This window comes from Arthrobacter sp. U41 (genome assembly GCF_007679325.1).
In the GTDB taxonomy this organism is placed as follows: domain Bacteria; phylum Actinomycetota; class Actinomycetes; order Actinomycetales; family Micrococcaceae; genus Arthrobacter.
The window spans coordinates 136242-193912 of sequence record NZ_VEGI01000003.1; the positions used below are offsets into that span (position 1 = coordinate 136242).

Below are 57671 nucleotides of genomic sequence, written 5' to 3' on the forward strand. Positions count from 1 at the left end.
CCGACGCCTTCTGAGCCGGGCACAGCAACGCCGACCCCGACGCCGACTCCCTCAGAGCCCGGCGCAGCAACGCCGACGCCGACATTGACCCCAACACCGACCCCGACGGCGCCGACGGCGCCGTCACTTCCCCCGATCGTGGAACCGGTGCCGACCTCGTTGGAGCCCACAGGGGCTCCGGCGCTGCCAACTTCGGCGCCCGCAACGGCAACGGCGACGGGTGAACCGGCGCCGGCCAGTGACCCAAAGCCGACCAGTGACCCGACGGGGACCGCGACCCCGTCGTCGTCTCCCGGACCGTAGCAGGAACAGAGACCCATACCCGCGCGTTTTGGTATCGAATGACTGTCGTGACCACTTCCGGAACACACGCCGGACACGATTTTCATTGCCGACTTCGCGAGGAACCCGCCCATGACCTCTTTGCACAGCATCCCGCTCACCCTGATCGACGGCACGGACACTGACTTCGGCCGCTTCAAGGGGGAGGTGGTCCTGGTGGTGAACGTGGCGTCGCAGTGCGGGTTCACGCCGCAGTACGCGGGACTCCAGGCGCTGCACGACAAGTTCCGCGATCAGGGCTTCCAGGTCCTCGGCGTCCCCTGCAACCAGTTCGCGGGCCAGGAGCCTGCTGCCGACTCCGAGATTGTGGAATTCTGCGAACGGAACTTCGGCGTGACCTTCCCGCTGACTGCCAAATCCCATGTCCGCGGCAAGAAGCAGCATCCGCTCTATGCCGAGCTCACGAAGTTCAAGAACGGGGTCCTGCCCGGTCTTGTTAAATGGAACTTTGAGAAGTTCCTGGTGAACCGCGACGGCGAGGTAGTGGCCCGGTTCGCACCCACGGTGGAACCGGACTCGCCCGAGGTCATCGAAGCGGTTGAGTCGGCGCTCAGCTGAGAGCCCACTCCCAAGACCACAAGGGGACAACGGCCCCTATCCCTAAGCATACTTACCGCCTAGACTGGCCGGACCGTCCCAAAAAACCGGGTTCTTCCATGGCGCCGACGTGTGTCAAGGCGGCGGCAGATCCGTCGTCGGGTGCCCGGGGGACGGTGCATCAGCACGCTTCGTGAATCACAACTGGACACTCCTATCGGAGGTCCGTGAAACCAGGAGGAAAGTGATGACAGGGAACAAAGCCGTTGCCTACAAGGGGCCAGGCAAGGTCGAACTGATCGACATTGACTACCCCACCTTCGAACTCAAAGACGGTCCGGGGGTCAACCCCGCCAACGTGGGCCGTTCGGTGCGCCATGGCGTAATCCTCAAAACCGTTGCCACGAACATTTGCGGGTCCGACCAGCACATGGTCCGCGGCCGCACAACAGCACCCTCGGACCTGGTGCTGGGCCACGAAATCACCGGCGAAGTGGTGGAAGTGGGGCCCGACGTCGAATTCATCAAGGTGGGGGACATCTGCTCCGTCCCCTTCAACATCGCCTGCGGCCGCTGCCGTAACTGCAAGGAACGCAAGACGGGCATCTGCCTCAACGTCAACCCCGACCGCCCGGGCAGCGCCTACGGCTACGTGGACATGGGCGGCTGGGTGGGCGGCCAGGCGAATTACGTGCTGGTGCCCTACGCGGACTGGAATCTCCTGAAGTTCCCGGACAAGGACCAGGCCCTGGAGAAGATGATGGACCTGACAATGCTGTCGGACATCTTCCCCACGGGCTTCCATGGTGCGGTCTCCGCCGGGGTGGGAGTCGGCTCCACGGTCTACATCGCAGGAGCCGGCCCGGTGGGACTGGCAGCGGCGACCAGTGCGCAGTTGCTGGGGGCCGCCGTCGTGATTGTCGGGGACCTCAACGCGGACCGGCTGGCGCAGGCCCGCAGCTTCGGCTGTGAAACTGTGGACCTGACCCAGGGCGGTCCGGCCGAGCAGATCGAACAGCTCCTGGGTGTTCCCGAAGTCGACTGCGGCGTCGATGCGGTCGGCTTCGAGGCCAGGGGTCACGGCCACGATTCCAAGGAAGCGCCGGCAACAGTGCTCAACTCTCTGATGGATATCACCGCCGCCGGCGGCGCCCTAGGCATCCCGGGACTCTATGTCACGGGGGATCCGGGCGGCGTGGACGAAGCTGCCAAGAAGGGCGCCCTCTCCCTCAGCCTCGGCACCGGCTGGGCCAAGTCGCTGAGCTTCACCACCGGCCAGTGTCCGGTGATGAAGTACAACCGCCAGCTGATGATGGCGATCCTGCATGACAGGGTCCACATCGCCAAGAACGTGAACGCGAAGGCAATCACGCTGGAGGAAGCACCCAAGGGCTACGCGGAGTTCGACGCCGGCGCGGCAACGAAGTACGTGCTGAATCCTAACGGCTACCTGAGCTGACCGCCGGGTACCTGAGTAGGGCTTCCGGCGGACACATACCGAAGCAAGTATGTGTCCGCCGGATTACCCGTTGTTGCCCTATTTTCAAACATGCCTACTGGAGTTTGCACATTGTTGGCCGGATGTCTGGTTGGATAGACATTACTGAGAGGGAAGTCGGGGGCTACCGCCCCCACCCAACCAGGAAGGTTGCAATGGAGCTCATCGAGGCCGAGCACCCCCGGCCACGTCATTTCCTACTCCACCTGAGTGACCCCCACCTGCTGGGAGGTTCCGCACCGCTGCACGGCAAGGTCGACAGCGACGCCCTGCTCCAGCAGCTTTTCGACGAAGTGCGGGCTTCCGGCGCGCGTCCCGAAGCCGTGATTTTCACCGGCGACCTTGCTGACCGGGGCGAACCCGAGGCCTACGCGAAACTTCGGGCCATCGTTGAACCCGCCTGCAAGGCCCTGGGCGCGAAAGTCATCTGGGCGATGGGAAACCACGACAACCGCGCCAACTTCCGCACCGGCCTGCTGGACCTGCCGGCCGACGACGCCCCCGTGGACCATACGTACTTCATCAACGGCCTGCGGATCATCACCCTTGACACCTCGGTCCCGGGCTTCCACCACGGTGAGTTGAGCCCCGACCAGCTGGAGTGGCTCGCGGCCGAACTTGCCACCCCCGCCCCGGACGGAACCATTCTGGCGCTGCATCATCCGCCGGTGCCATCGGTCCTGGACCTCGCCGTCCTGGTGGAGCTGCGGGACCAGGCGGCCTTGGCCGGGGTGCTGCGTAATTCAGACGTCCGGGCCATTCTGGGCGGCCATCTGCATTACTCGACCACCGGGACCTTCGCCGGGATCCCAGTCTCGGTGGCGTCAGCCACGTGCTACACGCAGGACCTCAACGTCCCGGTGGGCGGGACCCGCGGCCGCGACGGTGGCCAGGCGTTCAATCTCGTGCACGTTTACGAGCACACGATCGTGCACTCCGTGGTTCTGCTGGGCGACACCCCGGCAGTCGGCGAGCTGGTCTCGGCCGCGGAAACCCAGCGGCGGATCTCGGCGGCCGGGATCCGTATCCCCAGCAAAGCGAAGCTCGAGGACCCGGCCAGGACACCCGGCCACCGCCGGCTGACCGCCAGCAACTAGCGGCCGGCCGCCCGCAGAACTGCCTACTTCTCCCAGGGCGCCTTGATCGGGTAGTACTTCTCCAGGAAGTCGGTCACCAGCTCGGCCCGTTCCTCGGCCGGGACCTCGGGGAAACTGCCGTCATTGAGGCAGAAGAAGTCCATGTTCCGCTTGGCGAGCAGCTTGGGCAGGTAGTTGAGGCCCGCCCTGGCCGTGGTGTCCACATAACGCACCTTGGCCGCCGTCTGGGTGACGGCCCGGCCGGTCAGCAGCGCGTAGTAGTGGTAGAACGAATTGGTCACCGAGATGTTGTCGGCCGCGCGGAAGGTGCTGGCTGCCGTCTTGGCGAACTCCGCCGGGAACTCCTGCTCCATCGTGGCCACCACGCTGCGGCGCAGCGGCGCGGCCGTGTGTTCCAGGTGCCGGGTGGTGATCCGGCCGAAACGGTCCCACAGCAGTTTCCGGTTCACCCGGGCGGCGTTCTCGAAACCGCTGCGTTCCGCGTCGTTGTCCCCGAGGCCGATGCGGGTTTCCGCCTCGATGAACTTGGTGATGCCGCCCGGCGTGAAGAACATATCCGGTCCGACGGCGCGGCCGAAGAACATGTCGTCGTTCGAGTACAGGAAGTGCTCGGACAAGCCCTCAATGTGGTGGAGCTGGCATTCCACGGCCTGCGAGTTGTGGGTGGGCAGCACGGAGGGGTCGGCGAAGAATTCCTCGCTGCGGACAATCGTCACTGCCGGATGATCAGCCAGCCAGGCGGGCGCGGGGGAGTCCGTGGCGATGAAGATCCGGCGGATCCAGGGCGCGAACATGTACACCGAGCGGAGCGCGTACTTGAGTTCGTCAATCTGGCGGAACCGGGCTTCGTGGTCGTCGCCCTCACCCACCACGACGCCGGCCATCCTCGCGCGCCGGGCGGCGATGTATTCCGGGGAGCTGCCGTCCACCCAGGAGAACACCAGATCCACATCGAAGCTGATGTCGCTGGCGTGGTCGGCGAACATGTTCTCGATGGTGGGCCACGTGTGGCCGTATCGCTCCACCGTGCCGCGGACGGCATCCTGGGCCAGCAGCGTGCGGCGGGTCAGCGAGTTTTCGATCGGGAGGATCAGCTGGTCGCCCTCGAAACTCCACAGTTCCAGCTGCACCCCGGCCGAGGCGCCGAATTCGAAGCCGCCCTCCGGCTCCACCCGGGGACGGTAGAGACGGAAGATCCGCGCCTGCCGGTTGGGCGAGAGCTCCCCGTCGGCCACCAGCACTGCGGACTTCTTCTTGGCGTCGACGCTCATGGAGTAGAACGGCTCGTCGTGGCAGGCCGCTACCAGGGCGGCACGGAGTTCCTTGCGGTCCTTCCAGTCCACGGCAATGACCGGACGGTGGTTGTTGCCACGGACTAGAAGGTAGTCCAGCCCGGCGCCGTCCAGCACCGAGCGGATGAACATCAGGTCTTCGACCATGGCCTGGTATGGCGTCCGGTTCTCGTTGACCAGCCCGTACCGGCCGCGCCGGCGCACAACGTCCTGGCGGGTCCGGAACCTCGCGACGGCTGCCGCTGAGGTGACCTCTTCGTGGGCGTCGACCGATGCCTGGCTGCCGTAATAGATCTCGTCCTGGACCAATGAGTCTGTAATTTCGGTTCTCCGTGAATGTTTGCGTGAATGTGTGCCTACCTGCATAATAACGCCCGCCCTAAAATCGCCCGAAATTCCCGCGGTTTCAACGCCGTTGGTTCAGTCGAGCAGTGCCGTGCGCCAGCTGCGCAGGAAGGCGGCCCCGGCGTCGTCGTGGATGACGTCAGCGCCCAGCCCCAGGTCCGCCGCGGTGAGTACCTCGTACGGCTTGACGGGGACGCCGTCGGCGGGCCGGACGTCAACGTGTTTGACCGGGTGGTCGTTGTGGTGCAGCCAGTCGGCCATGGCGTAATCCGTGCGGGAATCGCCCACCGTCCGCCAGGCCTGAGGGGTAACCCCTTGGGCCGCCAGGAGCTCCACGGCCCGGCTGGCGCCCAGATCCTTGCCGAGCCGGACCGACTCGATGTCCGTCGAGATGATGGTGGGATCAACCCGGTAGTCGATCCGGTCATCGGAATCGGGGGCGTGGTGGTCCAGCCGCACCACCCCGAGGCCGTGCCGGCCCATCAGGTCCATGGCATCGGCGTCGAACAGCTGCTGTTCGGCCCGGTAGTCGGAGTTATCCACCGAGATGTGCTGCTCCACGGAGACCATCGCCATTTTGGTTTCGTCGAAAAACATGTGGCTGGCGTAGTCCTCGGCGACCAGCCGGCGGACGTCGTCGCCGAAAGCGCCGGGGATGGCCAGATCGTGATCGACGTGGACGGCCCCGGGCCCGGTGGAGGTGTAGCTGAACCAGACGGCGCCCTTCTCGCAAATGGCGTGGATGAGGATGCTGGAGGGCATCCCGGCGGCGATCATCGGCTCCATGACCTGCTCGCGTATGAAGGCCGCCGAACGGCCGGTGTTGAAAATGACCGGGATCCCCGCCTCAGCCAGCGCCAGCAGGTCCGCGATGATCTCCGGTTGTACCGCGCGGGTGACGGGACTCGCCACGGGGCCGTCGACGTCGAGCAGCAGCGCCAGCGGGGGAGTCGACGGCGAGTGGGAAGCTGAAGTCTCGGGAGTTGTCATGGTCCCATTCTCCCAGCCGGCGGGCATCTTTGCATGCGTCGTGGACTGTGCCGCAGGCGCGGTGTTGGCCGTGACAGCCCGGGGCGCACCATGTGACAAATGGTTACCGTTTGGCTACAACCTCCCGCCGCCGGGGAGTCTGGATTCCTTTGGCAGTCCAAGTTCCTTAGGCTGGCATGGTGATATTCAAAGCCGTGGGCGAGGGACGCCCGTACCCCGACCATGGTTACAACACGCCCAAGGACTGGGCAGCCCTGCCGCCGCGGCCTGTCCGGCTGGATGAGCTGGTGACCACCAAGCGCACGCTGGACCTCGAGGCCTTGCTGGCAGAGGACTCGACATTCTTCGGCGACCTCTTCCCGCACGTCGTGGAATACCGGGGCGTCCTGTATCTGGAGGACGGCCTGCACCGGGCTGTCCGGACGGCGTTGCACCAGCGCACGGCCATCCACGCGCGTGTTCTGGTGATAAATGGCTAGAAGGCCAAAGGACCTCACCGTCCTGCATGGACACAATGTCATTTCCGGCTCGGATTTGCGCGCCACCTTCGTTGACGATGACGAACTGCAGGCACACCCCGGCAGGATGCGGCGCCGCATCCTGCATGGCGTCGTCCTGGTGCTCCTCGTGGGGCTGGTGGCCGCGGCGATTGTGGTTGCCCTGGCCATCATGAACGGCCAGATCAGGATCCCGACGGCGGAGCGCAGCCAAGCCGCTGCGTCCGTCTGCCCGGAGGCGATCTACGACTATACGCCGCCGGAGAAGATCAATCTGAACGTGTTCAACTCCACGTCCCGGCCGGGGCTCGCCCGGTCCGTGGCCGGCGAGTTCGCCGCCCGCAAGTTCAAGGTCGGGGCCGTGGCCAATACGACGTCAGGCTACCGGGGCGTGGCGCTGATCGTTTCGGGCGCCGCGGGACAGTCGGCCGCGTTCACTGTGCAGCGCAACCTGCCCGGCTCGGACTATTTCCAGGACGGCCGCACGGACCCAAGTGTGGATGTCATCCTCACCGGGGACTTCGAGGGGCTGGCGAAACCCGAGCTGGTTGACCAGACGCCGGGGCAACTCAGCTGCCCGCGCGAGGAACGGCGGATTGTGGATGAATCGGCGTGGCCCGTGACCCCGACAGTGACGCCGACGGCGGGCTAGGACGGACTGGTACGGACGCCTGCCGCGGAGGCTTGATGCGGACGCCCCGGCGGGGCGCTGCTGCGGCGGCACGCTGCGGCGGTCGCGGGAGCCTACGGGTTCACGTGGACGGGACGGCCGGCGTCGTCGAAGCACGCCCCCGCGCCGAGCTGGACGAACCGCACGGTGCGGGCCAGCCGGGCCTCCGCGTCAGCATCCTGACCTGCGCCGTCTCCGCGGGCCGCGCTGGAGGACAGCGTGCCGTGGATGAGCTGCGCGAGCTGGGTGATGTCCGCCTCCGGCAGGTAGCCCTGGGCAATGCCGTCCCGCAGTATGCCCTGCAGGAGAACACTAAGCTCCCCGACGTGGTCCGCCAGTTTCGCGAACGACGCCGGCGAAAGTACGGCCCCCATGGCGGGACCCGGCGGCAGGTGCCGCCGGCTGAGGTCCTCGACCTGGGCGCGGACGTAAAGGGCCAGCCGGTCCACGGGATTGTCCAGCGAATCCAGGGATTCGCGCAGGTCAACCAGGAACCGCTCGGTCTCGTCCAGCGCGTAGGCGATCAGGAGCTCTTCGATGTCCGCGTAGTAGTTGTACACGGCGGTCCGGCCGATCCGGGCGTGGCGTGCGACGTCGGTCATGGTCAGCCCCGGAAGGCCGTGGGTGAAGAGGAGTTCGCCGAACGCCGTCAGGATGCGGTGCTGGGTCTCGGCGCGTTGGGCGGCGTTGCTCGCGGCCGAAATCCTGGGCATACAGACACTTTAGCCCTATCTGTCAGCAAACGCGGGCTCCGGCGGCGGCCACGTTCCGGGTTCGCCGGAAACCCGCCCCGTCGCAGTAAACTTCCGGCGACCCCGGAAGATTCCGGCGAACTCGACGCGGCGGGGCTCAGCTCGCGCAGCCGTCCGGGCCGCAGGCCTCGCCGGTGCCGGTGGCGGCGCCGGTGCTGCCAGCCGTTCCCACCATGACCAGCGGCTGGCTTTCCTGCCAGGCCTGCTCGAGGGCCGCGGCAAACGTCTCGGCCGGCTGGGCGCCGGAGAGCCCGAACTTGCGGTCAATCACGAAGAACGGGACACCGCTGACCCCGAGGGCGCGGCCTTCCTCGAAGTCCATCCGGACGTCGTCGGCGTATTTGTCCGTGGTGAACAGTTCTTCCAGTTCGGCCGCGGCGATCCCAAGGTCCGTGCCCAGGGACGTCAGGTACTCCCGGCTGCCGATGTCCCGGCCGTGCTCGAAGTGGTCGCTGAGCAGGCGTTCCTTGGCGGCGTCCTGCTGCCCGTGCGCGGCGGCGAGGTGGATCAGCCGGTGGGCGGTGAAGCTGTTGGCCACCACCACGTCGTCGAAGCGGTAGTTGAGGCCTTCACCCTTGGCCTGCTCCGCCACGTGCGCGAACATTCCGGCGACCTGGGCCGGGGCCATCCCCTTGCGGGTGCTCAGGTAGTCCAGTTCGGTGCCGTCGTAGTGCTCCGGCAACGACGGGTCCAGCTGGTAGCTGCGCCACTGCACCTCCACGGACTCCCGGTGCGGGAAAGCCGCGAGGGCGGTTTCAAAGCGGCGTTTGCCGATGTAGCACCAGGGGCAGGCCACGTCGGACCAGATCTCAATCTTCATGCTCGCCACAACCCCCAGCAGGCCGGCCGCATTCCCCTGCGGGCTGTCGGGTTGGTCACGGCGTGACCGGGCGCTCCATCACGAAGTCGTGTTCCACCGTGCTGCCGAGCATAAAGGACTTGGTACCGACTTTCCGGAAGCCGGATTTTTCGTAGAAGCGGATGGCGCGGGCATTCTGTTCGTTCACGCCGAGCCAGAGCCCGCGGGCGCCGGCCGCCGCGGCCGCTGCGACGCTGGCATGCATCAGTTCGGCGGCGGCGCCGAGCCCGTGATGGTCCGGGTGGACGTAACACTTGCTGAGTTCCGTCGACGGCAGGATGGTCAGGGCGGAGGCCACGTCCGGGTCCCGGGCAGGCCGGGCAACGAGCAGGCTGTAGCCGCGGAGGTCGCCGTCGACGTCGATCACCAGGACGGTGATCTGCGGATCGGCCAGATAGGCGCGGAAGTTGCCCTCGCTGAGGGTGGCCGCCAGATGAGCGGCGATGTCCGCGGCCGTCGAACTGGGCGGGCAGGCCAGCGGAAAGGTGACGGCAGCCAGCGCAGCCAGCCCGCCGGCATCGTCCGCGGTTGCCATCCGGATGATGTGGGTCATGGCTGGTTCCCACGGCGCAGGCTGCGCAGGAACGCCAGGCCCGTTTCGGCCAGCCGGTCCTGGCTCGGAGCCAGCGGCCGCCAGATCGATGCCGCCACGGCAATGGCGGCATTGTCCACCGTGAAACTTTCAATGTTCAGCGGTCCTGCGTAGCCCACCTCATCCAGGACTTGCAGGAAGCCGTTCCAATCGGTCTGGTCCCCGCCCGGGGCGCCGCGGTCGTTACCGCAGACCTGCACGTGCACCAGGTGCTCGCCGGCGGCCCGGACGGCCGCCGCCACGGAACGCTCCTCGATGTGAAGGTGATAGCTGTCCAGCGCGAGGCCCACGCCGTTTCCGAGCAGCGGTCCCAGGGCATCCAGCGCCTGGTCCACCGTGTTGACCAGTGATGTTTCGTACCGGTTCAAGGGCTCGATGCCCAGCACCACGTTCGCTTCCTGGGCCAGATCGGCGACCGGCCGGAGGTTCCGGCGCAGCTCCGCGTAGGCGTCCCGCCGCTGCTCCGTCGACATCCGCCAGGTCCGGCCGGTTTGGGCATAGAAGGGTCCGCAGACCGTGGGCGAGCCGATGCTGCCGGCAAGGGTGATGCAGGCTGAGAGGTAGGTTTGGGTCCTTTCCACGGAAGCCGGATCCGCGGCCACCAGGTCCCGTCCCGGTGCCATGGCCCCCACCACGAAGGGTTTCAGCCCGGTGCCCGCGAGGGATTCCAGTACCGTGCCGGCGGTGAAGTCGCCGACGTTCTCGAGCGGGAGTTCGACGGCGTCAAAGCCCAGGGCGGCAATTTTCCCGAGCAGCCCGGGGAGGTTGGAGTCGGTCAGCGGGGACTCCCAGACCCAGGTGCTGATCCCGATGGGACGCTCCACGCTGCCTTCCTTCCTGTTGGTTCCGCTGCCGGCATGTCCTGCCACTTCTTGTCCTGCCGCTGCTTGTCCTGCCGCACGGGCGCATGCGGCGGTCCCGCGGGAAGTCCGCGGGACCGCCGGGCCGTCAGGGCATCTGCCGCTGCTGCCAGACCTCCGGATAGCCGGCCAGGTCCTCGCCGCCGAACTTGGCGTAGTGCCCGCCCGGCATGCCCTCGTTACTCTTCAGCCACGCATCCAGTTCGTCAACCAGGATGGGCTTCTGCGGGAGGACCCATTCCGTGGGAATCTCCTCACCCTTGAAGATCTTTTCCAGCGCCAGCAGCGGGGTCCGCCACTGGAAATTGGAGTAGACCGGGGCCATGGCGTCAATCCCCGTTTCTTTCCACTTGGTCAGAAAGCTCATCTCATCCTCGCCGGTCATAATGGGGAGATCCTTGCCGGCGTCCTCGAAAGCTTCAAGTGCGGCCACCGCACCGTCTCCGGCGTCCATCCAGACGCCCTTGACGTCACCCGTGGCCAGTTCGTCGGAGATGATTTTCTTGATCTCGGTGGGGTCGGCGCCGGTGAAGTAGTCCTTGGCCTCGATTCCCTTCTCCTCGAAGATCTTCTTGGCGGCCGCCCAGCGGTGCTCCAGCACGTCCACACCCGGGAGGATGCGCAGGGCCACCACCTTGTCGCCCGATTGGAGTTTTTCGCTCAGGAACGTGGCCGTGTCGATGCCCCAGGCGAAGCCTCCGATCGGGTGGATGAACGTGGTGGCGCAGTCCGTCTCCACACCGCGGTCGAAGACCACCACGGGCTTGCCGGTCTCGCAGGCACGTTCCACGGCCTGGGTGAGCGCCGCGGTGGAGTTGGGCGAAATGACGAACGCGCCGCAGTTGCCCTCGGCGATGAAGTAGTCGATGTCCGCGATCTGGGTGTTGTCATTGTCTTTGGCGTCCCGGGTTTCCATTTCGGAAATGACCCCGGTTCCCTGCAGCGCCTTGAGCTGTTCGTTCATGGTGATCCAACCGGTCTGCCGCCACGGGTTGGAGATGGAGGCGTTGGCGAAGCAGACCTTCTGCGCTCCCTGGGCCGCGAACTTCGACGTGTCCGTCATGGGACCGGCGATGTACTGCAGGTAGGGCTTCTCCGGGTCCCCTTCGAAGGTGGCCGAGCGTTGCTGGTTCTGGGTGTCGTAAAGCGCTTGGTCAAACCAGTCCTGGCTTGCCGGACTGCTTGCCGCCGGAGAGCCGGAGCCGGCCCCCGTCGTTTCGGTGACGGACGGGTCAGTAGTGGTACATGCGGTCAGGGCCGCCAGCGGCAATGCTGCGGCCAGGGCGATCACGCGGACAGATTTTTTGCGCATTAGACTCTTTCTCCTCCTTGTACGGTGCCCTCGGCGGGCGTGGATGCTGCGGCCAACTGGTGCTGTTCGTCATGGGCAGCGGAACTGGCCCCCTTGCGCTTGCGTTGCCAGGACCGGGAAGCCGCGGCAACCGCGATGATGATGATTGCCCCCTGAACGGTGTCCCGCCACGTCGCCTGGACCCCCATGAAGTTCAGGAGGGTGAACAGAGACTCGAGGGCGAAGGCGCCGGCCGCGGCGGACAGGACCCAGCCGCGCCCGCCGCCCAGCACAACGCCGCCAAGAACGACGGCGGTGATCGCCGTGAACTCGTACCCGCGCCCTACCGACGGGTGCACTCCCGCGTAGCCCACGAGCAGGATGCCGGCCACGGTGGCGGACAGCGAGGACATCATGAAGGCGCGTGTCCGCACCCACCAGACCCGCGAACCGGCGAGGGCGGCGGCCGCAGGATTGTCACCGACGGCGATGAGCGTGCGGCCGAAGGGACGGCGCATCAGAACAAACGCCGCGGCGGCCACTGCCGTCAGGATGATGACCGGGTACGGAATGATGTCCAGGACCGGAACGTCCTGGATGCCGCCGCGCCCGATCTGCCGGAAGCTGTCCGCGGGGTTTCCCTGCGCAGCGCCGCCGGTCCAGTACAGGACCAGCCCCAGCAGCGCCAGCATCATGCCCAGCGTGACAATGAAACTGGGGACCTGCAGCAGGGTGGTGATCAGTCCGTTCACCAGCCCGATGAAGGCGCCCAGCACAAACATCAGGGCCAGCACGGGAATGACCTTGGAGTCGTCCTGCCCGATCAGGTTGCCAGCCACGATGACCTGCATCGTCACCACCGATCCCATCGACAGGTCGAATTCCCCGCCGACAATAACGAAGTACTGGCCGATGGCGGCGATGGCGATGGGGGCAGTCCTGCCGATAAACCGGATGAAGGAGCTCGGCTCCCCAAAGGACGGATTCAAGACGATGACGGCCGCCAGGAGACCGATCAGCAGGACGAAGACGGCGCCGCCGGGGGTGCGCAGGGCCCGCAGTAGGCGCTCGGACCGGCTGGCACGGTTCTGCTGGAGAATCGCGCTGCGCCCGGAATTCAGTGCTGTGCTCATGGCCCCTCCGCCGGCACGGGCTGGGGGGCGGGCGCTGCCGCCGGACCCTTCGCGGGGAACCGGTCCGGTCTGCTGACGATGCGCCGCCGGGCATAGACGGCGACGGCGGCGACGATGACGACGCCCCTGACCACGTCTTTCAGGAATGGGTTGACCTGCATGACGGACATAATGTTGTCCAGCATGGCGAAGATCAGGACACCGCCGAGTGTGCCGGTGATGGTCCCCTTGCCCCCGGACAGCAGCGTGCCGCCGAGCACAACTGCGGCGATGGAGAGCAGATCATAGCCGCCCTGGGAACCCACGGTGGGGCTGCCCACGCCCAGCCTGCTGGCAAGGAGCAGCCCTGCCATCCCTGCCAGGACGGAACAGATGACGTGCGCCGTGATGACCGGAACGTCAACGCGGATTCCGGATGTACGGGCCACGGCGATGTCGCCGCCGACGGCGTACAGGTGATGCCCGACGCGGGTGCGGTGCAGCAGCAGCATGGCCAGTCCCGCGCAGGCCAGCATAATGAGCGTGGAGATCGGAACCGGACCGAGCCCCGTTGCTCCGACCATGCGGAACGCAAGGGGTGTCTGGCCGAAGCTGCCCTTGAAGTTGGTGGCGAGATAGCCGCTGATGATCAGGCCCACGCCCAGCGTGGCGATGAATCCGTGCACGTTCAGGCGGGCGACGATCAGCCCGTTCGCGAGTCCAATGACTGCTGCCGTCCCGAGCGTCAACAGGACGGCGGACAGGATGTTGCTGGGGTTGTTGGCCATGACGCCCGCGGCAATGAGGCTGGCCAGGCTGGTGACGTAGGGAACTGAGAGATCCAGGCTTCCTGCCAGGATGACCAGTGTCTGGCCGATCGCGATGAAGCCCAGAACGCTGGTTCCGGTCAGGATGCTCGAAATATTGCCGGGGCTGAAGAAACTCCGTCCGATGGAGTTCACCAGCAGCGCGCCCAGGATGAGCGTCATCAGCGCCACAAGGTAGACGATCTGGGTGGAGGACAGCCGCTCGAAGAAGCCCGCCCGCTGTTTCATGCCTCTCCTTCCTGTGCCGTCCTGGCGCCGGTTCCCAGCTGGAGGATGGCTTCTTCTGAGGTTCCGGCAGGCAGTTCACCCACGAGCCGGCCGTCACGCATCACAAGGATCCGGTCCGACATGCCGATGACTTCCGGGAGTTCGCTGGACACCATGAGGATGGCCTTGCCCTCGGCCGCGAGCTGGCGCATCAGCCGGTAGACCGCCACCTTGGCGCCCACATCAATGCCGCGGGTGGGTTCATCCAGCAAGACGAGCCTGGGCCGGATAGCCAGCCACTTGGCGAGAACCACCTTTTGCTGGTTGCCGCCGGACAGGTACTGCACTTCCTGGTCCAGGTCACGGGCTATGACCTCGAGGGAGGAAAAGACGCCCGGGATTTCTGTCCTGACTTCTGCTGTGCGGCGGGGAAAGACGGACCTGATCACACTGAGTGCGTTGTCCAGGATGGACTGGTTCAGGCTCAATCCCTCGGCCTTGCGGTCCTCCGTGATCAGCGCCATCCGCGCCTGCACGCCCTGCCGCGGTGATGTGGGCAGCAGCTCCACGCCGGCCATCTTCATCGCTCCGCGGGTGAAGGGTGCGGCGCCAAAGATGCCGTGCAGCAACTCCGTGCGGCCGGACCCCTGGAGCCCGGCCACGCCCACAATCTCGCCGGGCCGGATGCTGAGGTTTATCCCGTCCAGCTGGCCGTTCCCGGCGTCCCGCAACTCAAGGATCGGCTCCTCGGCGCGGTCGGCGGCCGCGTCCTCGCGGGGCAGTTTGTCCGGGAAGAACGCCGAGATGGGGCGGCCCACCATGAGCCGGACCAGCCGGGCGTCGTCGAGTTCGGCGGCGGGCTGGGTGCTGACCACCTTGCCGTCCTTTAGGACGGTGATGACATCGCAGAGGTCGAACACTTCGCGGAGCCGGTGGGATACGTAGAGGACGGCCGTTCCGCGTTCACGCAGCCGTGCCACGATCTGGTAGAGAAGTTCAACTTCGGCGCCGGCCAGCGCGGCCGTGGGCTCGTCCATGGAGATGATCCGGGCGTTGTAGCTGACCGCCTTCGCGATCTCCACGACCTGTTGCTCGGCCACCGTCAGGCTCCGCACTTCCATGGTGGGCCGGATGGCGGTGATCCCGAGGGACTCGAGCAACTCCGCCGTTTTCGAGTTCATCAGGGTCTTGTTCACCAGCAGTCCGCGGCGGGGCTCCCGGCCCAGGTAGATGTTCTCGGCCACCGTTCGGTCGGGCAGAAGGTTGAACTCCTGGAACACCGATGACAGCCCGGCTTCGTGGGCCTTGGTGGGGTGGCTGAACGTGACTTCCCGCCCCTCAAGGAGCATTGTCCCGGCGTCGGGCTGGTACACCCCGGCCAATACCTTCATCAGGGTGGATTTTCCGGCGCCGTTTTCCCCCATGAGCCCGTGCACCTGGCCGCGGTGCAGGCTCAGCTTGGCGTCCTCCAGTACGGGGATGCCGAAAAAACTCTTGGTCAGGCCGCGGACTTCCAGGATGGGCGGCGGTCCCGGGGAGCCGGAGGGGAGCGCCCCGGAGGCGGGCACGGCATCAGTTTCGTTGTGGTTCTCCATCGATGCGTCCTCCACGCGCTAACTGTTGCAGGGGCGATTCCGGTCCGTCAAGGAATAAGCGATCGTTCACTCTTGCTGCTTTGGGCTCCGGTCCTTGGTGCTGAAGGCGGCGTCGAACGAGGTGTTCGACGGCGCGAAGTCGAACTTTTTGAGGGCGGCGAGAGCCTCCGGGGCGCCGTGAAGACGGTCCATCCCGGCGTCTTCCCATTCCACGGAGATGGGGCCGTCGTAGCCGATCGCGGTGAGGGCCCGGAAGGACGATTCCCAGGGCACGTCGCCGCGGCCGGCGGAGACGAAGTCCCAGCCGCGGCGCGGGTCGCCCCAGGCCAGATGGGAACCGAGGACGGTGTTCCGGCCGGTGGGCCGGAGCTTGGTGTCCTTGCAGTCGACGTGGTAGATCCGGTCCTTGAAATCCCAGATGAAGGAGACCGGGTCGATGCCCTGCCACATGAAGTGGGAGGGGTCCCAGTTCAGCCCGAAGGCCTCGCGGTGGCCGATCGCCTCCAGGGTGCGGACGGTGGTCCAGTAGTCGTAGGCGATCTCGGAGGGGTGGACCTCATGGGCGAACCGCACCCCGCACTCATCGAAGACGTCCAGGATCGGGTTCCACCGGTCGGCGAAGTCGTGGTAGCCGGCGTCGAGCACGGCGGCCGGGACGGGCGGGAACATCGCGACGTACTGCCAGATCGAGGAGCCGGTGAACCCGACCACGGTGTCCACGCCCAGGGCCTTGGCGAGCCGGGCGGTGTGCCGCATTTCCTCAGCGGCACGCTGTCGGACGCCTTCGGGATCACCGTCGCCCCAGACCCGCGGCCCGACGATGGCCTCGTGGCGGAAATCGATGGGGTCATCGCAGACGGCCTGGCCCTTGAGGTGGTTGGAGATGGCCCAGACTTTGAGGTTGTACTTGTCCAGGACGGCGAGTTTGGATTCGACGTAGCCGGGTTCGTCCCAGCGCCAGGCGTCCAGGTGGTCGCCGGAGACGGCGATTTCCAGGCCGTCGTAGCCCCAGCCGGAGGCAAGGCGCGCGACTTCCTCGAAGGGGAGGTCGGCCCACTGGCCGGTGAACAGGGTGTAGGGGCGGGGCATGTCAGGCTCCTTCAGTAACGGTGGCGGGGGCGGCATCAGCCCGGGAATTATGGAGCTGGACCCGGGCGCCGCCGGTCGCGGCGCTGTCTTCCACCGCGGCCAGGATGCGCTGGACAGCTAGCCCGTCCTGGAACGACGGCGATGGCGGTATCCCGGCGTCGATCGCCACGAGGAAGTCGCGGATTTCGTGCGTAAACGTGTGCTCCCAGCCGATGACATGGCCCTGCGGCCACCAGGCGCCCACGTACGGGTGCTCGGGTTCGTTGACCAGGATGCGGCGGAAGCCCTGCTCCCGGACAGGGAGTGTGGCGTCCAGGAAATCGAGTTCGTTCAGGTTCTCAAGGTCAAACAGGATGGAGCCCTTGTCGCCGTAGATTTCGAGTTTGAGCGAGTTCTTCTTTCCCGTGGCCACGCGGGAGGCCTCAATAGAGGCGACGGCCCCGGACGCTAGCGTCAGCGTCGCCCAGGCGGCGTCGTCGACCGTCACTTTTTCAGGTCCTCGGGGGCCGGGCCGGTCCGGGGTGAACGTGTGCAGCTGCCCGGAGGCCTCGGTGACCCGGTCTGCGAGAAGGAACAACACCTGGTCGATGGCGTGTGAGGCGATGTCGCCCAGCGCCCCGGAGCCTGCGGTGTCCTTGCGCAGCCGCCACGTCATGGGCGTTTCCGGGTTCATCAGCCAGTCCTGCAGATAGGCGGCGCGGAACTGCTTGACGGCGCCCAGCCGGCCCTCCGCAATCAGCTCGCGGGCCAGGGCCAGGGCGGGGACCCGGCGGTAGTTGAACCCGATCATCGACTGGACTCCGCGGGACTGCGCGTCGCGGGCAGCCGTGGCCATGGCCTCCGCCTCGGCCACAGTGTTGGCCAGCGGCTTCTCCACGAGGACATGCTTGCCCGCGGCGAGGGCGGCGATGGCGATCTCAGCGTGCATAAAGCCGGGGGCGCAGATGTCCACGATCTGGATGTCGTCGCGGGCAATGACGGAGCGCCAGTCCGTGGCGGACTCCGCCCAGCCGTACCTCGCCGCGGCTGCAGCGACTCCCTCCGGGTCCCGCCCGACGAGGACCCGCCGCTCGAAGGCCGGAACGTCGAAATAGCTGGCGACATTGCGCCAGGCATTGGAGTGGGCCTTGCCCATAAACGCGTAGCCGATCATCGCTACCCCCAGGGCGCGGCCCGGGCGCGGTCCGAGAGGTGAGCCCTGGGGATCCATGGTTCAGCCCTGAAGAGTAGCGGCTGTGGGGTCCCAGTCCTCGGGGAGGGCCGCTGACCGCGGGGCGGAGCTTTCAACATCCACGAACGCGCGGGTGTCGATCGACTCGGAGATGGAGGCCATGGTGTCGAGGATGTGGAACGCCAGCTCACCCTGGGCCCGGTGCGGCCGGCCCTCGCGGATGGCGCGGGCCATTTCCAGCACGCCGGCGCCGCGGCTGGCGGTGGAGCCGCGGGACGGAACGGTGGTCCAGTCATCGGAGCCGAGCGCGCAGATCCGGATGTCGCCGTCGAAATTGTTTGGGTCCGGCAGCGCGATGGTGGCGTCAGAGCCGGTGATTTCCACGAAGCCGGCGCGTTGGAACGGCGAATCGAAGCTGAAGATGCTCTGCCCGGACTGGCCGCCTTCGAACTCCAGGATGGAGCTGACGTGCGTCGGGACAGTGACGGGGAATTCCTCGCCGGCGTTGGGGCCTGATCCGATGACGCGGGTTTCGCGGGATTTGGAGCCGAACGCTGCCACCCGGCGGATGCTGCCGAACGTCTGGACCAGGGTGGTCAGGTAGTACGGGCCAATGTCGTACAGCGGGCCGGCGCCGTCCTGGAACAGGAATGCCGGGTTCGGATGCCAGGACTCCGGACCGGGCGACTGCATCAGCGTCAGGGCAGTCAGCGGCGTGCCGATGTCGCCGCGTTCGATCATCCGGCGCGCGGTCTGCAACCCGGCGCCGAGGAAGGTGTCCGGGGCGCAGCCGAGGCGGACCCCGGCGGCGTCGGCTGCTTTGAGCAGCCCGCGGCCGCTTTCCCGGTCCAGCGAGAACGGTTTTTCGCTCCAGACGTGCTTGCCGGCGTGGACGGCTTGGGTGGCCACCTCGACGTGGGCCGCCGGGATGGTCAGGTTGATGACGATCTCGACGTCGGGGTTCCCCAGGACGGCATCGACTCCGCCGTGGTTGGCAACCCCGTACTCCGCGGCGCGGGCGGCGGCGGCGTCCTCGAAGAGGTCTCCGATCGCCACGACCCTCACGTCCGGGAAGCTCGTCAGGTTGGCCAGGTACTCCCTGCTGATGACACCGGCGCCGATGATGCCTAGGCCCACGGGGCCCGCGCTGCGGGGGCCGGAGGCTCCTGCCGCGGGGCTCATACGGAGGCCTTCCCGGCGCTGAGGTATCTGAAGCTGTCGGTGACGGCGTCGAACATGTCGCCGTGGAATTCGTCGAGTTCGATCACGCCGACCTCAAGGGACCCGGCGGCGTCCAGGACATCCCAGATGGGCATCTTGCCGTCGCCCACGGCGAGCTGGCCGGACGGGTCAGCGGTGACGGGGCCGTCCTTGATGTGGATAAACTTCACCCGGTCACCCAGGCGGGCAAGGAATTCGGCCGGGTTCTGTCCGCCCACGGCGGCCCAGTACGTGTCGAGTTCCAGGACGATCCCGGGGTCAAGATGGTCCGCGAGGTGCTCCAGCGCGGTCTTGCCGTTGATCACGGACTCAACTTCCCACCAGTGGTTGTGGTAGCCGACGCGGACGCCGTAGCCGGCTCCCTTGGCGGACGCGGCGTTGAGCCGGTCAGCCGTGTCCTTGACGTCCTCGAGGGTGTTCCAGCGCTCCTCCGGAACAAAGGGCTCGATCACGGTTCCGATGCCCAGCTGCCGGGCGGCGGCAAAGATGGCGTCCTGGTCATCGCTCAGCAGGGGTGCGTGGCCGGACGGGGCGGTGATGTTGTTCTCTGCCATGGCCTGCTGCAGTTCAGCGGCTTTTGCGACGAAATGGTAGGGCTCAACCATGGTGAAGCCGATCCCGGCCAGGCGCTCAATCGTTCCGGCCAGGTCCTCTTCCAGGGCCGTCCGGACCGTGTAGAGCTGGATCGAGTATGGCACTGTCTCTCCTCGTCGTTGGGGTTGAGCTGCAGCGGACCCGAGGGGCGACCCTGATAGCTGGGCTGCCCTAGACCCAAGCTAGGACGACTTTTGCCGAGCGTCAAGCAAAAGTTGAAACGCCGGTTCCAGTTTCTTCGGGCGTGACATGCAGAAGTGACGCGTGCTATCACTGACTCATGACCCCACCCGCCGGCGCCGAACCTGCCGCCCCCGAGGCCGCCGGCAGTCTGTCCCGGGCCGGTGACCTGTTCCAGTTGTTGCGCGACGGCAAGGCCCGCACGCGCGCCGAGCTGGCCCTCACCACCGGCCTGGCGCGCTCCACCGTCGCCTCCCGGATTGACGCGCTGATTCACTCGGGACTGGTCGGACCGGCCGGCGAGGCCAGTTCCAGCGGCGGCCGGCCGCCGTCGCGCTTTGCCTTTAACCCCGCCGCCCGTGTGGTGCTGGCGGTGGACGTCGGCGCCACCCACGTGATCATCGCCGTCACCGACCTGGGCGGATCGGTGCTCGCGGAACGCCGCCTGAGCCAGGACATCGCCGATGGCCCGGAGCCCGTGCTGGACCGCGTCGTGGCGGAAGGGACCAAACTGCTCAGCCAGTCCGGCCGTGGCCTAGACGACCTCGCCGGCATCGGCATCGGCCTGCCTGGACCCGTGGAGCACGCCAGCGGGATGCCGGTGAAGCCACCCATCATGCCCGGCTGGGACGGATTCGACGTCGTCGGGCGCGTCCGGCGCTCGCTGCCGGTCCCGGTGCTGGTGGACAACGATGTCAACATCATGGCCCTGGGCGAACAGACGTCCTATTGGCCGGAACACGACAACTTCCTGTTCATCAAAGTCGCCACCGGAATCGGCGCGGGCATCATCAGCAGCGGCCAGCTCCAGCGCGGCGCGAACGGCACAGCTGGGGACCTCGGCCATGTCCGGGTGCCGCGCGGCGACGACGTACTCTGCCGGTGCGGCAACTTCGGCTGCCTCGAGGCGCTCGCCTCCGGCCCCGCCGTCGCGCACACCCTGACCCTTCAGGGCCTGAACGCGGACAATGGTGGCGACGTGCTGCGCCTCGTGGCCGCAGGAAACCTGCAGGCCATCCAGGCGCTGCGCCAGGCGGGCCGCGACCTCGGGGACGTGCTGGCCACCGTGGTGAATCTGCTCAACCCGTCCGTGATCGTGATCGGCGGAAGCCTGGGCCAGGCCGGCGAGCACCTTATGGCAGGGGTCCGTGAGGTGGTCTACCGGCGCTCGCTGCCGCTTGCCACCACCCACCTGCGGATCGGTCTGTCCATGGCGGGGGACCAGGCCGCCATCCTGGGCGCCAGCCAGATGGTGACGCAGTATGTGCTTTCGCCCGCGGTGATCGAGGCGACGCTGCAGGCCACGGGCTGACGACGGCTGGGAGCCCCGCGGGTGTCATAATCGGCGGCTCCGGCGGGGGCGCGTGATAGCAATGGGACTGATGAAAGCATATTTCTGCCCGCCGGCCGAGCCGCGGCACCCGTGAGCGCACGCGTCCTGGCCAAGGTGCCGCGCAGCTGGATCCTGCTGGCCGCCATCGGGCTCATTGCCCTGAACATGCGCGGCCCGTTCGTGGCCGTGGCGCCTGTGGTCGGCCTGATGCAGCAGGAACTCGGCTTCACCCCGGTTGAACTGGGACTCCTGACCGGCATCCCGGTGCTGTGCTTCGCCCTTGCTTCCCCGCTCGCCTCGCTGGCAGGGCGCAAACTCGGCGCGGAAGTCGCCATCACGCTCACCCTCCTGGGCGTGCTGCTGGGGGTGATCGTGCGCTCGGCGGGCAACGGCGCCGTCGTTATGCTCGGCACGGTGATTCTGGGCGTCGCCATCACGATCGGCAACATCGCCGTACCGCTGATCATCCGGCGCGACTTCGCGCCGGCCCGGCAGGGCACGGCGATGGGCATCTACACCGCCGCCCTCAACATCGGCTCGTTCATCACCGCCATGGTGATGGCGCCGCTGGCCGAGCTGTTCGGCTGGCGGCTGGCCCTGGCCGCCTGCGGACTTTTCGCCCTCGCAGCCTTGGTTGTCTGGGTTTTCGCGTTCGGCCGCCGGGCGTTCCGCCCCGAACCGGTCCCCGGACCGGAGCCCGCCCGCGCCGGGATCAAGCGGGCGTCGCGCTGGATCACGGTGGGGCTCACCGCGGGCTTCGCCGGGCAGGCGTTTTCCTACTACGGAGTGACCGCCTGGCTGCCCAGCATCCTCGCGGACGAACTCGGCATGACGGCCGCACAGGCCGGGGCCGGGTCCTCGCTGTTCCAGATCCTGGCCATCGTGGGCGGGCTGGGCGTCCCGCTGGCGGCCCGTTTCGCCAGTACGACGGCGGTCGGCCTCACCCTCGGAGCGCTCTGGGTCACCGTTCCCGCGGGCCTGCTGCTGGCGCCGGAGCTGTGGTGGCTGTGGTCCTCGTTTGGCGGCGTTGCCCAGGGCGGCGGCATCACGCTGATCTTCATCGCCATCATCCGGCTGGCCCGGGACCAGGCCTCGGCTGGCCGGATGTCCGCCGTCGTACAGGGGGTGGGCTACTCCTTCGGTGCCCTGGCGCCGACCCTGCTGGGCTACGTCAACGGCATCACCGGATCCTGGACCGGCCCGCTGCTGATGGTGCTCGGATCGGTGGCGCTGTTCGTTGTCGGGACCGGGTTCTCGCTGCGCCACGTCCCGAAAGTGCACTGACCGTCCCGGAAGTGCACTGACCGTTCTGAAAGCGCACTGACCGGCGTCGGGGGTCTGCAGGGGCGGGGGCCAACCGCCGAGGTGACAGTTAAAGCCCATGCTCGCGCGGAACATGGGCTCTAACTGTCACCTCGACGCCGTTGTCGATTCAGAGGGTTTTCCGTCGCCGGGCCGCCGCCCCGGATCTCGGGGTGCCTGTTGCGAAGGGCATGGCAGCCCAGCGAACGGAATTCCGTAGGGTCCGGTCCTCCCGGACCGGCCTTAGGCGGGGATGAGCGCCGGGTCCTCGCGGAGGATCTCGCCGCCGTCGCGCGCTTCATGCAGGAACCGGTCGTAGGCCGGAAGCGTCAGGAACGCCGGGAACGCCGGAGTGAGCGTGACCTCCTCGAAGATGTCCCGTGCATCGGCGAAGCGGTCACCTTCGAAGCGTTCCAGCTTGGCGAACTCCTCGTCCAGCATGTCCTCGACCCAGTCGCGGGTGATGACGTCGCCCTGGTCCGTGATGGCCCGGGAGAAGATCCACTGCCACAGCTGCGAGCGAGAGATTTCCGCGGTGGCGGCGTCCTCCATGAGGTTGTGGATGGCGACGGCGCCGTTGCCGCGGAGCCAGGACTCGATGTAGCGGATGCCCACCTCGATGTTGTTCCGGACGCCCTGTTCGGTGATGGTGCCGGTGGTCGAGGCGATGTCCAGCAACGCACGGTCGTCCGGGGTGACGTCCTCGCGGAGGCGGCCCAGCTGGTTCGGGCGGTCACCGAGCACGGCGTCAAACACCTCGCGGCAGACTGGCACCAGGTCCGGGTGCGCCACCCAGGAGCCGTCGAAGCCGTCGTTCGCCTCGCGGGTCTTGTCCGCGCGGACCTTCTCGATGGCGATCGCGTTGGCCTCCGGGTCCTTGCGGTTGGGGACAGCCGCGGCCATGCCGCCGATCGCCATGGCGCCGCGCTTGTGGCAGGCCCGGACCAGCTGTTCGGTGTAGGCGCGCATAAACGGCTGCGTCATGGTCACCTGGCTGCGGTCCGGCAGGACGAAGCGCGGTCCGCGGGTGCGGAAGTTCTTGATCAGGGAGAAGATGTAGTCCCAGCGTCCGGCGTTCAGGCCCGCGGCGTGGTCACGCAGTTCGTAGAGGATCTCCTCCATTTCGAACGCGGCGGTGATGGTTTCGATCAGCACGGTGGCGCGGATGGTGCCCTGCGGGATGCCCAGCAGGTCCTGGGCGAGGACGAAGATGTCGTTCCACAGCCGGGCCTCGAGGTGGTTTTCGATCTTGGGCAGGTAGAAGTACGGGCCCTTGCCCTGGGCGATCAGGCGGCGGGCGTTGTGGAAGAAGTACAGGCCGAAGTCCACAATTCCGCCGGCGACCGGCGTCCCGTCAATGAGCATGTGCTTTTCGGGCAGGTGCCAGCCGCGGGGCCGGACCACGATGGTGGGCAGCTCCTCGGCGGCGCGGAGCTTGTACTCCTTGCCCTCGGGCGAGACGAAGTCGATCCGGCGCTCCAGCGCATCCGTGAGGTTGAGCTGGCCCTGGATGACGTTGCGCCACGACGGGGTGGAGGAGTCCTCCATGTCCGCGAGCCACACCTTGGCGCCGGAGTTCAGCGCGTTGATGGTCATCTTCCTATCCACCGGGCCGGTGATCTCCACGCGGCGGTCGGTCAGGCCCGGGGCCGGGGGAGCAACGCGCCAGTTCGGGTCGTTGCGGACGGACTCGGTCTCTCGAAGGAACCGCGGGTCCTGGCCCTTGCCGATCTGCTGGCGGCGGTCCCGGCGGGCCTGCAACAGCTCCAGCCTTCGTCCCGCGGTCGCCTTGTGCAGCTTGGCCACGAAGGCCAGCGCGTCGGGAGTCAGGACCTCGCTCTGCCGGCAAATGGGCTGGGCAGTCAACGTAACCCCGTTGATGGTGAAGTTGTCAGTGAAGCTGTTCATTTCAAATCTCTCCTCGGAGAAGCAAATGTTCGACGGCGGGGTGCGGTTTGGGGCCGAAAAAGGCAATCCTCCGCGTGCTATTCCCCGTCCCCGCCGTGGGCCTCGCTGAGCTCGGCCGGGCGGGGACAGGGCCCCTTTTACGCACGCTTCCGGATCACCTTTCCCGGCCCCCGGTGGCATCGGCACCATGGGTGCCGGCCGCCGTCGTGCCTTCGGGTGAGCGGAATCAACCGCTCACCTGGGGCGGGCTGGGGACTAGTGGAACTGGCCTTCTTCGGTGGATCCCACCAGGGCCAGGGTGGATGCGTTCGGGTTGAGCGCGGTGGCGATGTCGTCGAAGTAGCCGGTGCCGACTTCGCGCTGGTGCTTGGTGGCGGTGTAGCCGCGGGATTCTGAGGCGAATTCCTTCTCCTGCAGCTCGACGTAGGCGCTCATGCCTTCACGGGCGTAGCCGTGGGCAAGGTCGAACATCGAGTAGTTCAGGGCGTGGAAGCCGGCCAGGGTGATGAACTGGAAGGTGAAGCCCATGGCGCCGAGTTCGCGCTGGAACTTGGCGATCGTGGCGTCGTCGAGGTGCTTCTTCCAGTTGAACGACGGGGAGCAGTTGTAGGAGAGCATCTGGTCCGGGAACTCGGCCTTGACGGCTTCGGCGAACTTGCGGGCCAGCTCCAGGTCCGGGGTGCCCGTCTCCATCCAGATGAGGTCGGAGTACGGGGCGTAGGCCTTGGCGCGGGCGATGCACGGTTCGATCCCGTTGCGGACCTTGTAGAAGCCCTCCGCCGTGCGCTCGCCGGTGATGAATTCCTGGTCCCGCTCGTCGACGTCGGACGTGATCAGCGTGGCTGCTTCGGCGTCGGTGCGGGCGATGATGACCGACGGCGTGCCGGCAACGTCGGCTGCCAGGCGGGCGGCGTTCAGGGTGCGGACGTGCTGCTGGCTGGGGATGAGGACCTTGCCGCCGAGATGGCCGCACTTCTTCTCCGAGGCGAGCTGGTCTTCCCAGTGCACGCCCGAGGCGCCGGCCTGGATCATGGACTTCATGAGCTCGTAGGCGTTGAGCGGGCCGCCGAAGCCGGCCTCGGCATCGGCGACGATCGGGACCATCCAGTCCTCGACGGTCTGGACGCCCTCGGAGAACTCGATCTGGTCGGCGCGGAGCAGGGCGTTGTTGATGCGGCGGACCACGGTGGGCACCGAGTTGGCCGGGTACAGGGACTGGTCCGGGTAGGTGTGGCCGGAGTTGTTGGCGTCGGCGGCGACCTGCCAGCCGGAAAGGTAGATGGCGCGGAGGCCGGCCTTGACCTGCTGCACGGCCTGGTTGCCGGTGAGGGCGCCGAGGGCGTTGGTGTACTTGCCTTCCTGGTGCTCTTCGGTGAGCTGCTTCCACAGCTTCTCGGAACCGCGGCGGGCCAGGGTGTGCTCCTCGGAGACGCGGCCGCGGAGGCGGACGACGTCGGAGGCCTTGTAGTCCCGGGTGACACCTTCCCAGCGCGGGTTGGCAGCCCACTCGAGCTCCAGTGCGGCGGCCTGCTGTTCGGGCGTCTGGGTGGGCTCAAATGCTGCAGTCATTGTTGTCTCCTTGGTGGGGTCCGGGCCGGCCAGTCTGCTTCTCTGCACGTCCTGGCTGGTTGTTCCCGGATGGTGAATCTTTCCGTGAGATCTACTTTTCTTTACTTTCCAAGGAGTTTCTAGACCAAAAGTATGGAAAGAAATGCACTTCTTCGCGTATTCTCAAGAAATGCACTCAACCAGCTGGAACCGCCCCGTCTCCTCGCCCTCCGCACCGGCCGGTCCGGAGGTGGACGTCATCAGCATGGGCCGCCGCGTCCGCCACCTCCGCAAAGCCGCCGGGCTCACGCTCGATGACCTCAGCGCCACGGTGGGAACTGCTCCCAGCCAGCTGAGCCTGATCGAGAACGGCAAACGCGAGCCGAAGCTGGGCCTGCTCCAGCAGCTGGCGGCGGCCCTCGGCGTGAGCATCGACGAGCTTCTTGGTGCGGAGCCGCCCAACCGCAGGGCAGCCCTTGAAATCGAGTTGGAACGCTACCAGCGCAGCCCCATTTACGAGTCCCTGAACCTGCCCAAGATCCGCATCAGCTCGCGGCTTCCGATGGATGTGCTCGAGTCCATGGTGGGGCTGCAGCACGAGCTGGAGCGCCGGCTCAACGAGCAGGTCGCGACGCCGGAAGAGGCCCGCCGCGCGAACGGCGAACTGCGCGCGATGATGCGTGAACGGAACAACTATTTTCCGGAGTACGAGGCCGAGGCCCAGAAGGTCCTGGCGTCCGTGGGGCACACGAGCGGCCCGCTGTCCCACCATGTCATCGCGGACATCGCCGGGCACCTCGGGTTCAGCCTCCACCACGTGGGCGACCTGCCGCACTCCACCCGCTCGGTGACCGATCTGAAGAACCGCCGGATTTATCTCACGCAGAACGCACGGAGCGACCACGACCCCCGGTCGGTGCTGCTGCAGGCGCTGGGCCACTACGTCCTGGGCCACCAGACCCCCACCAACTACGGTGATTTCCTGATGCAGCGCGTGGCCACGAACTACTTCGCCGCCGCGCTCATGCTGCCGGAGCAGGCCACGGTGGAATTCCTGCAGAGAGCCAAACAGGCGAAGGAAATTGCGGTGGAGGACATCCGCGACGCCTTCGCCGTGTCCTACGAGACGGCCGCGCACCGCTTCACCAACCTCGCCACCCAGCACCTGGACATCCGCACGCACTTCCAGAAGACGCATAAGAGCGGCATCATCTACAAGGCGTACGAGAACGACGGCGTGACGTTCCCGCAGGACCACACCGGCGCCATTGAGGGCCAGCCGTCGTGCAAGAACTGGACGTCCCGGGTGGTGTTCGACGTGCCGGACAAGTTCAGCGCCTACAACCAGTACACGGACACCCCGGCGGGGACCTACTGGTGTACGGCGCGGACCGAGCGCTCGGCCAACGGCGAGTTCTCGCTCTCCGTTGGCGTGCCGTATGCGCAGGTCAAGTGGTTCCGCGGCCGCGACACCACGGAGCGGTCCAAATCCACCTGCCCCGACGAGAGCTGCTGCCGGCGGCCGCCGGTCGCCCTGACCGCCGAGTGGGCCGGAAACGCCTGGCCCTCGGCGCGGGCGCATTCGCATCTGCTGGCCGCGATGCCGCCGGGTGCCTTCCCCGGCGTGGACGAGACCGAGGTTTACTCCTTCCTGCAGGCACACTCCGGGAACTGAGTTGACTCGCGTTTCGCCCTTTGCAGGCTCACTGCTCTACGGCGGAATATTTTCCCCGAGTGCCCCCCGACACACGACGCGGTGCAAATCCCGATAGCGTACTTCGCTCCCGGACCAGCGACCCGTGTCCGTGAGGAAACGCAGGTATTCATGAAGGGAGGCGCAGAAAAAGGATGCGAAGTCGGCATTACGTTTATCGAGCGCCTCGACGAACCTGGCTATGGGTACGGGGTCCATTGCGGTTACTTGTCCGCCGGTGGTTTCGGTATAAATCGGGAGGAATGCTGTCAACTGTGCCAGAACGGGAAGTTCCGGCAAGATCCCGTGTTCGCGATGCCAACCCACAAATGCGATCAGGGAACCCATGGCTTGGTCGTGGCGTGGCGCACGGGAAACAGGTCTGCCCGATTTCCCGGCCTGGTACCCGCTGGTGCTTCGCCTCGCCGGCCGACGGCGGGATTTCTTGGCCAAGATCGATCCTTACGGTGGAAGTGCGGCGGACTGCCTACCGAAAACGCTACGAGTGGGAACCCAGGGCCTCAATGGTGCGCCAGCCGTATGTGGAAAACGGCCCCCTCCGGGCGACCTGCAGGACGCTGCCACCCTTCACCCTTGGAACCCGCGCCAACGGCGGGCGGACTATATTGGCCAGTGTCAGTTCATCGACCCACCTCGCGGGAGCGTGCACCCATGGCCAAGGAACTTGCGACCCAGCTCATCGAACAACTTCAAGCCGCCGGCGTACAACGGATCTACGGGATTGTCGGCGACAGTCTCAACCCGATTGTGGACGCCGTCCGGAAGACGGGTGGTGCCGCCAAGGGCGGGATCGACTGGATTCACGTCCGGCATGAGGAGGCCGCGGCGTTTGCGGCCGCGGCGGAGGCGCAGCTGACCGGCCGTCTGGCGGTGTGCGCCGGCTCTTGCGGGCCGGGGAACCTGCACCTGATCAACGGACTGTATGACGCCAACCGCTCCGGAGCCCCGGTGCTGGCCATCGCCTCGCACATACCCAGCAAACAAATCGGCAGCAGTTTCTTCCAGGAAACCCACCCGGACCGCCTCTTCAACGAGTGTTCGGTGTACTCAGAGCTGATCAGCACCGCCGAACAGGCCCCGAGGGTCATGCACAGCGCCATCCAGCACGCTGTCGCCCTCCGGGGCGTCGCCGTCGTGACCCTTCCCGGTGACATCGCGGACCTGGAGGCGGCAGCTCCAACCCCTGCCCCCGCAGCGTTCCGCCCGGCGGTGCTGGTGCCGGACCCCGCCAGCGTTCGGGAACTGGCCGAGGCCATCAACGCTGCGGACAAGGTGGCGATCTTCGCCGGTGCCGGCGTCGAGGGGGCGCACGGCGAGGTCATTGCACTGGCGGAAGCCGTGAACGCCCCGATCGGGCATTCGCTTCGCGGCAAGGACTTTATGCAGTACGACAACCCCTATGACATCGGCATGACGGGGCTGCTGGGCTACGGCGCAGCCGCCGAGGGGATCGAGGACGCCGATCTGCTGATCCTGCTCGGCACGGATTTCCCCTACGACCAGTTCCTGCCGGGAACCCGCACGGCGCAGGTGGACCGGGCCGCGCAGAAACTGGGCCGCCGGACCGACGTCGACGTCGCGGTCCACGGCGACGTGCTGCCCACCCTCGCGGCCCTGATGCCCTTGATCCAGCCGAAGAAAAGCCGCCGCTTCCTCGATGCGATGCTTAAGAAGCACGACCGGCTGATGAACAAGGCCGTCGGCGCCTACACGCGCAAAGTGGAAACCAAAGAGCCGATCCACCCCGAATACGCGGCGTCGGTGCTTGACCAGGTGGCGGCGAAAGACGCGATCTTCACCGCGGACACGGGCATGTGCAATGTCTGGACCGCCCGGTACATCAATCCGCTGGGAACCCGGCGGCTGATCGGGTCCTACCTGCATGGTTCCATGGCGAACGCGCTTCCCCATGCGATCGGCGCCCAACTGGCTTACCCCGGACGCCAGGTGGTGTCGGTCTCGGGCGACGGCGGACTGTCGATGCTGCTGGGGGAGCTGATCACCGTTGCCGCGCACCGGCTCCCGGTCAACGTGGTGGTGTTCAACAACTCCACCCTGGGTATGGTCAAGCTGGAGATGCTGGTGGACGGGCTCCCGGACTTCGGTGTGGACGTGCCCGACGCCAACTATGCCGCGGTGGCCCGCGCCCTCGGCTTCCACGCGGTCCGCGTCACCGACCCGTCCCGCATCGAGGCCGCGTACCGGGAAGCCTTCGCGCACCCCGGACCGTCGCTCGTGGAGCTCATCACGGACCCCAAGGCGCTGTCCCTCCCGCCGAAGATCAAGGGCGCCCAGGTCCTGGGCTTCGCGACGGCGATGTCCAAGGTGGTCCTCAACCGCGGCACCGGCGAGGCCGTCAGCATGGCGCGGAGCAACCTGCGCAACATCCCGCGACGCTGACAGCCGGTCCCACGGTCCTCGCCGGGTCCGCCTCCGATTCGACGGTTCCGTGCGCGTTCGACGGCGGGATGCGTCGAACGGGCAGGGAACCGTCGAAACGGTCGGGCGGCACCCTCAACAATCGGCGTCAAATCGTAACCTGTGCGTGGTCGCTCTTTTCCGGGCCCGCTGGTTGACTGGCCCTAGGCGGATCCCCGCCCTTCCACTATCGCTGTTGTGCGGGTCTCGGGGGCGCGATGAAACAGAGGATCTCGGCGCGGTTCGTCGCCGCGGGTGCGGCCATTGTGCTGGCCTTGACGGCCTGTTCCTCTTCGCCGCCGGCGATGTTGAAGGCCGACGGCGTCGAGCGCGTTTCGGCGGAAGGGTCCGCCTACCCGGCCGAGTTTGCCCAGCTTAGGGCGTCGGCGCGGATGCTGGGCGCCGCGCTTCTGGCAGACGGCGGGAATGCCGGAAACGGAAACGTGGTTTCGTCCCCGGGCAGCCTGCTGATCGCCCTGGCCTTGCTGCGGGCCGGCGCATCCGGCCCAACCGCTGCCGAGATGGACAGCGTGCTGGGCCTCCCCGCGGAGCATCGCGACGAAGCCCTGAACGCGCTGTTGGCATCCTTGGAAACCTTCGACGGCGACCCCGGCTCGGTGGATGAAAAGAACCCTCCGCGCCGGCCGGTCCTGCACACGGCAAACGGCTTGTTCGTGGACAAGGGCGAGCCTACGGGGGAGGGCTATCTGCAGTCCCTGGCCCGCTTTTACGGAACCGGTGTGTACCCGGTGGACTTCCAGGATGAGGCGGCCACCAAACCGGCGATCGACGCTTGGGTGAACCAGAACACCGGCGGACGGATCAAGAGAGGGCCCGCGAAGTATGACCGTAGAGACACGTTCAGCGTGCTCAACGCCGTGTACTTCGCCTCGGCGTGGAAGGTCCCCTTCGACCCGGCCGACACCGCCGATCTGCCCTTCACCACGCCCGACGGCGGGCAGGTTTCCGTCCCCACCATGTCGGGCGTTCAGGACCTTGCCTTCGCCCAGAGTGCAGGCTGGCAGGCGGCGGAGCTGCCCTATGCCGAGGGGTTCGTGATGCGGCTCGTGCTGCCGGATGCCGGGGCCTCCATGCCCGGACCGCAGGAAGCCGCCGACGCCGCCCTGGCCCTTGACGCCGCCGCCCCGGCTCCCGTGCAGATCTTCTTGCCACGGTGGGACCACAAGAACGACTTTGAACTGCGTAAAGTCTTCACTGACCTGGGCCTGCAGGAAATGCTCCACACCGAGACCGACTTCAACGCAATCCAGCGCGGCCTCAAGATCCAAGCGGCAGGGCAGTCCGCCACGATCACAGTGGCGGAGAAAGGCACGGTTGCCGCTGCCGTGACCCAGATCAACGCGCGGGCCGTCAGCGGCGTGGCAGCGACGACGGTGATCCATTTTGACCGGCCGTTTCAGTACGAAATCATCCATGCCGAGACCGGGCTGCCCCTATTTATGGGCAGGGTGTCCGATCCCCGCTCATCTTGAGACGCTCCCTCAGATTCTGCAGGGAAAAACCCAACGCTGCCTCAGCACGTGCGGGGGCGTCCGTACAGCACCTGCCAGACCTGAGGGAGCGCCCGGACGGTAGCTGCCAGACCTGAGGGAGCGACTGGGGGAGGGATGAGGGTTAGCGCGGGCCGCCCTGCCAGAGCGCGTCGAACGGCGCGCCCGAGGCCACCCGGTTGCGGATTCCCGCGGTCACAAACGTCTTGGCCGTCCGGGCAGCCTCGAGCGGCGTCGCACCCTTGGCCAGCTCGGCGGTCACGGCGGCCGCCAGCGAGCAGCCGGCACCGGACACCGCCACGTCGCCCACCTTCGGGGCGGACAGGACCTCCAGCGTCTCGCCGTCGTAGTAGACGTCGACGGCGTCCGGCCCGGCCAGGCGCACGCCGCCCTTGGCGAGCACCGCGGCACCGCTGAGCTCGTGGATCCGGACCGCGGCGGCCTTGAGCGATTCGAGGTCGGTGATTTCAAGTCCGGAGAGGGACTCTGCCTCGAAATGGTTCGGTGTCACGAACGTGGCCAGCGGCAGGATCTGCGCTTTAAGGGCCTGGTCCGTGTCCAGTGCGTGGCCGGGCTCCTGGCCCTTGCAGATCAGCACCGGATCCAGGACCACATTCTCGAAGGCGGAGCGGGCCAGCGCCTCGGCGACGGTGGAAATCGTCGCCGGACTGCCCAGCATGCCGATCTTCACGGTGTCCAGAACCGACGGTGCGCCGGACGCGGCACCGTAGGCCGCCGTCGTTGCCTCCAGCTGGTGGGCGATGACCTGCTGGTCGACCGGGACGAAGCGGTGGTTCCAGTTGTCCTGCGGATCGAAGGACACGATGCAGGTCAAGTTGGCGATGCCGAACACGCCCAGCTCCTGGAAGGTCTTCAGATCGGCCTGCGCGCCGGCGCCGCCGGTCGCTTCGGAGCCGGCGATGGTCAGGGCGACGGCGGGACCGGCCGCGGCGTCGTTGTGGGCGGGGGCCGCCAAGGCGGCGGAGTCAGAGGCGGTGGAAGTCATGGTCCCATCCTGCCACTACCGGAAAACCGCCCGCATTGTGCGGATGACCAATATGAACAAAACGCAAGTGTTCCGGATCACCGCTAATAAGGTGGCGGACGGTGTTGCTTTCTTGCGGCGCCGGATCCAGGAAGGTTCATTGATGAGCACCCAGCTGTCCGAATCGGCACAGACCAGACGAGCCGTAAGCAATATTCTCAAAGGCTCCGCCGGCAATCTCGTTGAGTGGTTCGACGTCTATATCTACACGGCATTCTCCGCCTACTTTGCCGTCCACTTCTTCAGCTCCAAGGACCCGCTGCAGAGCAATCTGGAAGCGATGGCCGTTTTCGCCGTTACGTTCCTGATGCGCCCGATTGGAGCGTGGTTCTTTGGTCGCTACGCGGACCGCAACGGCCGGAAGGCCGCGCTGACACTGAGTGTCACCATGATGTCGGCAGGCTCCTTCGCGATTGCCCTCCTCCCCACCAAAGATGTCATCGGCATCTGGGCTTTGGTCCTTCTAGTACTCATCCGACTGCTGCAGGGGTTCTCAGTCGGCGGAGAGTACGGTACGAGTGCCACGTACATGTCAGAAGCCGCTACCGCCAAGCGCCGCGGCTTTTTCTCCAGTTTCCAGTACGTCACCCTCATCGGCGGGCAGATGTTGGCGTTGCTGGTGCTCGTTGTCCTGGAGCAGACCCTCGGCAAGGACGTCCTGAGTGAATGGGGCTGGCGGATTCCGTTCGCAATCGGCGGCGTTGCTGCGCTCGTGGTCTTCTGGATCCGCCGGTCCATGGAGGAAACAATCTCTGTGGAGCAGGCTGCCGCCGCCAAGGCCGGGGCGGCCGGAGGTGAAGCCCAGCCGGGAACCTTGAAGCTGCTGTTCACACAACACTGGAAGTCCCTGCTGATCTGCATCGGCGTCACGTTGGGCGGCACGATGGCGTTCTACACCTATACCAACTTCACGCTGTCTTTCATGCAGAACACGAGCGGTATTCCCAAAGAAAGCACCTCCGTTATCAGCTTCTGGGCACTGTTCATCTTCATGCTCCTGCAGCCGATATACGGCATGATTTCGGACCGCGTTGGCCGTAGGCCGCTGCTGCTCTGGTTTGGAATCAGCGGCGTGCTGCTGACCTGGCCGCTGCTGTCCGCGCTGGCCGGGACCAAGGACCCGTTCACCGCGTTCCTGCTCATGATGGGCGGCCTACTCATTGTCGGCGGCTATACGTCGATCAACGCCCTTGTGAAGGCCGAACTGTTCCCGGCCTCCATTCGTGCCCTCGGCGTTGGCCTCGGCTACGCCATTGCCAACTCGCTATTCGGCGGCACCACGCCACTGGTGGGGGCGGCGTTCCAGAAAGCCGGTCAGGTGGAAGTCTTCTTCACCTACATCACTGTGGGCATCGGCATTTCGCTGCTCGTTTACATCTTCGCGCTGAAGAACAAGAAGTCCACGCACTTGGACCACGAACAGGGCCACGCCTGGGCGCCCGCGGTTTCCCCGGTTTCCCCGGGCGACGGTCGCCTGGACGACGACAAGGACCTCGTCGACGCCTCGCGCCGCTAGGGCCACCGGCCGCTCGCGAACGGGCGGCGCTTACGACGGCGGGTTGGCCGGCTACGGAACGCACGTTCCGGGAGCCGGCGGCCCGCCGTCGTCGTTAATGCGGGCGGTGCCGGGGCGGCGCTGCTGCTGGGCTGCTGCCGTTCAGCGGGAGCTACTGGGCGTTGTCTGCGAACCGCAACTGCAGGATCGTCGCGGTGGTGCCTGCCATGAACGTCCCCGCCAGCACCACGTAGCTGCCGGCCGTGAGCGTGTCGACCGGGTCCGCCACCATTCCGATCAGCAGCGGGACGATCGAGTAGGGGAACCACTCGGCCCAGCCGGTTCTGCCGAACAGGTTTCCCAGGGCGAGCATCACAAGGGAGAAGGCAATGGGGGCCACCTCACCGCGGCTCAACACGGCGATCCAGGCAACCACGGGAGCGAGCAGGAAGGATATCGACGCTGCGAGCAGCACGTTTGCCAGGCCGGTAGCTGCCAGCTCGGCAGAGAATTTCGGCAGCCCCATCGCAAATCCGATCGCCATCGCCTCGGCGAGGACGAGGACGATGAGGGCCATCCACCACACAGCCGCGACCGCAAGCTTGGCGACGGCGAACCAGTGACGGGCCACGGGCAGCGCGAGCATGTTCTTGGCGGTGGCGTCGCTGTACTCCCGGCCGAACAAGTAGGCGACGATGAACGCCAGCAGGAGCATCCCGCCAATGCCAAAGATCAGGGTGAGCATGTAGAAGTATTCGGGCCACGTTGCCTCGAGGCCAGCGAGGCTCGCTTTGGTGCCTACAAGCCCCAGCTGGGCCGCCCGCCCTGGCTCGCGCACGATCCACATGAACAGCGCTATGCCGAGCGGCATCATCGCGAGCACCGCCAGGGTGGCCCAGGTCGCCTTGGCACGGTGGAGCTTCATGAATTCGGTGGCGAGAACCTGGCCGAACATCAGGCCACCGGACCCTTGGCTGCCTCGCCCGTGCGCGCGAGGAAATACCGCTCCAGGTCCAGCGTCAGCAGCGCCTGTTCGCGTTCTTCCGGGGTGTAGGCGTCGGCGGCGAAGGAGCGTGCCTTCGCCGCGAGGTCCTCGCGCGACGACTCCTCGATGAGGCGGCCGTTGTGGATGATGCCGATACGGTCGGCAAGATGGGCCACCTCGGCAAGGATGTGGCTCGACATAAAGACGGTGACGCCGCGTTCGCCGGCGAGTGAGCGAAGGAGATCGCGGATCTCGACGATGCCGGCCGGGTCGAGGCCGTTGGCGGGCTCGTCGAGCACCAGCAGTTCGGGGGAGTGCAGCAGCGCGCGGGCGAGCGAGAGGCGCTGCTTGTTGCCGAGCGAGAGCTGCCCGGCGCGCCGCCCGGCGTACGGGCCCAGGCGGAGCAGCGTGATCGAGTCCTCCACCGACCCCGGCGGTGAGCCGGTGAGGCGGCGCTGAATGTCGAGGTTTTCGCGCACAGTGAGGTTGGGGTAGGCGGTGGCCGTCTCGACAAGGAATCCGACGCGCGAGAACATGTTCGTCTCACCGGGGACCATGCGCTGGCCGAGTACGGTTACTTCTCCGCCGCTCGGTCGGATCAGACCGAGCAACATACGGATTGTGGTGGTCTTTCCCGCCCCGTTCCTGCCAAGGAATCCGTAAATTTCTCCGCGGCGGACGTCGAGGTTCAGCGAGTCGACGGCGGTGACGTCGCGGTACCGCTTGACGAGGGCGCGCGTGGAAACTGCGGTGGCAGGATGGGTCTCCTCCATGGCCCCATCCTGCCACCACGCCCGGAGCGTTCACAGAGCGGGTATTCACAGCCGGCCGAGGACGGGTTCGGGTTCTGGCGGCAGCCGGTTCGTGTGCCTGCGCGGGGTGAGAGAATGGAAGACGGTTCCCGCGGCCAGCCCGCCAGGAACCATCCAGTGCTAATACAGCCGGCCGCCGTGTTGTCCTCCATGAGGATCCGGGCGCCGAGCGAACCACTACGAATGGAACACCCATGACTTCCGCCAAAACCATGCCGGCCGCAGCCCCGCCAAAGTTCGCTTCCATCGGCTCCCCGTACTTCGGCATCATGCTCGCTGCCATGGCCGTGGTGCTGATCCTGTCCAACATCGGGGCATCGAAAGGCGTCGCAATCGGCCCGATCATCACCGACGGCGGCTTCTTCCTCTTCCCGCTGGCCTACATCCTGGGCGATGTCATCAGCGAGGTCTATGGCTTCAAGGTGGCGCGCAAGGCTATTTTCACCACGTTCGCGCTGTCCGTCTTCGCGTCGCTCTGCTACTGGGTCATCATCGCGCTGCCGGGCTTCGACGACGATTTCGGCGCCGCCAAGCAGTCCGCTCTGGAAGGCGCCCTGGGCCCGGTCCCGCAGATTGTGCTCGCCTCGCTGCTGGCGTTCCTGGCCGGACAGACGATCAACGCCTGGATCCTGGTGAAGATGAAGGCGCGCACGGGGGAGAAGTCCCTCTGGGCACGCATCATGGGTTCGTCAGTGGCCGGTGAGTTCGTGGATACCCTGATTTTCTGCAGCATCGCGGCTTCCGTTATCGGAATTACCGACGTCGGCACGTTCGTGAATTACGTCGCTGTGGGCTTCCTCTACAAGACCCTCGTGGAGTTCCTCTTCGTCCCGGTCACGGCGGGCGCGATCGGCTGGATCAAGAAGCGCGAACCGAGCTACGGGGCGTAGGGGTTCCTTGTACCTCCGCCGTTTCGACGGTTCCGTGCCCACTCGACGCGGCCAACCGTCTAGCCGCCGCGGAACCGTCGAAACGGCGGGCTGTCGGCCGCCGAGCCCCGGCTCAAGGCCCGCAGCACCCGGTACTTGAACTCCACTTCGTTAAACAAGTCCCGCCACTCGATCCGGATGAACGTCCAGCCCTGTTCCATCAGTGCTTTCTCGCGGCGCCGCTCGGCGAACAGGACGTCGCCCGTGGGACGGTAGTCGAAGTACTTGGTCCTGCCGTCGAACTCGAGGGCAACCATTCGCTCCGGCCACGCAAAGTCCAGCCGGTGCTCCCCGAGCGGCGTCCGGACCACGAACTGCACCTCGGGCGGCGTGACCCTGAGCCTGTGCAGCAGTTCCCTTGTCAGGCTCTCGCCGGCAGACTCGGAGCGGGGGTCAGCCAGTTCGAGGGCCCGCCGCAAGGCGACCACTCCGTTGCGGCCTGCGAGATCGGTGCACCGGGCCCGGACGAGGCCAAGGTCAGCGCCCATCCGGGCGGCGTGATCCATCAGAATTACGGCTTGCGGCACGGTGAACATCAGGCAGCAATCCACCACGGTGCGTTCCAGCGAGGTGCAGGGAAGCCCGTCCACGAAGCACACCTCGTGGCTGCCCAGAGGCCGGGTGTGCGCCACGACGTCGCGCCCATGCGATATCCCGGAGGGGCATTTCTCCTGGGTCAGGTGCACCCGGTCGTCGACTTTCCACAGCTGGAGGTCATGCAGGCTGGCACCCGAGACGTGGCTGTAGACAAAGCGCCCCGGCGACGTCCTTAGCGTCCCGAGCGAATGGGCGAAGACCAGCTGCCGCCGTCGGACGGTGGAGTTCAGCCCCCGCCACCACTCTGCACGCGCGTAAGTGCCCCGGCGCAATCGGATGAGCTCCGCCCCTTGCACCAGCTGTGCAATGGCCCGGGAGTTCAGTCCGGATGCCAGGAGCTGGTCCGTGCGCCAGAGGTCCGCGGTTGCGGGGAGTTCGAGGGTCATGGAACCAGCGTCACGCGCGCGTACTCCTCCGCCCAGAGACTTGGGCGGGTATGTGGAAAGCCCCGATTCGACGGTTGCCTGCCTGCTCGACGTTTCCCGACGTCGTGGGCGCAGGGAACCGTCGAATCGGCGGCGACCCCGACGCCGGCCGTGGAACCTAGGAGTAGTAGTTCCGCAGGGTCTCGGTCTTGAACTCGAAGAAGTTGCCGGCCTCGATGGCGAGACGGGCGTCGTCGACCATTTTCACCACAAAGCGCTCGTTGTGGATCGAGATCAGCGTGGCGGAGACCATTTCCTTGGCTTTGAACAGGTGGTGGATGTAGGCCCGCGAATAGTTCAGGCAGGCGTAGCAGTCGCAGCCTTCCTGCAGCGGGCCGAAGTCGCGCTTGTACATGGCGCCGGAGAGGTTGTACCGGCCGGTGGGGTGGTAGAACGCCGAGTTCCGGGCCACCCGGGTGGGGGAGACACAGTCGAAGGTGTCCGCGCCGTTCTCGATCGCGGTGAAAATATCGTCCGGCTCGGAGATGCCGAGGAGGTGCCGGGGTTTGTTCTCCGGCAGTTCCTCGTTGCACCAGCGCACGATGGTGCCCAGGTTCTCCTTCTCCAGGGCGCCGCCGATGCCGAAGCCGTCGAAGTTCATGGCGCCCAGGTCCCGGCAGGCCTTCCGGCGCAGGTCCTCGTACTGCGCGCCCTGGATGACCCCGAACAGGGCCTGGTAGGGCTTGCCCGCCCGTTCAGCGGTCAGCCGGAAATGCTCGGCAATGCAGCGCTCGGCCCAGCGGCGCGTGCGCTCCAGTGACTCCTCCTGGTAGCCGCGGGAATTCTGCAGCGTGGTGAGCTCATCGAAGGCGAACATGATGTCCGCGCCGATCTGGTGCTGGACGTTCATGGAGATCTCAGGGCTGAAGCGGTGCCGGTCGCCGTTGAGGTGGCTTTTAAACCACACGCCTTCCTCGTCCACGTGGGCCAGGCGCTCCTTGCCGGGGGCGACGGCGTCATCGGGCCCCGAATTGTCCACCGACTTCATGTCGATGACCTTCTTGAACCCCGAGCCCAGGCTCATCACCTGGAACCCGCCGGAGTCGGTGAAGGTGGGCCCGCGCCAGTTCATGAACGCGCCCAGCCCGCCGGCCTCATCCAGGATGTCTGCGCCGGGCTGCAGGTACAGGTGGTAGGCGTTGGCCAGCACGGCCTGCGCGCCCAGCTCGGCAACAGACTCCGGGAGCACCGACTTGACGGTGGCCTTGGTGCCGACGGCGATGAACGCGGGGGTCTGGATCTCGCCGTGCGGTGTGGTGATGGTGCCGGTGCGGCCCAGGAACTCCCCGCCGTTGGCCGCAATTTGCGCCTCCGACGGCGCGCAACTTTCGCTCAGGCGTTTGCCCACGCGGAAGGAAAACTCGGACTGCTGGGCCGGCAGGAGCGGCGGCACGGGTGATTCAGGATTGGCTGGCACCGTTCAAGTGTGCCAGCTAACAGCCGCCAACCCTTAGTGGAGCGGATCGGATGTGGGGTAGTTCTCAGCCCGCCACTTGTCCCAGTAGCTGCGAATGGACTCCAGCTGGTGCGCCCCGAGGTCATAGGTGGAGACGATCACCAGGGACCCGCCCTCGGGCCGGATGTCCTTGATGGCCGGCTGGTCCGCCACGATCACCAGGCCCTCGCCGTGCTCGGCGTAGTGGTGGACCGTGAGCCCCACCTGGTGGTTGCTACGGAACCAGACCCTGCCGGAGATTTCCTCGCCCGTCGCCAGGGTGAGCGAATACGGTTCACCGGGCTTGGGAACGTCCGAGAGTCCCAGCTTTTCGATGGCGGACCCGTCGTTCCCGGGGACCGAGAAGAAGAAGGTACGGCGGTTGCCGTGCGGATGCCGTTCAAGGGCAAAACGAAGCTGCTGGATGAACGTCAGCCAGCCCTGGGTGATGTCCTCGTCCCAGGCGGCCCACTCGGAATTGTGGTCCACGGCGGCCCGAGTGACGCTGACTTCCGTGCCGGTCGGAACCGGTTTCAGGGTGAACACGTCCCCACCGTCGACCACCAGGGAGGTGTGGTCGGCGCCTTCAATGACATTGGGGCTGAAGTAGATTTCATTGATCTCTGCCGCCTGGTCGTCGGCCTCCCAGCCGTGCCACTGGGCTACCTTGGCGGGTTCGCGCAGCATTGTCCAAACCTGCTGCGCGTCGGAGTTGATCACAACGCTCAGATTGTTCGTCATGGGGTGAATCTACAACGGCCGGCCGTGAGGGGGTAGGGGCCAAACGCCTTAGGAGCGGACAGACTCGAGCTCGTTGCCGATCCGGCGGTCCAGCTCGGTGGCGCCGATGGTCTCCGATCCGCCGTGGGCGCGCAGGAACAGGAGCGTCTCGAGCCGCAGGAGCCGCCACTCGCGTTCCGCATCCGGGTTCGAGTTGTCCATCGAGCGGAAGATTTCCTTGTCGTACAGGTTCGGTTCGTTGAGCGAGCGCTGGCGGACCTTGGCGTTGATCCGGGCCTTGAACGGGTCCGTCTCCATGGCTTCGGGGGCGCGGAGGAACTTCTCGTAGACGGCGGCGCGTTCTTCCTGGCCGAGCTGGCGGCAGATGTAGCTGGACAGCGCCAGGGAGGCTTCTACCGACGACCAGCGGCCGCGGTTGCCGTCGAAGGGCAGCACATTGAGCAGATCCGCAACGGCGAGGGCGTTCTCGGGATCCTTGAGGATGATGAACAGCTCCTGCGCGAGGTCGCTGAGGTCCTTAAGGCAGCTGCCGGACTTGGTGTTGATGCCCTTGGCCAGGCGCTCGCTGAGCAGCAGCACCCCCACCGACTTCGGGTGCGCCCCGGCCGCCGCCTCCACCACGGACTCGGGCGTGCCCACCGGGGCAGGAATCAGGGCCAGGTCCTCTTCGCTGGGGCCGCTCACCGCGGGCGGAGCGGGCGGCAGGGGAGGAACGACGACGGCGGCAGCGCCGCCGTCGTTCTCCCCGCGCTTGTCCTGAGCACCGGCGCCGGCCTGAACGCTGCCGGCCTCATTGCTGTCGACGTCGGCCCTGCCATCCTCCGTGGCCGCGTCGACGAGCTGCACCGGCGAGCCTTCGTCGTCCGACGGGGTTTCCGCAACCTCGGCCGCCGCCTCCAGAATCAGGACAGTGGACGCGGCCGCAATCCGGAGTCCGCCGCCGCCGGTGAGGGTCGCCAGGACCATGGCCGGGGTGCCGAAATCGTCGGTTTCGACGTCCACGCGCTGAATTTCGGCGGAGCGGTTGCCGTCGGGCAGGAGCAGATGATCGCCGCTCTGCAGAGATCCAGCCTGCTGTTCGATGTAGTTCGGGGCGGCCGGGGGGTGGGTCATCTGGAGTCCTTAAATTCTTTTGCGGTCCGCCCAACAGTCTACAAAGGCACGCGCGGGATGTCGGGGATGCAGCCGGCTCCGGTCAGTTCCCGACGCCCGCGAAGGCCAGGGCCTGCCGGATCAGGGCCCCGCGGCCACCGCTGAATTCGAGCTGGACATCCGAGCTCATAACTTCCTGCGGCGTCATCCACGTCAGTTCCAGCGCGTCCTGCCGCGGGGAGCATTCGCCGGTGACCGGGATGATGTACGCCAGCGCGACAGCGTGCTGGCGGTCGTCGGTGAACCCCGTGTGGGATGGGGACGGGAAGTACTCGGCCACTGTGAACGGCACCGGGCTGATAGGCAGCTGGGGGAACGCGAGGGGGCCCAGGTCCTTCTCCATGTGGCGCAGCAGGGCCGCGCGGATGGTCTCCCGGTACAGCACGCGGCCGGAAACCAGCGAGCGGATCATGTTGCCGTCCTCGTCGGCCTGCAGGAGCGTGCCGACTTCGTTCACAAACCCGAGCGGGTCCAGCCGGACCGGGACGGCCTCGACGTAGACCATGGGCAACCGGCCGCGGGCCTCGAACAAATCATCGTCGGAGAGCCAGCCGGGGTTCGGGTCAGGGGTGCGAACGTTCATGGTTAAGTTCTACCCCATCCCTGACCCGAACCCTGCGCCGCCGCTAGATGGCGAGCACCGATTCCAGGGGTTCCCCGGCGGCTATCCGTGCCAGCAGCGCCGGTTCTGCGGCGTCGGACGCCAGGGCCCGCCCCAGGACTTCGGCCGCAGCCTCCGGGGACAGGACGATCACGCCGTTGTCGTCCCCCAGCACCCAGTCACCGGGCCGGACGCGGATGCCGCCGCACTGCACCGGCACGTTCACGGCGGAGCCGCCGCTGCGGACCCGTTTGGTGGTCAGGCACGAGGTCCCGCGGGCGAAAACCGGCAGGCCGGTGGCCCGAAGTTCCAGGATGTCGGTGGCCACCCCGTCGACGACGACGCCGGCGGCGCCTTGCGCCGTGGCCGCTGCCGCGGTGACCGCGCCCACGGGGGCGTGCCGGTGGTCACCGGACATGTCCACCACCAACACCGCTCCCGGGTACAGCTCCAGCAGGGCCCGGTTCATGGCGTAGGCATCGCACTCCGCGATGCGCACCGTAACCGCCGGGCCCGCCACCTTGACGCCGTCGAGCAGCGACCGGATGGCCGGATCCACGAACCCGTCCTCCAGGAAGTGCCCGATCGTGGGGTAACTGACGGCGGCGAGGCCCTCGCCGAGGCCCCCCTCCGGACGCTCGCCGAGGCCCTCGGGCCCCTCGGCGAGCCGGGCGCGCACGGCGTTCCCGCCGCTCACGGGATCCCAGCAGCGGCCGCGCCGGCCACCACGGCCACGCAGTCGATTTCCAGCGCCACGCCCCACAGGCTCACGCAGACGGTGGTCCGCGCCGGCTTGGCGGTTCCGAAGAACTCCGAGTAGACCCGGTTGTAGTCATCCAGCCGGCCGGGATCGGTGAGGTAGGCGTTGATCTTGACCACGTGATCCAGGCCCGACCCGGCGGCCTCAAGCACGGACCGGAGATTGAGGATGGTCTGGCGCACCTGGTCCTCGAACGTGTCCGGCTGGTCATCCAGCCCGCTGATCGCGGGAATCTGGCCGGCCGTGAACACGAATCCGTTGGCGACGACCGCCTGGGAGAACGGGCCGACGGCGGCCGCGCCACCGGGGATCTGTGCGATCCGGCGAACAGTCTCGTCTACGGGAGAAACAGCGGGAAGGCCGGCGGGACGGCCCGCAGGGACAACGCCGGGGGCAACGGTCATTTGGCGGCCTCCGCTTCGACGGCGTCGGCGGGGGCCATGTCGACGGCGTCGATGTTGCCGTGGCGGGTTTCCGTCAGGACGAACAAGGCACCCAGCGAGACAAGGGAGGCGGCCATGATGTACCAGGCGATGGAGGAACTCTGGTGGGTCACCCCGAGCAGCCACGTGGTGATGAACGGCGTCGCGGCGCTGCCGAGGAGCCCGGACAGCATGTAGGCGACGGACAGCCCGGAGTAGCGGACCTTGGAACCGAAGAGTTCGGCGAGGAAGGTCGCGATCGGGCCGTAATTGGCGGCGAAGGCGGTCATCATGGCCAGGTAGGCGACGAAGAGCAGCGGCACGGACTTCGTGTCCATGAGCCAGAACATCGGGAAGGCGAACAAGGCTTCGGCGGCGACACCGGCGTAGATGATCGGTTTGCGGCCGTACTTGTCAGAAAGCTGCCCGAAGAAGGGGATCAGGACAAAGCACAGGGCGCAGGCCGCCAGCACCACCCACAGCATGAGGGCCTCGGAGTGGCCCAGTTCCTTCTTGCCGTAGGACACACCCGAGGCGACCAGCAGCGTGAACGTGCTGCCGGTGGACAGCGTGGCGACACCGCCGAGGATGACCTGCTTCCAGTACTTGGCCATGAGGGCCGCGAAGGGCAGCTTGGCTTTGGCGCCGGCTTCCTTGACCGCCTGGAAGGACGGGGTTTCCTCGATGTGCAGCCGGATGTAGATGCCCACCGCCACGAGCAGCGCGGACGCCAGGAACGGGATCCGCCAGCCCCAGGCGAGAAGGTCTTCGGTGCTCACACTTGAGGCGACGATGAGGAACGCGACGTTGGCGATCAGGGTTCCGGCGGGGACGCCCACCTGGACCAGCGAGCCGTAGAACCCGCGGCGCGACGGGGGAGCGTGCTCCACCGTCATCAGGACGGCGCCGCCCCATTCGCCGCCCAGGGCCAGGCCCTGGATGACGCGCAGGAGGAGCAGCAGCAGTGGCGCCATGATGCCGATGCTGTTGTAGTCCGGCAGCAGGCCGATCGCGAAGGTGGCTGCGCCCATGGTCAGCAGCGAAATGAGCAGCATGGACTTCCGGCCCAGCCGGTCCCCGAAGTGGCCGAAGATGATGGCGCCCACCATGCGGGCCACATAGGCGGACGCGAACGTTCCGAAGGCGAGCATGGTGCCGACGATCGGGTCAAAGCTGGGGAAGAAGATCTTGTTGAACACCAGCGCGGAAGCGGTGCCGAACACAAAGAGGTCGTACCACTCGACGGTGGTGCCGATGACACTCGCGAGCGCGATCTTCCGCATTTTGACCAGGTCTAGCCGGGCAGACGCGGGGGAGGTGGTTTCTACTAGTTGGGCCATCAGTATCTCCAGATGGGGTGCGGGGACGAGTGTCCGGTGCAAGGTAGTAGCCCACTATTCTGTGTTGAGGATCACAGCTCAATGGCAGAAATCCCACCAAAAATCGCCCCAAAGTGTGCGTTCACACAATGCCTAGGCCCAGGCCACCACCAGCCGGGCCGCCTGGGCAGGGACGGTGAGGTCGATTCCGGTTAGCTCCTCGAAACGGTTGATCCGGTTCAGGATGGTGTTCCGGTGGCAGAACAGCTGTTCGGCTGTGGCCGTGACGTTGCCGGTGGACAGATAATGCCGCACAGTCTCCGTGAGGCGTTCGCGTTCCCCGCCGCGGCATTCCTCCAGCGCCTCCTCCAGCTGGGCGGCGAGATCCAGCCCGGCGTCCTGGAGGTTCTGCTGCGCCAGCCGGGTCCACGCGGCATCTGCGGAGAGGGGCCCGGAGTCGGCCGGCCGAAGCAGGGCCGCGAGGCTTTCTGCCGTCCGGGCCGCGGCGGGGAGACCGCGCAGCCCGTACACCTCCGGCACGTAACCGCAGGGGATGTCCGCCAGGACCGGCGGCAACTGCGGCGCCGCACCCCGCGCCGCCCGTGCCGCGCGCGGGGGGAGCGGCCAGAACAGGTAGGTGTTTCCGCCGGATTCGTGGAGGAAGATTTTGTGGCGGCGCTGGGCGGAGCCGGCCTGCGTGGCCGCAGCACGGAGGCGTGCCCCGGCTTCGCCGCCGGCAGCGACGAGGCCGCAGCGGGCATCCGGGCCGATACCCAGGGCCGAACCGACCTGGGCGGACGTTTCGGCCGAGGGCGTGCTCTGGTTGAAGAGCCGCGCGATGAATTCGCGTTGGATGCTGGACTCTTCCTGGGCCATGCGCACCCGCTCGGTGAGGTAGCTCATGTGGGTCCGGGTGGCGAATTCGTCGACGACCCGCCAGACCAGATCCACCCGGGACGCGAGCAGGCCCGCGTCCTCCGGCGCGGCGATCTCCAGCAGGTCCGCCCACAGGATGCTGAAGTCCAGCCGGACAGCCGAGGTCAGGGATTCCGGCGGGATCCCGGCCCGGGCGCGCTTGGACCCGAGGTCCGAGGCAAAGGCGAGCAGCCCGTCCCGTGCCGTGTCCTCCGGGCCGCTCCGCAGCCCGTGGATGAGCCGTCGAAAAGTTTCCCGCGCCGTGTCCCGGATTTCCGGAACAGTCACCTGGCTGTCTCCGTACTCCGGGATTTGCCGCACCCGGGCGGTGAAGGTCTGGGCCAGGATGTCCAGCCGGCCTTCGAGCTGGTCCACCAGCTCACTCCAGCGGACCTCGGCGCCCGGCGACTCAAAATTGTGCATTCTCACATTGTAGGGTCCAGTTTACGTGACGCACTGCTAGTTATTTTGGAAAAATCTACTGGCAGAATGGAACGAAGCACACGGGTGAGCCCAATCACACCCCACGGAAGCATCCTCCCGGAGCCGGAACAATCCCCGGATGGGGGAGACCGCACCGGCAACAGCAAAGACCAGTCACATTTCTTTGGAGTAATCATGGCAAGTAGCGCAAGCAACGCCACCACCATCGCCAGCCCGCAGTCGCCGGGGCCCGTCGATGAGAGCGTGGCCAAGAAAGTCGCCCTCGCGGCCCTCGTGGGAACGGCGCTGGAATGGTACGACTTCTTCCTGTTCACCACCGCCGCGGCCCTGGTGTTCAACGCGCAGTACTTCGTGTCCCAGGACCCCTTCGTCTCGGCCATGAGCTCCTTCGCCACACTGGCCGTGGGCTTCGTGGCCCGCCCGATCGGCGGTTTCATCTTCGGCGCCCTCGGGGACAAGGTGGGGCGCAAGAAGATCCTCATGGTCACCATCGTGGGCATCGGCGTCGTGACCGGCCTGATCGGACTCCTGCCGAACTACATGACCATCGGCGTCGCAGCCCCCATCATCCTGGTGGCGCTGCGGATCCTGCAGGGCCTGGCCGTCGGCGGCGAGTGGAGCGGCGCGGTGATCATCGCCGTCGAAAACGCCCCGGTCGCCAAGCGGGCACGGTACGCGGCCTTGCCGCAGATCGGTTCACCGATTGGCACCATCCTTTCCTCCGGCGGCTTCTTCGGCATGCTCTACCTGGTGGGCCAGACCAACTTCGACGCCTGGGGCTGGCGCGTCCCGTTCATTGCGGCGATCCCGTTGCTGGCCATCTCCCTGTGGATCCGCAGCAAGCTCAGCGAGTCCCCGGAATTCGAAGCGCTGATGGAATCCGGCGAGACCGAGCACGCGCCCATCCGCGGCGTGCTGACGAAGAGCTGGCGCCAGATCCTGGTCGGCATGTGCTCGGCGCTGCTCGGCATCGGCGGTTTCTACCTCATCACCAGCTTCGTGGTCTTCTACGGCACCAAGATCCTCAAGATGCCCTACGAAACCCTGCTGCTGGGATCGCTCCTCGCCGCGGTCTTCGAGATCTTTGTCCTCATCTGGGCCGGCCGCATGGGCGAGAAGTTCGGCGCCAGCAAGGTGATCCTCTGGGGCGGCGTCGCCTCTGCGCTGGTGGCCATCCCGGTCTTCCTGGCCATCGACACCGCCATTCCGGCCCTGGTGGTCACCGCCATGATCATCGGTGTCTGCACCCTGTCCGTCCCGTACGCCGTGTCCGGCACGGCACTCACCGCGCTCTTCGCCACGAAGGTCCGGTACACCGGCGTGGCCATCACCTCCAACAGCGCCGGTGTCATTTCCGGCTTCGTGCCGCTGATCGCGACGGCCCTGGTGGCAGCCAACGGCAACTCGTTCTGGCCCGGCGCCATCATCCTGCTGGTCGTCTCCGTGATGACGGCACTGTCCGGGATCTTCCTGCCCGCACTCAGCATTGAAGAAAAGGGCATGAAGCATTGAGCACGCCAACCACCGCCGGGCACCTGATTGTTGCCCAGCTCGAACGGGCCGGTATCCAGCGCGTCTACGGCGTCCCCGGCGAAAGCTTCCTGGACGTGCTGGACGGCCTGCACGATTCCTCCATCGAAACTGTGGTGACGCGCCACGAGGGCGGCGCCGGGTTCATGGCCCTCGCCGAAGGCCGGCTCACGGAACTCCCCGGCGTGGCCATGGTGACCCGCGGCCCCGGCGCCGCCAATGCCTTCATCGCCATCCACACCGCGCACCAGGATGCCACCCCAATGATCCTGTTCGTGGGCCTCATCCCGGTCGCTGACCGCGGCCGGGAATCGTTCCAGGAATTCGACATCAACGCCTGGTTCGGCAGCACAGCCAAAAAGGTGGTGACGCTCGACGACGCCGCTTCCGCCGCCCGCGTGGTGGACGACGCCATCTTCACCGCGCTCAGCGGCCGTCCCGGACCCGTGGTGATCGGCCTGCCCGAAGACGTGCTGGTCCACGCCATCGACGCGGCCACCGTGGAGCCCCGTACCGTGGCCCGGGCCGAACCGGCCCCGGCGGACCTGGCGGGCCTCGAGACGAAACTGGCCGCGGCCAGGAAGCCCCTGATCGTGGTGGGCGGCGAAGGCTGGGACCAGGCTTCCTCGGACGCGCTGGCCGGCTGGGCTTCCCGCCACGGCGTTCCCGTGCTCGCGGACTTCCGCGCCTACGACGCCGTCCCGCACGGCAGTGACTCCTACGCCGGCTACCTCGGCTACGCCCGCAGCGACGCCAACGCCCGGCGCCTCGACGACGCCGACCTGATCGTCTTCGTCGGCTGTGTCCGCGCGGACGTGCTCTCCGACGGTTACAAGCGCGGGCTGGACGCCGTCACGGTCGTCGTCCACCCCGGCGCCGATCTGCTGGGCCACTTCGGCCGCCTGGATCAACTCATTCCCGCCCACGTAACCTCCTTCGCCAGGGCCCTCGCCGCCGCGGAATCCGCCGTGGAACCCGCGGCCGGCTGGCTGGCCGGCGCCCGCGCCGACTACGAGAAGTTCTCCAGCGCCCAGCCGGACGGCGGCACCCATGTGGACCTCGCCGTCGTGATGGAAATCCTCAAGCAGGAAATGGACGACGACGCCGTCATCACCTACGGCGCCGGGAACCACTCGCTGTGGCCGGCCCGCTACCTGAAGCACAACACAGCGAACTCGCTCGCCGCGCCCCGGAACGGCGCCATGGGCATGGGGATCCCGGCGGCGGTGGCCGCCTCCCTTGCGTACCCCGGCCGCCAGGTAATCTCCGTGGCCGGCGACGGGTGCTTCCTGATGAACGGTCAGGAAATGGCCACGGCCATGGGCCACGGCGGGAAGTTCATCGCCCTGGTGGTGGACAACGGCATCTTCGCCACCATCCGCGAGCACCAGGAAGGCCACTACCCGGGCCGCCCCTCGGGCACCCACATGACCAACCCGGACTTCGCCGCGCTGGCCCGGTCGTACGGCGGCTACGGCGAACGCGTGGAGAAGACCGAGGACTTCGGTGCTGCTTTCCGCCGCGCCGTCGAATCCGGGCTGCCGGCGGTCCTGCACCTCCCGCAGGACCCAGCCACCCGCTCACCCAAAACCGCCAGCAACTGACCGGAGCCCGCCATGATCACCCTGCACAACATCATCAACGGTGAGATCGTCCCAGGCGGCGCCGCAGACGGGTCTGCCGGGCCCAGCCTGCCGTTCTTCGACCCCGCCACCGGAGTCCAGCTCGGCACCGCCCCGGACAGCGACGCGGCCACCGTGGACCGTGCCTTCCAGGCGGCCCGCACCGCCTTCCAGAGCTACAAGCGGACCACCCCGGCCGAACGCCAGGCCATGATGCTCAGGCTCGCCGACCTCATCGAAGCCAACGCCGACAGGCTCCTGGACGCCGAGGTGGCCTGCACCGGCAAACCCCGCCCGGTCACCCGCGAGATCGAGATCCTCCGGGGAGCAGACCAGCTGCGCTTCTTTGCCGGCGCCTGCCGTGTGGTGTCCGGAACCGCGCAAACCGAATACGTCCGGGGCTTCTCCTCCACTGTCCGGCGGGAACCCCTCGGCGTGGTCGCCCAGATCACCCCGTGGAACTACCCGTTCATGATGGCCATCTGGAAGATCGGACCGGCGCTCGCCGCCGGCAACACCGTGGTGCTGAAACCGGCGGACACCACCCCCTGGTCCACCCTCATCCTGGGCGAGCTGGCGCAGGAGGCCTATCCGGCCGGCGTCGTGAACGTGATCTGCGGCGGTCGGGGGACCGGCGCCGCCATGGTGGAGCACCAGATCCCGGAAATGGTGTCCATCACCGGTTCCACCCGGGCCGGGGCGCAGGTGATGTCCGCGGCGTCGAAGACCCTCAAGGACGTCCACCTGGAACTCGGCGGCAAGGCACCCGCGATCGTCTTCGCCGACACCGACATTGACCTGGCGGCCCGGGAGATTGCGCTCGGCGCGTTCTTCAACGCCGGACAGGACTGCACCGCCGTGACCCGTGTGCTCGTGGAGGAATCCATCCACCTCAAGTTCGCCACCGCGCTCGCCGACGCGGCCGCCGCGCTGCAGGTCGGCGGCGACGCCGCGGATCTGGGACCGCTGAACAGCGCCGCGCAGCTGGACCGGGTGGAGGGCTTTATGTCCCGCCTGCCCGCGAACGCCAGGGTCCTCGCCGGGGGCAAGCGGACCGGCGCCGGTTTCCACTTCGAACCGACCGTGATCGACGGCGTATTCCAGGCCGACGAGGTGGTCTGCGAGGAGATCTTCGGACCGGTGGTCACAGTGCAGCCGTTCGCCACCGAGGAGGAGGCCATCGAGCTCGCCAACGGGACGAAGTACGCGCTCGCCTCCAGCATCTGGTCGAACAACCACGGCGTCGTCACCCGGGTGTCCAACGAGCTGGACTTCGGCGCCGTCTGGATCAACTGCCACCAGGTGATCCCCGCCGAGGCCCCGCACGGCGGGTTCAAGCACTCCGGCACCGGCAAGGACCTCTCCGTCTTTGGCCTGGAGGACTACACCCGCATCAAGTCAGTCACCACTTCCCACCGCTGAAAACCACGCTAGGTATCCCATGAAACTCGATCTGCTGCTGCGCAACGCGGACATCATCACCATGGACGAACGCCGCCCGCACGCCACCTCGCTGGGGATCTGGCAGGGCAGGATTGTGGGCCTCGACGATGACCTGGACGGGCTGGAAGCCGCCGAGGTCCTGGACCTCGGCGGCGCCACCGTGACCCCCGGCTTCATTGACGCGCACTGCCACACCACCTGGTTCGGGCTCGGCCTCGCCGAACTGGACGTCTCCGCCGCGCGCGGCCTGAACCAGCTCTACGCCCTGCTGGAGGCCGGCATGGCCGCGGACGGTTCCGCAGGACAGGGAGCAGAGCCAAGCGCCGCAGAACCCGGCGCCGGATCGGCACCGGGCTGGCTTCTCGCCACGGGCTTCAGCCAGCAGCAGCACGGCGGCGAGTTCCCGGATATCACCGTGCTGGACCGGATCACGGGAAACCGGCCGCTGTTCATACGGCACAACTCCGGCCACATGGCCATCGTCAACACCGCCGCGCTCCGCCTGGCCGGCGCCGACCAAGCGTCGTTCCCGGACCCCGACGGCGGTGTCATAGTCCGTGACGCCGCCGGCCGGCCCACCGGGCTGGTCCAGGAAAGGGCCCAGCAGCTGATCCAGCAGCTGATCCTGCCGTACTCCAGTGAGGCGATCGAAGCCGCACTGGACCGGGCCACCAGCTACTACGCCGCGGAGGGCATCACCAGCTTTACCGAGGCGGGGATCGGCGGCGGCTGGATCGGCCACAGCCCGGTGGAGCTGGCCGCCTACCAGCGGGCAGCGTCGGCGGGCCGGCTCCATGCCCGGGCCCAGCTGATGCCGGTCCTGGACGTGCTGCATCCCCTGGGCGGCCAGAACCCGCCGGGCGTGGCAACGGCCGGCCTGGACCTCGGCATCACCAGCGGCTTTGGCGGCGAATTCCTGTCGCTGGGCCCGGCGAAGGTGTTCCTGGACGGCTCCCTGCTGGGCGAAACGGCCGCGGTCAGCCAGGACTACTGCAGCCACGGCGGAACGGACAACACCGGCAACACCGGCTATTTCCAGGCCGAACCGGAGGAGCTCCGGACGAAAATGGAGGCCGCCTATGCGGCGGGCTGGTCCATCGCCGCCCACGCCATCGGGGACCGCGCCGTCGATCTCGCGATCGACATCATCACCGACTGTGCCGCGAAGTACGGCCCGCGGGCCGTGCCCAACCGGATCGAACACGCCTCGATGACCCGGCCGGAGCAGCTGCACCGGCTGGCCGCCGCGGGCATCGCCGTCACCCCGCAGGCCAGCTTCTTCTTCGACGGCGGGGACGGTATGACCGCCTCGCTCGGTCCGGAACGGCTCGGCTGGGCTTATCGCGCAGCGTCCTTCCTGGCCGCCGGGGTGACGCTGGCCGGCAGCTCCGACCGGCCCGTGGCGGACGGAAACGTGCTCCGGGGCATGCAGGCCTTCGTGGACCGGCGCACCGCCTCCGGCGCCGTGTTCGGCAACCCGGACGAACGGCTGAGCCCGTTCCAGGCCCTGGCGGCGTACACCACCGAGGCCGCGGCGGCCACCGGCGCATCGCACCTCAAAGGCTCGTTGAGCCCCGGAAAACTGGCCGACTTTACCGTCCTCTCCGGGTCCCCGCTGTCCGCCGCCAGCATCGAGGAACTCACGGTCCTGGCAACCGCCGTCGGCGGTACGTTCACGTTCCGGATGCCTGGCGTGCCGCCCCGGCCGGCGGACGATCCCGCCGCAACCACTCCCAGCTTCAGCCCAGCCACCAACCGTTCATAGGGGAACACCGTGACCACCCAGACCAGCTTCAGCACCCGCGACGCCGCCTTCGTGCGGGACTTCCACATCATGAGCGAATTCGGCGCTACTGCGAACGGCGGCGTGGAACGGCAGGCCGCCAGCGTGCCGGACGGCGAGCAGCGGCAATGGCTCACCGGCCTGCTGGAGGCCCGGGGGTTCACCGTCAAATTCGACCGGGCCGGCAACCAGTGGGGACTCTACGAGGCCGTGCCGGGGGCCCCGTACGTGGTGGTGGGCTCGCACATGGATTCCCAGCCGACGGCGGGACGCTACGACGGCGCGTACGGCGTGCTCGCCGCGGCCCACGCGGCGTTCCGGCTCGTGGAGCAGTGGGCCGCGGCCGGACCCGCCGGGCAGCCCCGGTTCAACATCGCGGTGGTCAACTGGTTCAACGAGGAAGGCTCCCGCTTCAAGCCGTCCATGATGGGTTCGTCCGTCTACACCGGAAAACTCGCACTCGAGACCGCGCTGGCCACCACGGACGCGGCCGGAGTCTCGGTCCGCGACGCCCTGGACGCGATCGGCTGCCGGGGCAGCTACGAGGGCCCCGAAGCAGCCTACTGCGCCGAAATCCACATCGAACAGGGCCGCAGCATGGAGCGCGAAGGGATCACGATCGGCCTGGTGAGCTCGAACTGGGCGGCCAACAAATACGAGTTCGTGGTCCACGGCGAGCAGGCCCATACGGGCTCCACCGTGATCGCGGACCGGAAAGACGCACTGCTGGGCGCCTCCATGATGGTGGTCGCCGCCCGGGAACTCGCCGACGCTTTTCCCGGTGTGCTGCACACCTCCGTGGGGCAGCTGACCGTCTACCCCAACTCGCCCGTTGTGGTGCCGTCCCGGGTAAACCTGCTCCTGGACCTGCGCAGCGCCGATGAAGCGGTCCTTGCCGAGGCGGACGCCTTGCTGCACGCGCGGATTCCCGAGATAGAGCGGCTGGCGAACGTCACCGTCGAACGCAACCACGGCCACTCCTGGCCCGTGACGCCCTATCAGCCCGAGGGGGTGGAGCTGGCGGCCAAGGTCGCGGCGGACCTGGGCCTGTCGAACAAGCAGGTGATGACCCTGGCCGGCCACGATTCGACCAACATGAAGGACCTCGTGCCCACCGTGATGCTCTTTGTGCCCAGTGTGGACGGGATCTCCCACAACGAGCACGAATACACCACGGATGAGGACCTCGTGGCCGGGCTGACCATGCTCACCGAAGTGGTCAACCGCCTGTGCAACGGGGCGCTTGAGGACTGACCCCGCACCGCGTCCTCACCCGGCAGCCGGCGCCCCGGATATCCAGAGCGGCGGCCGGGCGGCGGTACCGCCCGCATCGGGGTTGGCCACGTGAAGGGTGGGGACGGCAGCCTCCTCGATGACCGCCGCTTCGTGCCCGGCCTCCTCAAGGCGCTGACGCAGGGCGCCAAGGTCACCGGCGTATTCGAAGCCCAGGCCCGCGCTGCCGGCCCCGGTTCCCGCGCCGACCATCAGGACCCCGCCGTTTTTCGCCGTGAAGGCCTCCGATTCGGCCGTGTCGGCATCCCCGGCGGCGGAACCGCCGCTGCCCGGGACGGGGCGGGGCCTGGCACCGATGTTGCGCAGGGTTTGCGCCGCGGCGACGGCGTCTTCGGAGAACCAGACGCCGACGACGGCGACGCCCGGGTCCGCCTCCGGTGACCCGCCCCAGCTGCCATCGGCGGCGCGGGTGGCCGGATCGGCCAGGAAACTGAAACCGTCCGCGGCCGTGATGCGGCAGGACGGACCATGGTCCGCCTCGATGAGTTCCGCGGTGGTGCCGCCGGACGTGGTGGAGCCGGCGGCCCCCGCCTCCTTGGTCCGGCGGGCGAACTCCTTCAGGTCTCCCACCTCGACGCCCAGGGAGGTGGTGCCGTCCTCGGGCGAGCCCTGTTCGGCGACGTGGAGGGCAATGCGGCCGGAGCCGGCGTCGAACTCCCGCCAGGTGGGCTCGTCAACGGTCTTGACCAGGCCCAGGCCGGTGAGTAGCCGCTCCCATTCATCAAGACGGGAGGTGAAGTGGATCGGGCGGACACGCAGCATCGTTGCTCCTCAAGGTTGGAACGGACTCAGGCTCTTAGGGATATCGTCCCACCAAAGCGGCCGGAAAGGGGCCGGTGCGGAGCACAATGGTGCCATGGCTGCTGAACTCGAGGAACTGCTGGTGAAGGACGCCGCGCAGTGGCGCGCCTGGCTGGAGGAACACCACGCAGAGAGTCCCGGCGTCTGGCTGGTGCTGCACAAGAAGGGCGGTGCCGTGACGGAGCTGGATTACGAGGCCGCGCTGCAGGAAGCCCTGTGTTTCGGCTGGATCGACGGGCAGGGACGGCGTCGCGATGACGAGAGCTCGTTCCAGCGGATGACCCGCCGGGGACCCAAAAGTGTGTGGTCCGCCCGGAACGTGGAGCGGATCGGGCGACTGGAAGCCGCGGGCCGCATGGCTCCCGCGGGACGTGCCGCCGTCGACAGCGCCAAAGCGGACGGCCGCTGGGAAGTTGCCTACTCCGGCGCGGCGGCGGCGGAAGTGCCGGCGGACCTGGCGGCGGCCATCGCGGCCGAGCCGCGGGCGCAGGCGATGTTCGACGTCCTGACTTCGGTGAACAGGTTCGCCCTGATCTACCGGACCAACGGCGTCAAGCGGGCCGCCACCCGGGAGAAGAGGATCGCGGGATTCGTCGAGATGCTCGCCCGGCACGAGACGCCCTACCCGCAGAAGAAACGTCCCCCGGCGCCCTGACCGCCCCCGTCATCCCGACCGCCGCCCGCGGCCCCTGGCCCGTGGACCCTAGAACCCGACGCCCATGGCCTGGGCGATCACCACGGCGGACGCTGAGGACCACGCCTGCGGATGGCACGACGCCGGATACGGCACCGCGTGCCCCGCCTCCTCCGCCGTGATACCCGCGAACAGTTCCGGCAGGCGGTGGCCGAAGGCGCCGGACGCGGCCAGCAGCCCCTCGGCGATGGTCCGGGCTTCGGCCAGGAAACCCTCCGCGAGCAGCCCCCGGACCGCGATCGCGGTGTCGTGGCTCCAGACCGAACCGCAGTGGTAACTGAAGGGCCAGAAGCCGGCGGCCCGCCGGGAAATCGTGTGCACCCCGTAGCCGGAGAACAGGTCGGGGCTCAGGAGCCGGTCCGCCACGAGGCGGGCCTCGGAGGCGTCCAGGATGCCGGTGCCGAGCAGGTGCCCCATGTTGGATCCCGGGATGTCCAGGGGATCGCCGTGCCCGTCGAGGGCCATGGCAGGGAACGGCCCGCCGTCGTCCTCCACCCAGAAGCGCTCGCGGAAATTCTGCTGCAGCGCTTCGGCAAAGTCCCGCAGCGCCTGGCCGCCGGGTTCGCCGTACGCGTCGAAGAGATCGGCCGTGTCTACGGCGGCCTGGTAAGCGTAGCCCTGAACCTCGGACAGCGCGATCGGGCCGTCCGCCTGGCGGCCGTCACGAAACTGCATGGCGTCCCCGGAATCCTTCCAGCCCTGGTTGCTGAGGCCATGGCCCGTGGCGTCCTGATAGCTGAGGAACCCGCTGTTCGGGCTGCCCGGCGCGCCTACGGCGGCCAGCAGCCATTCCACCGCATGCGCCGCGCTGGGCAGCAGCGAACGGACCGTTGCGTCGTCCAGCCCGGCCTGGCCGAGCTCGGCCAGCAGGCACAGCCATAGCGGGGTGGAATCCACCGCGCCGTAATACACCGGCGGCAGGCGCAGGCCCTGACTCTCCAGCACCAGCTCCTTGGACCGGAGCTCGTGCAGGATCTTGCCGGGTTCCTCGGCGGCGCCGAGGTCGTGGCCGGTGCCCTGGAACGCTGCCAGGGTGCGCAGCGTTCCGGCGGCGAGTCCGGCGTCGAGCGGAAGGAGCATCCGCGCGGCCCAGAGCGAGTCACGTCCGAACAAGGTGAAATACCAGGGCGCCCCCGCGGCGAGGAACGGCGCGTCGGGAAGCTTCCGGGTTGCCAGGCGGAGACCCGCGAGCTCGTCCAGGGCATTGTCCAGCAGCAGGCCCAGGGCGCCGGACGGCTCGGCGCGGACCCGGCGCGCCGCCGGCGGCCGGGCCGCCACAACGGCGTCGTCGCTGTCGGCCAGCACGGCCTGCCATTCCGCCTCGAACGGGCGCCCCCGCCCCGCGGTGCCGCGCCAGACGAGTTTTTCGCCGGCGGTGACGCTGCCGGGGGCCGCGACGGTCAGCGTCCGTCCGCCGTCGCGCCAGCGCAGCGTCGAATCGTCAGCCGAGAACGGCTCGGAGGGATCCCGGAAGCGGCTCAGCCGGATAGCGGCCATGTCGGTGAAGTCCGCGGCGAGCTGGATTTCTAACTCCACGTCGAGGGATTCGAGGGAGGTAGCCAGGTGCAGGGAGTGCCGGACCACGCCGGGCGTGACCGTCCAGGTCTGGACCAGTTCGACGGCGGGGTCCTCGGTGGGCCCCGGGATGCCACGGACCAGCCCACGCACGCGCAGCACGCCGCCGGCCTCTGCCTCGACCGTGGCGGGCTCGGGCTCCATGCCGTTCACCCGGACCTCCGCCCGGCACAGCATACGGGTGTCCCCATGAAGCAGGCCCGTGAACCAGCCGCCGCCCGCGGCGCTGGAGGAGCCTGCGGCGCCGGAGGAGCCCGGGGCGCCGGGGACGCCGGCCAGCCGCCCGTCGGCGTCAAGCCACAGCTGGGTGGGCGCGGCAATGGAGCAGTGCTGGCGGTGGAGCGCTGGCTGAACTGTCATGCGCCCCACCCTATGCCGGGAGCAGGACCGGCTCAACGGACCCCGCGGGGGTGGGGCACCGGGCAAAAAATAAAGACAACGTCAGGCGCGGCGCGGGGTCTTGCGGCCCGAGGTCGCCGGTTGACGGGGTTGGTCAGGTTCGACGCGGTCTTTCCAAGCCCCGTGGGAGCGGAAGCGGGAACGATGTCGCCCTGCGCTAGGCCGGGAGGTCGTCATGACGAGGGTGTCGCTATCCCATAGCGCATGGAGGGCCTGATCGAAGTGCGGGCGCGAAGCTCGGGCCCGGGGCACCGTGAGCAATCTAGAGGTCGTCGTGTCTCACGCCGGCGGCCAGAAGATCTGCCAGCTGCCGGTCAGTGGAATGCTGCCGTGTTGAAACGCGGGCATAGCCGATCAACCGCGTCACAGCCTGCCCTCGGTGTGTCTCATAACTAACGGTGAGCATTCCGATTCGACCAGAAGGTTATGAAACATAGTTGCGAGAATCCCCGGCCGCGGACGGACCTGCACGATCCCACGAAAGTTTGGGGGTCTGCCTTCGACAGTCATTTCGATCAGTGAGACGCCTCGTATCTCATGGGTTTTGAGACGCCAGGAGTCAGATGGCCGCGAGGTCAGACCCGAGGCCTGCGGTCAGTAGCCGACGGGCATCCGGAGGGTGTAGGGCTTTTCCATGGTTTTGATCTCTTCGTCTGTCAGGTGCACGTCGAGGGCGGCGACGGCGTCGGGGAGGTGGTGTTCCTTGGTGGCGCCGACGATCGGTGCGGTTACGACGGGGTTGTTCAGCACCCAGGCGAGGGCGACGTGTGCCATGGGGATTCCGCGTTCTTCTGCGATTTTTTGGACTGCGTCGGCGATGGGTTTGTCGGCGGCGCTGAAGCTGCGTTCGGCTACTGGGTCGTTGGCGGACCGTGTGGTGTTGCCGCCCCATGGGCGGGCGAGTCGTCCTTTGGCGAGGGGGCTGTAGGGGATGCTGCCTACGCCTTGGTCGGTGAGGAGTCCGAACATTTCGCGTTCCTCTTCACGGTGCATGAGGCTGTATTGGTCCTGCATGGACACGAACCGGGTCCATCCGTGCAGATCCGCGGCGTGTTGCATTTTGGCGAACTGCCAGGCCCACATCGCGGAAGCGCCGATGTAG

The 57671-nt window shown here is 67.2% G+C and carries 50 protein-coding genes and 1 pseudogene (1 of these 51 only partly in view); 18 read left to right on the forward strand and 33 right to left on the reverse strand.

The annotated features are described in order from the left end of the window. A pseudogene (locus tag FS787_RS17995) lies at window positions 1-320 on the reverse strand (hypothetical protein); the annotation flags it as partial. A 94-nt stretch (window positions 321-414) separates the two neighbouring features. Between FS787_RS17995 and FS787_RS11985 the strand changes: the two are divergent. The 3 genes from FS787_RS11985 to FS787_RS11995 all read left to right on the forward strand — a co-directional run bounded on the left by FS787_RS11985 (window position 415) and on the right by FS787_RS11995 (window position 3474). After that, on the forward strand, window positions 415-900 hold the full coding sequence (locus tag FS787_RS11985) for a glutathione peroxidase (protein ID WP_144672647.1): 486 nt from the start codon (window positions 415-417) through the stop codon (window positions 898-900). 226 nt (window positions 901-1126) lie between these two features. Further along, window positions 1127-2338: a formaldehyde dehydrogenase, glutathione-independent gene (gene fdhA / locus FS787_RS11990; protein WP_144672648.1), complete on the forward strand. Its 1212-nt coding sequence runs from the start codon at window positions 1127-1129 to the stop codon at window positions 2336-2338. Window positions 2339-2532: 194 nt separating this feature from the next. After that, a complete protein-coding gene (locus tag FS787_RS11995; protein WP_144672649.1) occupies window positions 2533-3474 on the forward strand; it encodes a phosphodiesterase in 942 nt (313 codons plus the stop codon). A gap of 23 nt (window positions 3475-3497) precedes the next feature. On the opposite strand, the gene FS787_RS12000 is transcribed toward FS787_RS11995, so the two are convergent. Together FS787_RS12000 and FS787_RS12005 are read right to left on the reverse strand one after the other, a co-directional pair. Next, window positions 3498-5132, reverse strand: coding sequence for a stealth family protein (locus FS787_RS12000; protein WP_186329179.1), 1635 nt, complete (start codon window positions 5130-5132; stop codon window positions 3498-3500). A gap of 54 nt (window positions 5133-5186) precedes the next feature. Continuing rightward, window positions 5187-6101: a hypothetical protein gene (locus FS787_RS12005; RefSeq protein ID WP_144672650.1), complete on the reverse strand. Its 915-nt coding sequence runs from the start codon at window positions 6099-6101 to the stop codon at window positions 5187-5189. Window positions 6102-6280: 179 nt separating this feature from the next. Here FS787_RS12005 and FS787_RS12010 point away from each other — a divergent pair, with 179 nt between their 5' ends. After that, complete coding sequence (locus FS787_RS12010) at window positions 6281-6580, forward strand: type II toxin-antitoxin system VapB family antitoxin (RefSeq protein WP_120954228.1); 300 nt, start codon at window positions 6281-6283, stop codon at window positions 6578-6580. Next, window positions 6573-7250 (forward strand): LytR C-terminal domain-containing protein, encoded by a 678-nt coding sequence (locus FS787_RS12015; protein ID WP_144672651.1) that lies wholly within the window; start codon window positions 6573-6575, stop codon window positions 7248-7250. Before FS787_RS12010 ends, FS787_RS12015 begins: the two co-directional genes overlap by 8 nt. A gap of 92 nt (window positions 7251-7342) precedes the next feature. Here the strand turns inward: FS787_RS12015 and FS787_RS12020 are convergent, their stop codons facing one another. The 12 genes from FS787_RS12020 to FS787_RS12075 all read right to left on the reverse strand — a co-directional run bounded on the left by FS787_RS12020 (window position 7343) and on the right by FS787_RS12075 (window position 19542). Next, complete coding sequence (locus FS787_RS12020) at window positions 7343-7981, reverse strand: TetR/AcrR family transcriptional regulator (RefSeq protein WP_144672652.1); 639 nt, start codon at window positions 7979-7981, stop codon at window positions 7343-7345. A 136-nt stretch (window positions 7982-8117) separates the two neighbouring features. Next, on the reverse strand, window positions 8118-8840 hold the full coding sequence (locus FS787_RS12025) for a DsbA family oxidoreductase (protein WP_144672653.1): 723 nt from the start codon (window positions 8838-8840) through the stop codon (window positions 8118-8120). Window positions 8841-8895: 55 nt separating this feature from the next. Beyond that, window positions 8896-9432, reverse strand: coding sequence for an N-acetyltransferase (locus FS787_RS12030; protein WP_144672654.1), 537 nt, complete (start codon window positions 9430-9432; stop codon window positions 8896-8898). Next, window positions 9429-10295, reverse strand: a complete 867-nt coding sequence (locus FS787_RS12035) for a sugar phosphate isomerase/epimerase (protein WP_144672813.1) — start codon at window positions 10293-10295, stop codon at window positions 9429-9431. Before FS787_RS12035 ends, FS787_RS12030 begins: the two co-directional genes overlap by 4 nt. Window positions 10296-10419: 124 nt before the next feature. After that, window positions 10420-11643 (reverse strand): substrate-binding domain-containing protein, encoded by a 1224-nt coding sequence (locus FS787_RS12040; protein WP_144672655.1) that lies wholly within the window; start codon window positions 11641-11643, stop codon window positions 10420-10422. Next, window positions 11643-12755: an ABC transporter permease gene (locus tag FS787_RS12045; RefSeq protein WP_144672656.1), complete on the reverse strand. Its 1113-nt coding sequence runs from the start codon at window positions 12753-12755 to the stop codon at window positions 11643-11645. Before FS787_RS12045 ends, FS787_RS12040 begins: the two co-directional genes overlap by 1 nt. Further along, window positions 12752-13789, reverse strand: coding sequence for an ABC transporter permease (locus FS787_RS12050; RefSeq protein WP_144672657.1), 1038 nt, complete (start codon window positions 13787-13789; stop codon window positions 12752-12754). The genes FS787_RS12045 and FS787_RS12050 overlap by 4 nt, the downstream gene beginning before the upstream one ends. Further along, window positions 13786-15363, reverse strand: coding sequence for a sugar ABC transporter ATP-binding protein (locus FS787_RS12055; protein ID WP_144672814.1), 1578 nt, complete (start codon window positions 15361-15363; stop codon window positions 13786-13788). The genes FS787_RS12050 and FS787_RS12055 overlap by 4 nt, the downstream gene beginning before the upstream one ends. A gap of 66 nt (window positions 15364-15429) precedes the next feature. Further along, on the reverse strand, window positions 15430-16452 hold the full coding sequence (locus tag FS787_RS12060; RefSeq protein WP_144672658.1) for a sugar phosphate isomerase/epimerase: 1023 nt from the start codon (window positions 16450-16452) through the stop codon (window positions 15430-15432). A gap of 1 nt (window position 16453) precedes the next feature. Then, on the reverse strand, window positions 16454-17662 hold the full coding sequence (locus tag FS787_RS12065; protein ID WP_260982527.1) for a Gfo/Idh/MocA family protein: 1209 nt from the start codon (window positions 17660-17662) through the stop codon (window positions 16454-16456). A gap of 3 nt (window positions 17663-17665) precedes the next feature. After that, on the reverse strand, window positions 17666-18805 hold the full coding sequence (locus tag FS787_RS12070) for a Gfo/Idh/MocA family protein (RefSeq protein WP_144672659.1): 1140 nt from the start codon (window positions 18803-18805) through the stop codon (window positions 17666-17668). Then, window positions 18802-19542, reverse strand: coding sequence for a sugar phosphate isomerase/epimerase (locus FS787_RS12075; RefSeq protein ID WP_144672660.1), 741 nt, complete (start codon window positions 19540-19542; stop codon window positions 18802-18804). The genes FS787_RS12070 and FS787_RS12075 overlap by 4 nt, the downstream gene beginning before the upstream one ends. Window positions 19543-19718: 176 nt before the next feature. Between FS787_RS12075 and FS787_RS12080 the strand changes: the two genes are divergently transcribed. Beyond that, window positions 19719-20930 carry an ROK family transcriptional regulator gene (locus FS787_RS12080; protein WP_144672661.1) on the forward strand — a complete coding sequence of 404 codons (1212 nt, stop codon included), beginning with the start codon at window positions 19719-19721 and terminating at the stop codon, window positions 20928-20930. A 111-nt stretch (window positions 20931-21041) separates the two neighbouring features. Further along, window positions 21042-22235 (forward strand): CynX/NimT family MFS transporter, encoded by a 1194-nt coding sequence (locus FS787_RS12085; protein ID WP_260982528.1) that lies wholly within the window; start codon window positions 21042-21044, stop codon window positions 22233-22235. A gap of 261 nt (window positions 22236-22496) precedes the next feature. On the opposite strand, the gene aceB is transcribed toward FS787_RS12085, so the two are convergent. Next, window positions 22497-24161, reverse strand: a complete 1665-nt coding sequence (gene aceB / locus FS787_RS12090; RefSeq protein WP_144672662.1) for a malate synthase A — start codon at window positions 24159-24161, stop codon at window positions 22497-22499. Between the two features lie 255 nt (window positions 24162-24416). Then, window positions 24417-25730, reverse strand: a complete 1314-nt coding sequence (gene aceA, locus FS787_RS12095; RefSeq protein WP_144672663.1) for an isocitrate lyase — start codon at window positions 25728-25730, stop codon at window positions 24417-24419. A gap of 142 nt (window positions 25731-25872) precedes the next feature. On the opposite strand from aceA, the gene FS787_RS12100 reads away from it, so the two are divergent. Beyond that, a complete protein-coding gene (locus tag FS787_RS12100) occupies window positions 25873-27384 on the forward strand; it encodes a helix-turn-helix transcriptional regulator (protein ID WP_144672664.1) in 1512 nt (503 codons plus the stop codon). 36 nt (window positions 27385-27420) lie between these two features. Here FS787_RS12100 and FS787_RS12105 read toward each other — a convergent pair whose 3' ends face one another. Then, window positions 27421-27855 carry a hypothetical protein gene (locus FS787_RS12105; RefSeq protein ID WP_144672665.1) on the reverse strand — a complete coding sequence of 145 codons (435 nt, stop codon included), beginning with the start codon at window positions 27853-27855 and terminating at the stop codon, window positions 27421-27423. A 219-nt stretch (window positions 27856-28074) separates the two neighbouring features. On the opposite strand from FS787_RS12105, the gene FS787_RS12110 reads away from it, so the two are divergent. Together FS787_RS12110 and FS787_RS12115 are read left to right on the forward strand one after the other, a co-directional pair. Beyond that, window positions 28075-29823 (forward strand): pyruvate dehydrogenase, encoded by a 1749-nt coding sequence (locus tag FS787_RS12110; RefSeq protein WP_144672666.1) that lies wholly within the window; start codon window positions 28075-28077, stop codon window positions 29821-29823. A gap of 236 nt (window positions 29824-30059) precedes the next feature. Then, complete coding sequence (locus FS787_RS12115) at window positions 30060-31334, forward strand: serpin family protein (RefSeq protein WP_144672667.1); 1275 nt, start codon at window positions 30060-30062, stop codon at window positions 31332-31334. A 142-nt stretch (window positions 31335-31476) separates the two neighbouring features. Here FS787_RS12115 and FS787_RS12120 read toward each other — a convergent pair whose 3' ends face one another. Next, entirely contained in the window at window positions 31477-32358 is an 882-nt protein-coding gene (locus tag FS787_RS12120; RefSeq protein ID WP_144672668.1) for a hydroxymethylpyrimidine/phosphomethylpyrimidine kinase, read from the reverse strand. A gap of 142 nt (window positions 32359-32500) precedes the next feature. On the opposite strand from FS787_RS12120, the gene FS787_RS12125 reads away from it, so the two are divergent. Further along, entirely contained in the window at window positions 32501-33913 is a 1413-nt protein-coding gene (locus tag FS787_RS12125) for an MFS transporter (protein WP_144672669.1), read from the forward strand. 151 nt (window positions 33914-34064) lie between these two features. Here FS787_RS12125 and FS787_RS12130 read toward each other — a convergent pair whose 3' ends face one another. Next, window positions 34065-34847: an ABC transporter permease gene (locus FS787_RS12130; protein ID WP_144672670.1), complete on the reverse strand. Its 783-nt coding sequence runs from the start codon at window positions 34845-34847 to the stop codon at window positions 34065-34067. Beyond that, window positions 34847-35650, reverse strand: a complete 804-nt coding sequence (locus FS787_RS12135; protein ID WP_144672671.1) for an ABC transporter ATP-binding protein — start codon at window positions 35648-35650, stop codon at window positions 34847-34849. Before FS787_RS12135 ends, FS787_RS12130 begins: the two co-directional genes overlap by 1 nt. A 233-nt stretch (window positions 35651-35883) precedes the next feature. On the opposite strand from FS787_RS12135, the gene FS787_RS12140 reads away from it, so the two are divergent. After that, window positions 35884-36579, forward strand: a complete 696-nt coding sequence (locus tag FS787_RS12140; RefSeq protein ID WP_144672672.1) for a queuosine precursor transporter — start codon at window positions 35884-35886, stop codon at window positions 36577-36579. A gap of 59 nt (window positions 36580-36638) precedes the next feature. On the opposite strand, the gene FS787_RS12145 is transcribed toward FS787_RS12140, so the two are convergent. The 9 genes from FS787_RS12145 to FS787_RS12185 all read right to left on the reverse strand — a co-directional run bounded on the left by FS787_RS12145 (window position 36639) and on the right by FS787_RS12185 (window position 45408). Further along, window positions 36639-37601 (reverse strand): type IV toxin-antitoxin system AbiEi family antitoxin domain-containing protein, encoded by a 963-nt coding sequence (locus FS787_RS12145; protein ID WP_144672673.1) that lies wholly within the window; start codon window positions 37599-37601, stop codon window positions 36639-36641. A 157-nt stretch (window positions 37602-37758) separates the two neighbouring features. Continuing rightward, window positions 37759-39057 carry a tRNA guanosine(34) transglycosylase Tgt gene (gene tgt, locus FS787_RS12150; protein ID WP_144672674.1) on the reverse strand — a complete coding sequence of 433 codons (1299 nt, stop codon included), beginning with the start codon at window positions 39055-39057 and terminating at the stop codon, window positions 37759-37761. Window positions 39058-39090: 33 nt separating this feature from the next. Next, window positions 39091-39816: an SRPBCC domain-containing protein gene (locus tag FS787_RS12155; RefSeq protein ID WP_144672675.1), complete on the reverse strand. Its 726-nt coding sequence runs from the start codon at window positions 39814-39816 to the stop codon at window positions 39091-39093. A 48-nt stretch (window positions 39817-39864) separates the two neighbouring features. Then, window positions 39865-40929 (reverse strand): DUF6707 family protein, encoded by a 1065-nt coding sequence (locus tag FS787_RS12160; RefSeq protein ID WP_144672676.1) that lies wholly within the window; start codon window positions 40927-40929, stop codon window positions 39865-39867. A gap of 82 nt (window positions 40930-41011) precedes the next feature. Then, a complete protein-coding gene (locus tag FS787_RS12165; protein ID WP_056427539.1) occupies window positions 41012-41551 on the reverse strand; it encodes an NUDIX hydrolase family protein in 540 nt (179 codons plus the stop codon). A gap of 43 nt (window positions 41552-41594) precedes the next feature. After that, window positions 41595-42266: an RraA family protein gene (locus FS787_RS12170; RefSeq protein WP_260982529.1), complete on the reverse strand. Its 672-nt coding sequence runs from the start codon at window positions 42264-42266 to the stop codon at window positions 41595-41597. Further along, window positions 42263-42733, reverse strand: coding sequence for a RidA family protein (locus FS787_RS12175; RefSeq protein ID WP_260982530.1), 471 nt, complete (start codon window positions 42731-42733; stop codon window positions 42263-42265). The genes FS787_RS12170 and FS787_RS12175 overlap by 4 nt, the downstream gene beginning before the upstream one ends. Next, a complete protein-coding gene (locus FS787_RS12180; protein ID WP_186329180.1) occupies window positions 42730-44091 on the reverse strand; it encodes an MFS transporter in 1362 nt (453 codons plus the stop codon). Before FS787_RS12180 ends, FS787_RS12175 begins: the two co-directional genes overlap by 4 nt. Window positions 44092-44223: 132 nt before the next feature. Next, complete coding sequence (locus FS787_RS12185) at window positions 44224-45408, reverse strand: CdaR family transcriptional regulator (protein WP_144672677.1); 1185 nt, start codon at window positions 45406-45408, stop codon at window positions 44224-44226. Between the two features lie 195 nt (window positions 45409-45603). On the opposite strand from FS787_RS12185, the gene FS787_RS12190 reads away from it, so the two are divergent. The 5 genes from FS787_RS12190 to FS787_RS12210 are packed head-to-tail and all read left to right on the forward strand — an operon-like array spanning window position 45604 to window position 53061. After that, window positions 45604-46941 (forward strand): MFS transporter, encoded by a 1338-nt coding sequence (locus FS787_RS12190; protein ID WP_144672678.1) that lies wholly within the window; start codon window positions 45604-45606, stop codon window positions 46939-46941. After that, the gene (locus FS787_RS12195; protein ID WP_144672679.1) at window positions 46938-48563 is read left to right on the forward strand and encodes a thiamine pyrophosphate-dependent enzyme; all 1626 of its coding nucleotides are present in this window, start codon (window positions 46938-46940) and stop codon (window positions 48561-48563) included. The genes FS787_RS12190 and FS787_RS12195 overlap by 4 nt, the downstream gene beginning before the upstream one ends. A 12-nt stretch (window positions 48564-48575) precedes the next feature. After that, window positions 48576-50003, forward strand: coding sequence for a gamma-aminobutyraldehyde dehydrogenase (locus FS787_RS12200; RefSeq protein WP_144672680.1), 1428 nt, complete (start codon window positions 48576-48578; stop codon window positions 50001-50003). A gap of 19 nt (window positions 50004-50022) precedes the next feature. Then, window positions 50023-51789, forward strand: coding sequence for an amidohydrolase (locus FS787_RS12205; RefSeq protein WP_144672681.1), 1767 nt, complete (start codon window positions 50023-50025; stop codon window positions 51787-51789). Window positions 51790-51798: 9 nt separating this feature from the next. Further along, a complete protein-coding gene (locus tag FS787_RS12210; protein WP_144672682.1) occupies window positions 51799-53061 on the forward strand; it encodes a M20 family metallo-hydrolase in 1263 nt (420 codons plus the stop codon). A 15-nt stretch (window positions 53062-53076) separates the two neighbouring features. On the opposite strand, the gene FS787_RS12215 is transcribed toward FS787_RS12210, so the two are convergent. Further along, window positions 53077-53862: a VOC family protein gene (locus FS787_RS12215; RefSeq protein ID WP_144672683.1), complete on the reverse strand. Its 786-nt coding sequence runs from the start codon at window positions 53860-53862 to the stop codon at window positions 53077-53079. A 94-nt stretch (window positions 53863-53956) separates the two neighbouring features. Between FS787_RS12215 and FS787_RS12220 the strand changes: the two genes are divergently transcribed. Next, the gene (locus FS787_RS12220) at window positions 53957-54556 is read left to right on the forward strand and encodes a YdeI family protein (RefSeq protein WP_144672684.1); all 600 of its coding nucleotides are present in this window, start codon (window positions 53957-53959) and stop codon (window positions 54554-54556) included. A 48-nt stretch (window positions 54557-54604) separates the two neighbouring features. On the opposite strand, the gene FS787_RS12225 is transcribed toward FS787_RS12220, so the two are convergent. Continuing rightward, window positions 54605-56530 (reverse strand): glycogen debranching N-terminal domain-containing protein, encoded by a 1926-nt coding sequence (locus FS787_RS12225; RefSeq protein WP_144672685.1) that lies wholly within the window; start codon window positions 56528-56530, stop codon window positions 54605-54607. A gap of 633 nt (window positions 56531-57163) precedes the next feature. Continuing rightward, a protein-coding gene (locus FS787_RS12235) for an aldo/keto reductase (RefSeq protein WP_144672686.1) crosses the window boundary here: on the reverse strand, window positions 57164-57671 show its 3' portion. Its footprint extends 461 nt past the window's final position; 508 of the gene's 969 nt are visible here — the last part of the coding sequence; its start codon lies beyond the right edge, outside the window — the gene reads right to left on this strand; it ends in the stop codon at window positions 57164-57166.

Coding starts and splice junctions, on each gene's coding strand:
- FS787_RS11985 (WP_144672647.1), top strand. CDS start 415: ATGACCTCTTTGCACAGCATCCCGCTCACCCTGATCGACGGCACGGAC.
- fdhA (WP_144672648.1), top strand. CDS start 1,127: ATGACAGGGAACAAAGCCGTTGCCTACAAGGGGCCAGGCAAGGTCGAA.
- FS787_RS11995 (WP_144672649.1), top strand. CDS start 2,533: ATGGAGCTCATCGAGGCCGAGCACCCCCGGCCACGTCATTTCCTACTC.
- FS787_RS12000 (WP_186329179.1), bottom strand. CDS start 5,132: ATGCAGGTAGGCACACATTCACGCAAACATTCACGGAGAACCGAAATT.
- FS787_RS12005 (WP_144672650.1), bottom strand. CDS start 6,101: ATGACAACTCCCGAGACTTCAGCTTCCCACTCGCCGTCGACTCCCCCG.
- FS787_RS12015 (WP_144672651.1), top strand. CDS start 6,573: ATGGCTAGAAGGCCAAAGGACCTCACCGTCCTGCATGGACACAATGTC.
- FS787_RS12020 (WP_144672652.1), bottom strand. CDS start 7,981: ATGCCCAGGATTTCGGCCGCGAGCAACGCCGCCCAACGCGCCGAGACC.
- FS787_RS12025 (WP_144672653.1), bottom strand. CDS start 8,840: ATGAAGATTGAGATCTGGTCCGACGTGGCCTGCCCCTGGTGCTACATC.
- FS787_RS12030 (WP_144672654.1), bottom strand. CDS start 9,432: ATGACCCACATCATCCGGATGGCAACCGCGGACGATGCCGGCGGGCTG.
- FS787_RS12040 (WP_144672655.1), bottom strand. CDS start 11,643: ATGCGCAAAAAATCTGTCCGCGTGATCGCCCTGGCCGCAGCATTGCCG.
- FS787_RS12045 (WP_144672656.1), bottom strand. CDS start 12,755: ATGAGCACAGCACTGAATTCCGGGCGCAGCGCGATTCTCCAGCAGAAC.
- FS787_RS12050 (WP_144672657.1), bottom strand. CDS start 13,789: ATGAAACAGCGGGCGGGCTTCTTCGAGCGGCTGTCCTCCACCCAGATC.
- FS787_RS12055 (WP_144672814.1), bottom strand. CDS start 15,363: ATGGAGAACCACAACGAAACTGATGCCGTGCCCGCCTCCGGGGCGCTC.
- FS787_RS12060 (WP_144672658.1), bottom strand. CDS start 16,452: ATGCCCCGCCCCTACACCCTGTTCACCGGCCAGTGGGCCGACCTCCCC.
- FS787_RS12065 (WP_260982527.1), bottom strand. CDS start 17,662: ATGGATCCCCAGGGCTCACCTCTCGGACCGCGCCCGGGCCGCGCCCTG.
- FS787_RS12070 (WP_144672659.1), bottom strand. CDS start 18,805: ATGAGCCCCGCGGCAGGAGCCTCCGGCCCCCGCAGCGCGGGCCCCGTG.
- FS787_RS12080 (WP_144672661.1), top strand. CDS start 19,719: ATGACCCCACCCGCCGGCGCCGAACCTGCCGCCCCCGAGGCCGCCGGC.
- aceB (WP_144672662.1), bottom strand. CDS start 24,161: ATGAACAGCTTCACTGACAACTTCACCATCAACGGGGTTACGTTGACT.
- aceA (WP_144672663.1), bottom strand. CDS start 25,730: ATGACTGCAGCATTTGAGCCCACCCAGACGCCCGAACAGCAGGCCGCC.
- FS787_RS12100 (WP_144672664.1), top strand. CDS start 25,873: ATGCACTTCTTCGCGTATTCTCAAGAAATGCACTCAACCAGCTGGAAC.
- FS787_RS12110 (WP_144672666.1), top strand. CDS start 28,075: ATGGCCAAGGAACTTGCGACCCAGCTCATCGAACAACTTCAAGCCGCC.
- FS787_RS12115 (WP_144672667.1), top strand. CDS start 30,060: ATGAAACAGAGGATCTCGGCGCGGTTCGTCGCCGCGGGTGCGGCCATT.
- FS787_RS12120 (WP_144672668.1), bottom strand. CDS start 32,358: ATGACTTCCACCGCCTCTGACTCCGCCGCCTTGGCGGCCCCCGCCCAC.
- FS787_RS12125 (WP_144672669.1), top strand. CDS start 32,501: ATGAGCACCCAGCTGTCCGAATCGGCACAGACCAGACGAGCCGTAAGC.
- FS787_RS12130 (WP_144672670.1), bottom strand. CDS start 34,847: ATGTTCGGCCAGGTTCTCGCCACCGAATTCATGAAGCTCCACCGTGCC.
- FS787_RS12135 (WP_144672671.1), bottom strand. CDS start 35,650: ATGGAGGAGACCCATCCTGCCACCGCAGTTTCCACGCGCGCCCTCGTC.
- FS787_RS12140 (WP_144672672.1), top strand. CDS start 35,884: ATGACTTCCGCCAAAACCATGCCGGCCGCAGCCCCGCCAAAGTTCGCT.
- FS787_RS12145 (WP_144672673.1), bottom strand. CDS start 37,601: ATGACCCTCGAACTCCCCGCAACCGCGGACCTCTGGCGCACGGACCAG.
- FS787_RS12155 (WP_144672675.1), bottom strand. CDS start 39,816: ATGACGAACAATCTGAGCGTTGTGATCAACTCCGACGCGCAGCAGGTT.
- FS787_RS12160 (WP_144672676.1), bottom strand. CDS start 40,929: ATGACCCACCCCCCGGCCGCCCCGAACTACATCGAACAGCAGGCTGGA.
- FS787_RS12165 (WP_056427539.1), bottom strand. CDS start 41,551: ATGAACGTTCGCACCCCTGACCCGAACCCCGGCTGGCTCTCCGACGAT.
- FS787_RS12175 (WP_260982530.1), bottom strand. CDS start 42,733: ATGACCGTTGCCCCCGGCGTTGTCCCTGCGGGCCGTCCCGCCGGCCTT.
- FS787_RS12180 (WP_186329180.1), bottom strand. CDS start 44,091: ATGGCCCAACTAGTAGAAACCACCTCCCCCGCGTCTGCCCGGCTAGAC.
- FS787_RS12185 (WP_144672677.1), bottom strand. CDS start 45,408: ATGCACAATTTTGAGTCGCCGGGCGCCGAGGTCCGCTGGAGTGAGCTG.
- FS787_RS12190 (WP_144672678.1), top strand. CDS start 45,604: ATGGCAAGTAGCGCAAGCAACGCCACCACCATCGCCAGCCCGCAGTCG.
- FS787_RS12200 (WP_144672680.1), top strand. CDS start 48,576: ATGATCACCCTGCACAACATCATCAACGGTGAGATCGTCCCAGGCGGC.
- FS787_RS12205 (WP_144672681.1), top strand. CDS start 50,023: ATGAAACTCGATCTGCTGCTGCGCAACGCGGACATCATCACCATGGAC.
- FS787_RS12215 (WP_144672683.1), bottom strand. CDS start 53,862: ATGCTGCGTGTCCGCCCGATCCACTTCACCTCCCGTCTTGATGAATGG.
- FS787_RS12220 (WP_144672684.1), top strand. CDS start 53,957: ATGGCTGCTGAACTCGAGGAACTGCTGGTGAAGGACGCCGCGCAGTGG.
- FS787_RS12225 (WP_144672685.1), bottom strand. CDS start 56,530: ATGACAGTTCAGCCAGCGCTCCACCGCCAGCACTGCTCCATTGCCGCG.